The sequence below is a fragment of the Variovorax sp. OK212 genome, assembly GCF_900112425.1.
GTDB lineage: Bacteria > Pseudomonadota > Gammaproteobacteria > Burkholderiales > Burkholderiaceae_C > Variovorax.
In genome coordinates this window covers 1-56498 of record NZ_FOLP01000034.1, presented here as the reverse complement: position 1 = coordinate 56498, position 56498 = coordinate 1, and the positions used below count along the sequence as shown (strand labels likewise).

Annotated in this window: 53 protein-coding genes; 29 read left to right on the top strand and 24 right to left on the bottom strand. The window is 68.4% G+C overall.

Going from position 1 to position 56498, the window contains the following annotated elements; all coding sequences use genetic code 11:
- Window positions 1-168 precede the first annotated feature (168 nt).
- Window positions 169-966, top strand: coding sequence for an AraC family transcriptional regulator (locus tag BM004_RS38925; RefSeq protein ID WP_093222041.1), 798 nt, complete (start codon window positions 169-171; stop codon window positions 964-966).
- Here the strand turns inward: BM004_RS38925 and BM004_RS38920 are convergent.
- Window positions 933-1973: an AraC family transcriptional regulator gene (locus tag BM004_RS38920; protein WP_093222037.1), complete on the bottom strand. Its 1041-nt coding sequence runs from the start codon at window positions 1971-1973 to the stop codon at window positions 933-935. The two genes, BM004_RS38925 and BM004_RS38920, sit on opposite strands and share 34 nt — an antisense overlap.
- A gap of 5 nt (window positions 1974-1978) precedes the next feature.
- Complete coding sequence (locus BM004_RS38915; protein ID WP_093222033.1) at window positions 1979-2743, bottom strand: SDR family NAD(P)-dependent oxidoreductase; 765 nt, start codon at window positions 2741-2743, stop codon at window positions 1979-1981.
- Window positions 2744-3029: 286 nt separating this feature from the next.
- Here BM004_RS38915 and BM004_RS38910 point away from each other — a divergent pair, with 286 nt between their 5' ends.
- Window positions 3030-4154, top strand: a complete 1125-nt coding sequence (locus BM004_RS38910) for a 3-deoxy-7-phosphoheptulonate synthase (RefSeq protein ID WP_093132907.1) — start codon at window positions 3030-3032, stop codon at window positions 4152-4154.
- Window positions 4155-4655: 501 nt separating this feature from the next.
- Here the strand turns inward: BM004_RS38910 and BM004_RS38905 are convergent.
- Together BM004_RS38905 and argC are read right to left on the bottom strand one after the other, a co-directional pair.
- Complete coding sequence (locus BM004_RS38905) at window positions 4656-4925, bottom strand: hypothetical protein (protein ID WP_093334592.1); 270 nt, start codon at window positions 4923-4925, stop codon at window positions 4656-4658.
- Between the two features lie 210 nt (window positions 4926-5135).
- Window positions 5136-6065 (bottom strand): N-acetyl-gamma-glutamyl-phosphate reductase, encoded by a 930-nt coding sequence (argC, locus tag BM004_RS38900; protein ID WP_093222026.1) that lies wholly within the window; start codon window positions 6063-6065, stop codon window positions 5136-5138.
- Between the two features lie 82 nt (window positions 6066-6147).
- Between argC and BM004_RS38895 the strand changes: the two genes are divergently transcribed.
- The gene (locus BM004_RS38895; RefSeq protein ID WP_093222022.1) at window positions 6148-7038 is read left to right on the top strand and encodes a LysR family transcriptional regulator; all 891 of its coding nucleotides are present in this window, start codon (window positions 6148-6150) and stop codon (window positions 7036-7038) included.
- A gap of 100 nt (window positions 7039-7138) precedes the next feature.
- On the opposite strand, the gene BM004_RS38890 is transcribed toward BM004_RS38895, so the two are convergent.
- From BM004_RS38890 to BM004_RS38870, 5 genes are all read right to left on the bottom strand, one after another.
- Complete coding sequence (locus tag BM004_RS38890; RefSeq protein WP_093334591.1) at window positions 7139-7387, bottom strand: hypothetical protein; 249 nt, start codon at window positions 7385-7387, stop codon at window positions 7139-7141.
- 285 nt (window positions 7388-7672) lie between these two features.
- Window positions 7673-8014 carry a hypothetical protein gene (locus tag BM004_RS38885; RefSeq protein WP_093222015.1) on the bottom strand — a complete coding sequence of 114 codons (342 nt, stop codon included), beginning with the start codon at window positions 8012-8014 and terminating at the stop codon, window positions 7673-7675.
- A gap of 249 nt (window positions 8015-8263) precedes the next feature.
- Window positions 8264-9274, bottom strand: a complete 1011-nt coding sequence (locus BM004_RS38880) for a LacI family DNA-binding transcriptional regulator (RefSeq protein ID WP_093222013.1) — start codon at window positions 9272-9274, stop codon at window positions 8264-8266.
- A 418-nt stretch (window positions 9275-9692) separates the two neighbouring features.
- Entirely contained in the window at window positions 9693-10619 is a 927-nt protein-coding gene (locus BM004_RS38875) for an alkaline phosphatase D family protein (protein WP_177206772.1), read from the bottom strand.
- A gap of 130 nt (window positions 10620-10749) precedes the next feature.
- On the bottom strand, window positions 10750-11649 hold the full coding sequence (locus BM004_RS38870; protein WP_093132924.1) for a LysR family transcriptional regulator: 900 nt from the start codon (window positions 11647-11649) through the stop codon (window positions 10750-10752).
- Between the two features lie 142 nt (window positions 11650-11791).
- Here BM004_RS38870 and BM004_RS38865 point away from each other — a divergent pair, with 142 nt between their 5' ends.
- Together BM004_RS38865 and BM004_RS38860 are read left to right on the top strand one after the other, a co-directional pair.
- Window positions 11792-12808 carry a Bug family tripartite tricarboxylate transporter substrate binding protein gene (locus BM004_RS38865; protein WP_093222006.1) on the top strand — a complete coding sequence of 339 codons (1017 nt, stop codon included), beginning with the start codon at window positions 11792-11794 and terminating at the stop codon, window positions 12806-12808.
- Between the two features lie 13 nt (window positions 12809-12821).
- Window positions 12822-14144: an FAD-dependent oxidoreductase gene (locus BM004_RS38860; RefSeq protein ID WP_256220272.1), complete on the top strand. Its 1323-nt coding sequence runs from the start codon at window positions 12822-12824 to the stop codon at window positions 14142-14144.
- Window positions 14145-14176: 32 nt separating this feature from the next.
- Here BM004_RS38860 and BM004_RS38855 read toward each other — a convergent pair whose 3' ends face one another.
- The gene (locus BM004_RS38855; RefSeq protein ID WP_093222004.1) at window positions 14177-14578 is read right to left on the bottom strand and encodes a phage holin family protein; all 402 of its coding nucleotides are present in this window, start codon (window positions 14576-14578) and stop codon (window positions 14177-14179) included.
- Window positions 14572-14982 carry a VOC family protein gene (locus BM004_RS38850; RefSeq protein WP_093222000.1) on the bottom strand — a complete coding sequence of 137 codons (411 nt, stop codon included), beginning with the start codon at window positions 14980-14982 and terminating at the stop codon, window positions 14572-14574. Before BM004_RS38850 ends, BM004_RS38855 begins: the two co-directional genes overlap by 7 nt.
- 172 nt (window positions 14983-15154) lie before the next feature.
- Between BM004_RS38850 and BM004_RS38845 the strand changes: the two genes are divergently transcribed.
- The gene (locus BM004_RS38845; protein ID WP_093132932.1) at window positions 15155-16570 is read left to right on the top strand and encodes a surface-behavior sensor histidine kinase ShkS; all 1416 of its coding nucleotides are present in this window, start codon (window positions 15155-15157) and stop codon (window positions 16568-16570) included.
- 129 nt (window positions 16571-16699) lie between these two features.
- On the opposite strand, the gene BM004_RS38840 is transcribed toward BM004_RS38845, so the two are convergent.
- The 8 genes from BM004_RS38840 to BM004_RS38805 form a co-directional block, all read right to left on the bottom strand.
- A complete protein-coding gene (locus tag BM004_RS38840) occupies window positions 16700-17302 on the bottom strand; it encodes a LuxR C-terminal-related transcriptional regulator (RefSeq protein ID WP_093132936.1) in 603 nt (200 codons plus the stop codon).
- 78 nt (window positions 17303-17380) lie between these two features.
- Complete coding sequence (locus BM004_RS38835) at window positions 17381-18712, bottom strand: tryptophan--tRNA ligase (RefSeq protein ID WP_093221998.1); 1332 nt, start codon at window positions 18710-18712, stop codon at window positions 17381-17383.
- 15 nt (window positions 18713-18727) lie between these two features.
- Window positions 18728-19399 (bottom strand): site-2 protease family protein, encoded by a 672-nt coding sequence (locus BM004_RS38830; RefSeq protein WP_093132940.1) that lies wholly within the window; start codon window positions 19397-19399, stop codon window positions 18728-18730.
- A gap of 41 nt (window positions 19400-19440) precedes the next feature.
- Window positions 19441-20076 carry an L-threonylcarbamoyladenylate synthase gene (locus BM004_RS38825; protein ID WP_093132942.1) on the bottom strand — a complete coding sequence of 212 codons (636 nt, stop codon included), beginning with the start codon at window positions 20074-20076 and terminating at the stop codon, window positions 19441-19443.
- Window positions 20077-20092: 16 nt separating this feature from the next.
- Window positions 20093-21070, bottom strand: coding sequence for a DMT family transporter (locus tag BM004_RS38820; protein ID WP_093132944.1), 978 nt, complete (start codon window positions 21068-21070; stop codon window positions 20093-20095).
- Window positions 21067-21924, bottom strand: coding sequence for a 3',5'-nucleoside bisphosphate phosphatase (locus BM004_RS38815; protein ID WP_093132945.1), 858 nt, complete (start codon window positions 21922-21924; stop codon window positions 21067-21069). The genes BM004_RS38820 and BM004_RS38815 overlap by 4 nt, the downstream gene beginning before the upstream one ends.
- A gap of 97 nt (window positions 21925-22021) precedes the next feature.
- The gene (locus BM004_RS38810; RefSeq protein WP_093132947.1) at window positions 22022-23068 is read right to left on the bottom strand and encodes a transporter; all 1047 of its coding nucleotides are present in this window, start codon (window positions 23066-23068) and stop codon (window positions 22022-22024) included.
- A gap of 10 nt (window positions 23069-23078) precedes the next feature.
- Window positions 23079-24713 carry an inorganic phosphate transporter gene (locus BM004_RS38805; RefSeq protein ID WP_093221995.1) on the bottom strand — a complete coding sequence of 545 codons (1635 nt, stop codon included), beginning with the start codon at window positions 24711-24713 and terminating at the stop codon, window positions 23079-23081.
- A gap of 159 nt (window positions 24714-24872) precedes the next feature.
- Here BM004_RS38805 and ppk2 point away from each other — a divergent pair, with 159 nt between their 5' ends.
- Both ppk2 and BM004_RS38795 read left to right on the top strand, forming a co-directional pair.
- The gene (ppk2, locus tag BM004_RS38800; protein ID WP_177206771.1) at window positions 24873-25802 is read left to right on the top strand and encodes a polyphosphate kinase 2; all 930 of its coding nucleotides are present in this window, start codon (window positions 24873-24875) and stop codon (window positions 25800-25802) included.
- A 77-nt stretch (window positions 25803-25879) separates the two neighbouring features.
- Window positions 25880-26923: an extracellular catalytic domain type 1 short-chain-length polyhydroxyalkanoate depolymerase gene (locus BM004_RS38795; RefSeq protein ID WP_093132953.1), complete on the top strand. Its 1044-nt coding sequence runs from the start codon at window positions 25880-25882 to the stop codon at window positions 26921-26923.
- 18 nt (window positions 26924-26941) lie between these two features.
- Here the strand turns inward: BM004_RS38795 and BM004_RS38790 are convergent, their stop codons facing one another.
- Window positions 26942-27184 (bottom strand): hypothetical protein, encoded by a 243-nt coding sequence (locus BM004_RS38790; RefSeq protein ID WP_256220271.1) that lies wholly within the window; start codon window positions 27182-27184, stop codon window positions 26942-26944.
- Between the two features lie 68 nt (window positions 27185-27252).
- Here BM004_RS38790 and BM004_RS38785 point away from each other — a divergent pair, with 68 nt between their 5' ends.
- The 8 genes from BM004_RS38785 to BM004_RS38750 all read left to right on the top strand — a co-directional run bounded on the left by BM004_RS38785 (window position 27253) and on the right by BM004_RS38750 (window position 35696).
- Window positions 27253-27564 (top strand): nucleotide pyrophosphohydrolase, encoded by a 312-nt coding sequence (locus BM004_RS38785; RefSeq protein WP_093221991.1) that lies wholly within the window; start codon window positions 27253-27255, stop codon window positions 27562-27564.
- A 128-nt stretch (window positions 27565-27692) separates the two neighbouring features.
- Entirely contained in the window at window positions 27693-28334 is a 642-nt protein-coding gene (locus BM004_RS38780) for a hypothetical protein (protein ID WP_093221988.1), read from the top strand.
- A gap of 129 nt (window positions 28335-28463) precedes the next feature.
- Window positions 28464-29732 carry an urea ABC transporter substrate-binding protein gene (urtA, locus tag BM004_RS38775; RefSeq protein WP_093132959.1) on the top strand — a complete coding sequence of 423 codons (1269 nt, stop codon included), beginning with the start codon at window positions 28464-28466 and terminating at the stop codon, window positions 29730-29732.
- A 195-nt stretch (window positions 29733-29927) separates the two neighbouring features.
- A complete protein-coding gene (gene urtB / locus BM004_RS38770) occupies window positions 29928-31475 on the top strand; it encodes an urea ABC transporter permease subunit UrtB (RefSeq protein WP_093221985.1) in 1548 nt (515 codons plus the stop codon).
- Entirely contained in the window at window positions 31472-32707 is a 1236-nt protein-coding gene (gene urtC / locus BM004_RS38765; protein ID WP_093221983.1) for an urea ABC transporter permease subunit UrtC, read from the top strand. Before urtB ends, urtC begins: the two co-directional genes overlap by 4 nt.
- A complete protein-coding gene (gene urtD / locus BM004_RS38760; protein WP_093132965.1) occupies window positions 32704-33582 on the top strand; it encodes an urea ABC transporter ATP-binding protein UrtD in 879 nt (292 codons plus the stop codon). The genes urtC and urtD overlap by 4 nt, the downstream gene beginning before the upstream one ends.
- Before the next feature lie 12 nt (window positions 33583-33594).
- Complete coding sequence (gene urtE, locus BM004_RS38755; protein ID WP_093132967.1) at window positions 33595-34287, top strand: urea ABC transporter ATP-binding subunit UrtE; 693 nt, start codon at window positions 33595-33597, stop codon at window positions 34285-34287.
- Between the two features lie 143 nt (window positions 34288-34430).
- Window positions 34431-35696, top strand: a complete 1266-nt coding sequence (locus BM004_RS38750; protein WP_093221980.1) for an MFS transporter — start codon at window positions 34431-34433, stop codon at window positions 35694-35696.
- A 25-nt stretch (window positions 35697-35721) separates the two neighbouring features.
- Here the strand turns inward: BM004_RS38750 and BM004_RS38745 are convergent, their stop codons facing one another.
- From BM004_RS38745 to BM004_RS41725, 3 genes are read right to left on the bottom strand one after another with little or no spacing between them, the layout of a single operon-like run.
- Window positions 35722-36393, bottom strand: coding sequence for an anti-sigma factor family protein (locus BM004_RS38745; RefSeq protein WP_093221977.1), 672 nt, complete (start codon window positions 36391-36393; stop codon window positions 35722-35724).
- A complete protein-coding gene (locus BM004_RS38740; protein WP_256220270.1) occupies window positions 36380-36976 on the bottom strand; it encodes a sigma-70 family RNA polymerase sigma factor in 597 nt (198 codons plus the stop codon). Before BM004_RS38740 ends, BM004_RS38745 begins: the two co-directional genes overlap by 14 nt.
- On the bottom strand, window positions 36973-37134 hold the full coding sequence (locus BM004_RS41725; protein ID WP_177206770.1) for a hypothetical protein: 162 nt from the start codon (window positions 37132-37134) through the stop codon (window positions 36973-36975). Before BM004_RS41725 ends, BM004_RS38740 begins: the two co-directional genes overlap by 4 nt.
- Between BM004_RS41725 and BM004_RS38735 the strand changes: the two genes are divergently transcribed.
- From BM004_RS38735 to BM004_RS38690, 10 genes are all read left to right on the top strand, one after another.
- Entirely contained in the window at window positions 37124-38452 is a 1329-nt protein-coding gene (locus BM004_RS38735) for a YVTN family beta-propeller repeat protein (RefSeq protein ID WP_093221975.1), read from the top strand. The two genes, BM004_RS41725 and BM004_RS38735, sit on opposite strands and share 11 nt — an antisense overlap.
- Before the next feature lie 76 nt (window positions 38453-38528).
- Window positions 38529-40076, top strand: coding sequence for an alkaline phosphatase D family protein (locus BM004_RS38730; protein ID WP_093221973.1), 1548 nt, complete (start codon window positions 38529-38531; stop codon window positions 40074-40076).
- Between the two features lie 100 nt (window positions 40077-40176).
- Complete coding sequence (locus BM004_RS38725) at window positions 40177-41187, top strand: aldo/keto reductase (RefSeq protein WP_093221971.1); 1011 nt, start codon at window positions 40177-40179, stop codon at window positions 41185-41187.
- A 314-nt stretch (window positions 41188-41501) separates the two neighbouring features.
- On the top strand, window positions 41502-42998 hold the full coding sequence (locus tag BM004_RS38720) for an efflux transporter outer membrane subunit (protein WP_093221969.1): 1497 nt from the start codon (window positions 41502-41504) through the stop codon (window positions 42996-42998).
- A gap of 4 nt (window positions 42999-43002) precedes the next feature.
- The gene (locus tag BM004_RS38715) at window positions 43003-44247 is read left to right on the top strand and encodes an efflux RND transporter periplasmic adaptor subunit (protein ID WP_093221966.1); all 1245 of its coding nucleotides are present in this window, start codon (window positions 43003-43005) and stop codon (window positions 44245-44247) included.
- Window positions 44244-47426 carry an efflux RND transporter permease subunit gene (locus tag BM004_RS38710; protein ID WP_093221964.1) on the top strand — a complete coding sequence of 1061 codons (3183 nt, stop codon included), beginning with the start codon at window positions 44244-44246 and terminating at the stop codon, window positions 47424-47426. Before BM004_RS38715 ends, BM004_RS38710 begins: the two co-directional genes overlap by 4 nt.
- 33 nt (window positions 47427-47459) lie before the next feature.
- A complete protein-coding gene (locus tag BM004_RS38705; RefSeq protein WP_093221962.1) occupies window positions 47460-48200 on the top strand; it encodes a heavy metal response regulator transcription factor in 741 nt (246 codons plus the stop codon).
- The gene (locus tag BM004_RS38700) at window positions 48197-49579 is read left to right on the top strand and encodes a heavy metal sensor histidine kinase (protein ID WP_093221959.1); all 1383 of its coding nucleotides are present in this window, start codon (window positions 48197-48199) and stop codon (window positions 49577-49579) included. The genes BM004_RS38705 and BM004_RS38700 overlap by 4 nt, the downstream gene beginning before the upstream one ends.
- 132 nt (window positions 49580-49711) lie before the next feature.
- The gene (locus BM004_RS38695) at window positions 49712-50650 is read left to right on the top strand and encodes a VTT domain-containing protein (protein ID WP_093132989.1); all 939 of its coding nucleotides are present in this window, start codon (window positions 49712-49714) and stop codon (window positions 50648-50650) included.
- Window positions 50651-50791: 141 nt separating this feature from the next.
- Window positions 50792-52042, top strand: a complete 1251-nt coding sequence (locus BM004_RS38690; RefSeq protein ID WP_093221957.1) for an MFS transporter — start codon at window positions 50792-50794, stop codon at window positions 52040-52042.
- A gap of 32 nt (window positions 52043-52074) precedes the next feature.
- Here BM004_RS38690 and BM004_RS38685 read toward each other — a convergent pair whose 3' ends face one another.
- Complete coding sequence (locus BM004_RS38685; RefSeq protein ID WP_093221955.1) at window positions 52075-52506, bottom strand: hypothetical protein; 432 nt, start codon at window positions 52504-52506, stop codon at window positions 52075-52077.
- Window positions 52507-52565: 59 nt separating this feature from the next.
- Here BM004_RS38685 and BM004_RS38680 point away from each other — a divergent pair, with 59 nt between their 5' ends.
- The 3 genes from BM004_RS38680 to BM004_RS38665 all read left to right on the top strand — a co-directional run.
- Window positions 52566-53966 (top strand): cache domain-containing protein, encoded by a 1401-nt coding sequence (locus tag BM004_RS38680; RefSeq protein ID WP_093221953.1) that lies wholly within the window; start codon window positions 52566-52568, stop codon window positions 53964-53966.
- A 5-nt stretch (window positions 53967-53971) separates the two neighbouring features.
- Entirely contained in the window at window positions 53972-54604 is a 633-nt protein-coding gene (locus BM004_RS38675) for a response regulator transcription factor (protein ID WP_093221950.1), read from the top strand.
- Between the two features lie 363 nt (window positions 54605-54967).
- Window positions 54968-56498, top strand: a 1531-nt coding sequence (locus tag BM004_RS38665; protein ID WP_177206769.1) for an autotransporter-associated beta strand repeat-containing protein, incomplete at its 3' end; no start/stop codon positions are given.

Below are 56498 nucleotides of genomic sequence, written 5' to 3'. Positions count from 1 at the left end.
CCACGGGCGACGAGATCGACGCGGTCGCCAGGCAGATGGCCGCCGAGCACGACGTGCGCACCGACCGCGCCGTGGCGCTGCTCGAGGCGCTGCGCGGCAAGGCGACGCCATGAGCGCGGCGCTGTCCTGAGCGCCCCGGGCACGTTGGCATAGCAGGCGCCGGCCACCATGAACCGCACCAACACCTTCCACGCCTACCAGTCGATTCCGAGGCCGGTGTCGATGATCGTGATCGAGCACGACCCCGAGCCCTCGCTGATCGTGCCCCCGCACTCGCACCCGCGCGCCCAGCTCGCGTACGCGGTGAAGGGCACCTTCACGCTGCACACGCCGGCCGGCGCGTGGCTGGTGCCGCCCAACCGCGCCGTGTGGGTGCCGGGCGGCGTGGTGCACGAAATGCACGCGCGCGGGCAAGCGGTGTCGAACCGGTCGCTCTACATCCAGCCCGACGCCTCGCCCGGCCTGCCCACCGAGTGCTGCGTGATCGAGGTGTCGCCGTTGATGCGCCAGCTGGTCATCGACGCCATCGGCATTCCGCTGCTGTACGACGAGGCGGGGCGCGACGGGCGCGTGATGCGGCTCATCCTCGACGAGATCTGCGCGGCGCCCAAGGTGCCGCTGCACGTGCCCATGCCGCAGGACGCGCGGCTGCTGCGCATCTGCCGCGCGCTGCTCGACGACCCCGGCAGCGACGGCGACCTGGAGCACTGGGCGCGCCACGGCGCGCTGGGCCGGCGCACGCTCACGCGCCTGTTCCGCGACGAGACCGGTATCACCTTCACCATGTGGCGCCAGCAACTTCGCCTGATGGAGGCCTTGCGCCGGCTGGCCATGGACACGCCGGTGACCACCGTGGCCATGGACCTGGGCTACGAAAGCCCGAGCGCCTTCACCGCGATGTTCCGGCGCGTGATGGGCAAGACGCCCAAGCACTACTTCGGGCGCAGCGACGTCGCTGCGGTCTGAGCTTCGGCGTGGTCGCTCCGCCACTCTGAAGGCGTGCGCTCTTCCCATTGGCGGAAGGCGCGGAAGAACGAGTTCTGGTCCTCATAGCCCAGCATGAACGCAACCTCCACGAGCGACAGGCCGGTGTCGGCCAGATGCTCCAGCGCCAGCTGATGCCGCGTCTGGCTGAGCAGCGCCTGGAAGCTCAGTCCTTCGTCGCTCAAGCGGCGCTGCAGCGAGCGTTCGCTCATTGCCAGCTCGCTCGCAACCGAGCGGATGTCCGGCCGGCCGGCCGTGAGGCGGCGCCTCAGGATCCATTGAATCTGCTCACCGAGCGATTCGCTGATCGATTGCTTCTCCAGCCGCGACTCGAGCTCGGGCACCAGGATCTCGAGCAGTTCGGCGTTGTAGCTCAGGAAGGGCCTGTCCAGGTCGGCCTTGTGCAGCACCATGCGATCCTGGCTTGCGCCGAAGCGCACACGGCAGCCGAAGTAGCGCTCGTGCGCGGTCGCGTCGCCGGCTGCACGCGTCAACTCGACGCACGAGGGCACGAGATGGAAGCCCGTGCCGCGCCGCCCCAGTTCAAGGATCGAGGCGAGAGAGGCATCGGCCAGCGCGGGCGGAACGGCTTCACTGCCCGCGTGGGGCCAGTGCATCCGGACCTCGCAGCGTTCTCCTTCTTCCGAAAGCAGCACCTGCTCGGGCGCGCACAAGCGCTTGAAGCGGGCCACGCGCTGCAAGGCGTCGCGGTAGTCGCGCGCGTGGCAGGCCGCGAGGAACGACGGCGGCATCACCGCGCCGTCGAGTTCGGTGGCCATGCGCAAGCCGAAGCCGGACTCGTCGCTCGCCTCGTGCATGGCGTGCCACAGGGCGAAGAACTGCTGCGTCGAGATGGGCGCCTTGTCCTGCACGACGCGCATCGGCAGGCGAGCGCGTGCCAGCACCGCCGCGCGAGAAAGGCCCACGCGCTTCATTCCCTCCCACAGTGCGTCGGGAATCGTCAGCTTGTCGGGTGTGGCCTTGCCCATGTCGCCTACTTTGCCTGGAAACCGCCGTCGACGTTCAGCACATGACCGGTCACGAAGCTCGCTTCGTCGGACAGCAGCCAGCAGATCGCGTTCGCCACTTCTTCGGGCTGGCCCAGCCGATTCATCGGGTGCATGGCCGAGATGCTGGCCTCGTTGTAGTTCTCGTCGCTGCCGCTCAGCTGCGCCGCGATGATGTCGGTCTTGATCGCGCCGGGTGCGACTGCGTTGATGCGCAGGCCTTGCGTTGCATGGTCGAGCGCGGACGACTTGGTCAGCCCCACCACGGCGTGCTTGGTGGAGCCGTAAGGGCCCGCATAGGCGATGCCGTTCAGCCCAGCGATGGACGCCAGGTTCACGATGGCCCCGTGGCCCTGCCTGACCATCTGCGCGATCTCGAACTTCATGCTGTAGTACACGCCGAGGATGTTGGTGGCGACCATGTCGCGGTAGTTCTGGCTGCTCGACTGCAGCAGCGTGCCGGTCTCGTTCGAAATGGCGGCGTTGTTGACGGCCATGTCCAGCCGGCCGAACTCGGCCACCACGCCCTCGATCATGGACTTGACCGCATCTTCCTGGGTGACGTCGTTCTGGACGAACCGCACCTGCGCGCCGTTCCGCGCGACGGCGGCAACCTCGGCCACGGCCGCGTCGCCGACATTGCGGCGCCGGCCGCTCAGGACGACGGTGACGCCGCGGGCAGCAAGCTTGAGGGCGACGGCCTTGCCGATGCCGGTGGCACCGCCGGTGATGAGAGCTACTTGTTGCGACATGGATGTTCCTTGTGTGAATGAACCGCTCGTTCGGGAAGAACCAGCATGGAAGCAGTCTAGGAATCGGCCGCGCCTGGCGATATGCACATGGCGCCAATGAACGGGCGGAAGACGCCAATGCCGCCTTGGCGCGATGGTCGACTGCCGGCGTTCTTTTCGCGCACGGCATTCGCTCGAAGCAGGCCTCGGCTGCGGTGCGGCCAACCGGTTCCGGCGTGCCTGTCGGCCCTGGGTGCCGCCGGGACGACAATAGGCGCAGCCCCGTTCCAATTCAAAAGCCACGACCATGCCCCGCCTCGACGACCCCCTCCACGACGCCGAAATCGGCTCCCGCGACAGCACGCTCGACACCACGCGGATCGACGACGTGCGCATCGGCGCCGTTCGCCCGCTCATGACCCCGGCGCTGCTGCAGGAACGCGTGCCCGTGCGCGACAACACGCTGGCGCTGGTCGAAGGCGCCCGAGCGGCGATTGCCGACGTGCTGCACGGCCGCGACGACCGGCTGGTGGTGGTGGTCGGACCGTGCTCCATCCACGACCACGACCAGGCCATCGAATACGCACAGCGCCTGAAGAAGGTCGCCGACTCGCTGCAGGACGACCTGCTGATCGTGATGCGTGCCTACTTCGAGAAGCCGCGCACCACCGTCGGCTGGAAGGGCTACATCAACGACCCGCACCTGGACGGCAGTTTCGCGATCAACGAAGGGCTGGAGCGCGCGCGGCGCCTGCTGCTCGAGCTGACCACGCTGGGCCTGCCGACCGGCACCGAGTTTCTCGACCTGCTGAGCCCGCAGTTCATCGCCGACCTGATCGCCTGGGGCGCCATCGGCGCGCGCACCACCGAGAGCCAGAGCCACCGCCAACTGGCGTCGGGCCTGAGCTGCCCGGTCGGTTTCAAGAACGGCACGGACGGCAGCGTGAAGGTGGCGGCCGACGCCATTCTTGCGGCCCGCGCGCCGCATGCCTTCATGGGCATGACCAAGATGGGCATGGCCGCCATCTTCGAGACACGCGGCAACGACGACTGCCACGTGATCCTGCGCGGCGGCAAGGCGCCCAACTATTCGGCCGCGGATGTTCAGGCCAGCTGCGAGGCGCTGCTGGCGAACGGCCTGCGGCCCCAGGTGATGGTCGACGTGTCGCACGGCAACAGCAGCAAGCAGCACCAGCGCCAGATCGTGGTCGCCGAAGACGTGGCGGCGCAGATCGCGGCCGGTGAGCGGCGCATCACCGGCATCATGATCGAGAGCCACCTCGAGGAAGGGCGGCAGGACCTGAAACCTGGCGTCGCGCTGAAGCACGGTGTCTCGATCACCGACGCCTGCATCAGCTTTGCGCAGACGGTGCCGGTGCTCGAAGGGCTGGCTTCGGCGGTCAGGGTGCGGCGGGGGTTGTCGAAGGGGTGAGGCTGGGGAGGGCCGTCCTGGCTTCGGGGCGGCGACTTGCGCGGTCCGGGCGCGTCGGACGCGAAACGCAAGCCAGCCTAAGCCGGCTGGTGTTTCGAGTCCTGCAAAAAGAAGCTGGAGAGATTCGATAACAGCGAATCCATTTCTACGGGGCTGCCAGAACAGTCTGCGACTGCACGAACTTCTGCGCGCCTGCTCACCGCGTAAGCCGCTGAACAGGCCGGCGACATATGCGGGGGGAACGCCAAGTTCCGGTTCCTGAAGAAAATCCAGCAACCGCCGGCCTCTGCGTATTCGGATGACAGCACGTCGGGCTCATGGGTGCCAGGAAATGCGCGAGCCTCCAGCGCCGCCAAGGCACGTGCATTCGAGAGATTTATTTCCTTCAAGGGCGCCATCACGGCAATCGAGTTCGCGTGTCCGCGGTTGGCTGTCAGTACCCGGATACGGGCGAGTCATTCGACCTGCAGCCTACGGTCCGATATCTGCTCGAACATCGTCTCAAGAATGGAAAGACGGATCGTTCACCAGAATCAGGAATACCAGAAGGCCTATCCCGCCGACAACGACAAGCGTTCGAAGCCACAGGGCGCCATGAACAGCCAGGTCCGGGACGCGGGCGGCAAACGCTCTCAGCCGGTCTCCCAGCGGATGCCCTCTTGGAAGAATCGCGGCGACCAGCAGTGACCCGGCCATCGTCAGCACGGCAAGCAGCACGAGCATGGCCACTGCACAGCCAAATGCCATCCAGAAGGCTTGTTTCATCGCCATTCGTCCTGGTCCTTCCTGTTGTCACGGCGTCCGTTCATGGCCGTGGACGACAACTGTAGCCGCAGTCCACTGCATTGCGGTCAATCGGCATGCGCCCGAGCCGTCATTCGAAGGCCATGGCAGAAATGGTCGCAAGGCAGAAACTCGTCATGCCAAGGTTGGCAACACCTTTCCTGAAGCGCCCCCCCACTTCTCGTCAACGCTTCGAATTCACAGCCTGGGCTGTGAGGCACCCGCCATCAATCGCAGGTTCTGCACAGCCGCGCCCGCGGCGCCTTTGCCCAGGTTGTCGAGCACCGCGCTCAAGACGATCTGGCCTGTGCGTTCATTCCATGCCACGGCCAGGCTCATGTCGTTCGAGCCGTTGTGGACTTGCGGGTCCAGCTCGGTGATCGGCACGGCAGACGGCATCGGCAGCACGCGCACATGTGCCGCGTCGCGGTATCGCTGCGTCAGGCACTCGTGGATGCGCACCCCCGAAGCATCGGAGGGAAGCATTCGCGCGTGCAATCCGATGGTGAGCACGATGCCCTGCCGGTAGCTTCCATAGGCCGGCACGAAGAGAGGCCGCTGCGCCAAGCCTGCGTAGGCCTCGATTTCGGCCACGTGCTTGTGCTCGAGTGCAAGGCCATAGACCTTCAACGAATGCGCACCCGTTCCGGCCTCGTGCGATTCCGCTCCGGCCCTGCCTTGACCCGAATAGCCCGAGACGGCATGGATGACCAGCGGATAGTCGGCGGGCAACAGGCCCGCATCCGTCAACGGCCGCAGCAGGGCGACCGCGGCGGTGGGATAGCAGCCCGGATTTGTCACCCGCGGCGCCGATGCAATGCGCTCGGCTTGCCGTGCATCGAGTTCCGGCAGGCCGTAGACCCAACCCGGGCTGGTGCGGTGGGCCGAGCTGGCATCGATGACGCGCACCGAAGGGTTGGCGATCATCGCCACCGCATCTCGTGCTGCATCGTCGGGCAGGCACAGGATGGCGATGTCGCATTCGTTGAGGGCAACCCGCCGGGCAGCCGCGTCCTTGCGCACGTTCGTCGGCAAGGTGCGGATGCGAAATTCCCCGCCCTGGAGCCGGTTCTGCAGGTCAAGGCCGGTGGTGCCCTGGTCGCCGTCGATGTAGATGTTGAGGTCCATGGCGTGCGATCGTAGGGATACGACCGCAATGGCTCCAGCTAAATATATGGAACCCCAGATTAAGAAAAGTTAAATTAGCGCCATGCGAGAACTCAGCCTTGACCATCTGCGCACCCTGGTCGCCATCGCAGACCTCGGGTCTCTGGCCAATGCCGCGCGCGCCCTTCACCTGGCGGCACCGACCGTCACGGTTCAGATCGCGGAACTGGAGTCGCGCCTGGGTGGCCAGTTGCTCGTGCGCGGGCGGGGGCCCGCGCAAGCAACCGCCTTGGGAGAGCGGTTCATCGCGCGTGCCCGCAGGCTGCTGGCGGACGTGGACGACGCAGTGGAAGACGTTCGACGCCAGCTTGCCGGCCAGACGGGCCGCGTGCGGGTGGGTGCCTCGACGGGCGCCATTGCGCACCTGCTGCCGCCCGCGCTCGCACGTCTGGCCCGGAACCATCCCGGCATCGACGTGAACGTGCAGGTGCTGACCTCCAACGAAAGCATGGCCCGGCTCGCCGCGGGGAGCCTGGATCTGGCGGTGGTGGCGCTGCCGCAGTCGCCTGTGCGCGGGGTGCATGTCACGCCCCTGCGGCGCGAGGCTGTCGTGGCCTTTCTGCCGGCGGACTGGAAAGCGCCCAAGCGGCTGACTCCGCAATGGCTGGCCGAACGGCCGCTGATCATGAACGACTCTTCCACGCGTCTCTACCGGCTGACCGCGGAATGGTTCTCTGCGGCCGGCGTCCACTGCCGGCCGCGCATCGAGCTCAACTACAACGACGCGATCAGGACACTGGTGGCCGCCGGCTACGGAGCGGCCTTGCTGCCGGCGGAGTCGCACGAATCCGCGCGTGACCCTCGCATCGCCGTTCGCCCGCTCAGCCCGGCCCTGTGGCGGCAGCTGGGCCTGGCGGTCAGCGACCGGGGCACAAGCGGCCCGACGCGTTTCGTCCTGGATGCGTTGCTGCCTGAAAAGGGTTCGGCCATGTGAACCGACGCCGGGCCGGCTGCGGGGCCGCCCAGCCAACCGCACGTGGCGACGCAGGATGGCACTGCCGCGATGACGGTCGGATTGGCCGATGGCCGACCGCCTAGGCGCGGTTGTTTGCAGCCTTGTACGCTTCCAGCTCCGCCTTGTGCTTCTTGTGCATCGCTTGGAAGCCGCTGAGCTTGATGAAAAGCGGCGCACAAAGTGCCATCGCAGCGCCGACCAGTTCGTCGTAGAAGAAAGTACAGGCTGCGCCCCCTGCGACCAACACGAAGATCACGGCAAGACGGAGCCAGTAGCCCATGGGAAGGGGTGCCAATGGCTCGCTGTCGCTGCGGGGCTGATTCGTCATTCCGAGTTCCTGGCTGTCTGATGATCTTGCCCGGTTGCAAAAAGCGCAACGTCGGGTTCTTTCATTCGGTTCGATTCAGGACTTTACGGGAAGCAGACCGATGCAGTCCGCATGCACCAGCCGATGCCATGAACGTTTCGACCGATCCACCGACAACGATTGTGGCCAACGGCGGTTGGTCGCACCGCTGCCGCGAGCGGCCCATCAGCTGTCGCGGTGAATGCTGGAACAGGGCGATTCCATCAGTTGCTTCAAACGGGACAACCCAGGACGCCTCGCCGCTGGCTACAGCCCCTCGATCTCCCACCGGCTCGCGTCCAGGCGCTCGAGCGTGGTCAGCAGCGTGCGCTGAAGCGCCTGCAGGCGGTCCTCGCGGAGGCGACCTTCCACGACGGCCTGAACATGGAAGCGATCTTCGGTGAATCGCACCGTCAGGCCGTCAATGACGGTGTGGAAGATGTTGTACTCCGGGCCCTCACGGGGCATGGGCGACTCTTCATCGAGCCGGTACAACGCCGTGAGTGCATCGAAGTCGGGGGCGTCGTCGAATTTCCAGTAGCTCTCTGCGCCCGGCCAGGCATGGGCGCGGTGCCAGAACTCCTGCCGGACGTCCCGCAGGCGATTCATCTTCTTGCCTCGCAAGCAAGCCGATACCCTTCGATCCCCTCCGCGAACGTCGGCCGGCGCTCCGTCCATTCCGTCAGCTCGCGCAGCCCGGCGGATCCGACCCACCGCCAGAGGTCTGCAAGCGAGTGGACGTCACCGCTCATCAAGCGCGCTCCTGTCGGCGCTTCGAAGGCAAGCGTCAGTCCGTAGGGGCACAGCGAGCCGCACAGGCGCTCGGCCGCGATCCGGCGTGGCGTTTGCCGCCGAAGCCTACGAGCTCTCGCGCTGCTCGATGTGGAACGGAATCAGCACCGTCTCCACAGGCGGTGGATGCCCTTCGCGCGCGCCGTCGATCACGCGAAGCAGCAGTTCGCCCGCGGCCTTGCCGATGCCCACGCAGTCCACCGCCACGGTGGTGATGCGCGGGTGGCACGCGCGCGCCACCTCGAAGTCGCCGAAGCCCGCGATCGCGATGCGGCCCGGCACGTTCCAGCCGCGGCGCTGGCATTCCATGAGCGCACCGAAGGCCGACAGGTCGGACACGCAGACCACCGCGTCCACGTCGGGCCACTGCCGGATCAGCTGCGCCACCGCCTCGCCGCCTTGTGCCATCGAGATCGGCGGCTGGCCGAAGCTGATGACGCGGCCGTCGGGCAGGCCCAGTTCGCGAATGGCCTGCGCATAGCCGCGCTGGCGGTCCGCGCCGCGCGTGTCGCGGTTCGACGTGCCCCCGATGTACGCGATGCGCCGGTAGCCCTTGCCGTGCAGGTGCCGCACCATCGCGGCGGCCGCCTCCGCGTTCGAGAACCCGACGGTGTGCCCGATGGGCGTGGCCGGCAGGTCCCAGGTCTCGACCACCGGCACGCCGGCGGCCTGCAGCATGGCGCGCGCGGCGCTCGTGTGCGCGCCGCCGGTGAGGATCACGCCCTCGGGCCGGCGCGCGAGCATGGCGCGCAGCAGGCGCTCTTCGGTCTCCACGCGGTAGTCGGTGTAGCCCAGCAGCACCTGCAGGCCGCGCGCTTCCAGTGCCGCGGTGATGCCCTGCGCGGTCTCCGAGAAGTTGGAGTTGTTGAGCGACGGAATCAGCACCGCGATGAAGCCCGAGCGCTTGCTGGAGAAGGTTCGCGCGGTCTGGTCGATGACGTAGCCCATGTCCTCGCAGGCCTGCAGGATGCGCTGGCGCAGCGCCTCGGAGGTCACGCGGTCGCTGCTCTCACTGCGGTTGAGCGCGCGCGACACCGTCATCTTCGACACGCCCACGCGCGCGGCGACGTCGGCCATGGTGGCCGGCCGAGCGAGCGGGGCGGCGGGGGCGACAGGGGCGGGGGCTTTGGACGAAGGCAAGTGGCTGTCTGTCTTGTTCGGTGCGGAAATGATGCAGGAATGTGGCCGAAGGCTTGTTGCCGAGGTACCGATACCTTCGAAAACCAGCGATGGACGCGAGAAAGCATACCGCGCGCCGCGCCATTTCAAGAATGAAATAAGCGCTTCCGACCGTACGGGAAAAACCTGAGTTACCGGTATCGAGTGCAGTGCCAGGCCCTCAGCAAGCGCTTCCGCGGCACGCAGGCGGTCGACAAGGTCGCGCTCGACGTGCGCGTCGACCGACGTGTTCGACCCCCGGCAACGGGTACCGCACGCAGTACAGGGCAGTACAAGCGGCGCGGGGCAAGTAGCAAGCAAGCGGGGCGCTGCGCGGCTACTTCAGCTCCTGGTACTCGAAGCTCGCGTTGTCGATGATCTTGTGGTGCTCGAGCCCATGGATGTCGAAGAGCTTGACGTCCGTGCGCTCGGGCGAGAAGTCCAGGATGCCGAAGTTCTCCCGGTCGCCGGCGAACTTGTATTTGGTGACGAACGCGCCCGAGGAAACGATCTCGAAGAACTTCGTCGAGCCGCCCGGCGGAACGAAGCTGTTCTCGTGGATGTCGCCCGACAGGAAGATGGTCTTGCGCCCGAAGGTGAGGCTGCGCAGCCTGGCGTACTCGTCGCTGTAGCGCATCCAGCCGTCGCCCGTCGCGCGAATCGGCGTGCCTGCGCAGATCAGCACGAAGCCTGTCTCGTTCGCGAGTTCCTGCGCCAGAAAATCGAACTGCTTGTCGCCGATCAGCGCGCTGTGGTCGCCGGGCTTCTCGCGGTTCCATCGCGTGTCCAGGAAGATCGCCTTGCCGATCTTCTGTTGTTCGTGGAACAGCGGAATCGCGTAGTAGATGCCGTCTTTTTGCAGGGGTACCTGTTCGATCTGCATGAACTGGCGAAAGAGCTTGCGTGACACCGCTTTCACCGCGGGATCGACCTTCGCGCCCAGCACGTTGTTCCACGCAAAGTCGTGGTCGTCCCAGGTGCCGTACACGCCGCCGCCGTTGTCCTGCTGCTGGCGCAGCGCGTCGAACAGCAGCTTGAAGTTCGGCACGCCCCACTGGTCCGTGTAGTGCCCGGTCATCTTCTGCTCGAATGTCGCCACGTCCCATTCGGCCGGTTCGCCGAGGTGGGGAAAGAAGTCCATGTAGATCTGGTCGCCCAGCAGGAAGAGATAGTCGGGCTGCTGTTCCGCGATGCGGTTCCAGACCCGCTGATAGCCCTTGGGGCCGGACCTGAAGTTCATGCACGAGGTGAACGCGATTTTCATGGGGCTCCTTCTTTCCCGGTCTGCATGCCGGGTGCCGCGGATCATAGGGAGCCCGTGGCCGTTGTCCCTCGACTGAATATGGGATGGCGCGCGGTGCTCAGGCGCGCTCCGAGAACACTTCAGGCGCGCGTCATGCACGCTCCTTCTTCAACTGCCGCAGCGCCGCCTCTGCATGCGCAACGAAGCGGCTCGACAGCAGCGAGGCCGCGAAGTTGTCGTTGGTCACCGCGAAGATGTCGAACGACGGCGCCTTCTGTATGGGCCTGAAGCTCAGCCGGTCGGTCATGCAGCCGCGGGCCGTGAGGTCGTCGACGATGGCCACGCCCGCGCCCGACGCCGCCAGCGCGCAGGCGCTCTGCCCGGCGCGCACCTCGATGCGCGCGTCGGGCCGGCAGCGGTGCTGCACGCACCAGTCGGCAATGATGCGGCCCTGCGGCGTGTCGGGGCTGAAGGCGATCATGCGTTCCTTCAGGATGTCGGTGGGCTTCAGCGTGCGCCGCGCCTCCAGCGCATGGCCGCGCGGGAACACGCCGGCAAGGGTCCATTGGCCGATGGGGCGCGCGGTGAGCAGCGGGTCGTCGATGGCCAGCGTGGAGATGGCCACGTCGGCCTCGTGCGTGGTCAGGCGCTTGACCATTTCCTTGGCGAGCACCACCTCCAGGTAGATGCGCGCGGCCGGAAACTCCTCGCCCAGCGCGGTGAGCGCGCGCGGCACCATGTCCAGCCCGGTGCTGGGGCTGCACAGCACGCGCAGCGTGAGCATCTTGCCGTCCTTCAGCGCCTGCGCGCAGTCGTCGATGCGCGCCACGCCGCGGTACACCTGCTCGACCTCGGCGAACAGCGCCTGCGCCTCGGGCGTGGGCCCGAGCTTGCCCTTGCGCCGCTCGAACAGGCGCAGCCCGAGCTGCAGTTCGATGTGCGACAGCATGCGGCTGATGCCGGGCTGCGACACGTGCAGCGAGCGCGCCGCGTCGGTGACGGAGCCCGCCAGCATGACGGCACGGAAGACTTCGATCTGTCGGAGGTTCATGACTTGTCCCGCTGCGTTGTCGTTGTTCGATAACGTGATGTTATGGCCTTGCGCAATGTTGGTATTTGCCGGGCGCGCGGGTGCTTCCTAGGATCGGCGTTCTTTCTTCGAAGAACCACAAGACACAAGAGGCAAACGAGACATGGAACACGCTCCCGCCGCGCGCGGCTTCACGCGCAGACAGGCCCTTTCGACGATCGCTGCGCTGGCCGCCCTTTCGACCCTGTCGACATTCCCGGGCGCATCGTTCGCCGCCGACGCCTGGCCCACCAAGCCGCTGCGCATCATCGTGCCCTTCGCGCCGGGCGGCGGCGCCGACGGCTCGGCCCGCGTGCTGGCCGAGGTGCTGGCGCCGCAGCTGGGCCAGCCGGTGATCGTGGAGAACAAGCCCGGCGCCGGCAGCGCCATCGGCGTGGCGGCGGCGCTGCAAAGCCGCGACGGCCACACGCTGCTCATGGGCAGCAACAGCATGGTGATCAACCCCGTGCTCAACCCCAAGCTCACCTACGACGTGGCGCGCGACTTCGATGCCATCGGCATGGTGTCGCAGCAGCCGCTGGTGCTGGTGGTGCCGGCCGACTCGAAGGCGAAGACGGTGGCCGATCTCGTGGCGCAGGCCAAGGCGCAGCCGGGCAAGCTCAGCGCCGGCAACAGCGGCACGGGCACGCTGGCGCACCTGACGGCCGAGCTCTTCGCGCAGGAGACCGGCACCTCGCTGGTGAGCGTGCCCTACAAGGGCGAGAGCGCGCTGATGCCCGACCTGATCTCGGGGCTGGTGTCGATGGGCTTCCTGAACCTGCCGAGCGTGATCGTGCACATCCGCTCGGGCCGGCTGCGCGCGCTGGCGGTATCGTCGGCGCAGCCGGTGGCCGAGCTGGCGAACGTGCCGACCTTTCGCAGCCTGAAGCTGCAAAGCCTGGAGGTCGAAGGCTGGGCCACGCTGGTGGCGCCCAAGGGCTCCATTCCGCCCGAAGGCCTGGCCCGGCTCGAGAAGCTGCTGGCCGCGGCGCTGCAGTCGGACACCGTGAAGAAGCGCTTCGATGCGCTGAGCCTGGAGGCCTTCGCCAGCGGTCGCGAGGCCACGGCGCAGTACCTGAAGACCGAAGGCAGCCGCTGGGGCCAGGTGGTGAAGAGCCGCGGCATCCAGGTCGAGAACTGATGAGGGCATGGCAATGAATGCGAGCATGAACACGCGCGGCGGCAGCCTCGTGGTCGAGGCCGATGTGGCGGTGTGCGGCGGCGGTGTCGCGGGCACCATGGCCGCCGTGGCGGCGGCGCGGCAGGGGGCGTCGGTGGTGCTGGTCGAGCGCTACGGTTTCCTGGGCGGCAACGCCACGGCCGGCGCGGTGGCGCAGTTCAACAGCTGGCAGACCGGCAATGGCCGCAAGGTGGTGGCGGGGCTGGCCGACGAGGTGGTGGCGCGGCTGCGGCTGTACGGCGGTGCGCGCGCGCACGAGAGCTTCGTGATGTCCACCGGCCACCGCATGGACCGCGTCGAGTACGCGCCCGAGGTGCTCAAGCTGGTGCTCGACGACATGGTGGCCGAGGCCGGTGTGCGGCCGCTGCTGCACGCGAACCTGCTGGGCGTCGACTGCGAAGGCCGGCAGGTGGCCGGCCTGCGCGTGCTGACCAAGGGCGGCGTGCTGGCCTTGCGCGCGGGCGTGCTGGTCGATGCCTCGGGCGACATGGACGCGCTGAAGCAGGCGGGCGCGCGCTTCCTGGAGCTGGGCGACGGCGAGGCGCTGCAACCGGCCACGATGATGTTCCGCTTCGGCCCGATCGACTTCGAGCGCTTCGGCGCGCTGTCGAAGGCCGAGCTGGCGGCGCTGGCCGCCAAGGGCTACGCGCAGGGCGGGCTGGCGCGAGCGGCGCTGCATTCGAGCCGCGACCCGTATTCGAACGACGGCTGGTTCAACATCAGCCGCCTGGGCATCGACGCCACCGACCCGATGGCGCTCGGCGCCGCGGAGATCGAAGGGCGGCGCCAGGCCTGGAAGGCCTCGGCGTTCCTGGCGGCCGCGGTGCCCGGTTGCGAGGACGGCCGGCTGCGCGCCTTCGCCACGCAGGTGGGCGTGCGCGAAACGCGGCGGGTGGAGGGCGACCACGTGCTGACGGCCGGCGAGCTGCTGGCGCCGATGCAGTTTCCCGACGCCGTTGCGGCGGGGGCGTACCCGATCGACATCCATCCGGCGCAGGGCGGCGCGCTGCACTACGTGCCGATGGACGACGACCACGCCTACCAGATCCCGTACCGCAGCCTGATCCCGAGCACGCTCGACAACGCGCTGGTGGTGGGCCGCGGCATCTCGGCCAGCCATGAGGCGCTGGCGGCGATCCGGGTCATGACCATCTCGATGGCCGTCGGCCATGCGGCGGGCATCGCGGCGGCCATGGCCGCGAAGGCGGCCGGCGCGGGCATGGGCGCTCAGGTGCGCTCGGTGGCGGTGCCGGCACTGCGCGAGGCGCTGGTGCGCGGCGGCGCGGTGCTCGCCTAGCCGTTCAAGGCGTCAGAAAGGCACCGGGCGGTTCAGAGCCAGTTGCCGCTTTGCGGCATCTGGACCTTCTCGGCCGGGTCGTTGCTCGTCACGAACGAGCCGATGACGATGCTCAGCAGCGAGATGAAGATGCTCGCGAACAGGGCGGTCCAGAAACCGGACACCCGGAACCCCTTCACCAGCGCGGCCACCAGCAGGATCATCAGCGCGTTGATGACCAGCAGGAACAGCCCGAAGGTCACCAGCGTCAGCGGCAGCGTGAGCACGATCAGCAGTGGCTTCACGACCGCGTTGGCCAGGCCCAGCAGCAGCGCCGAGACCACCAGCGCGCCGGTGCTGTCGAACTTCAGTCCGCGAAACAGGTGGCTGGCCACCCAGAGCGAGACGGCGGTGATGGCCCAGTGGATGAGGAAGGGGGTGATGTTGTTCAGCATGTGGCGGGCAGGATAGCGGGTGTGTGGCAGCAGACGCAGAGCTTGTTGCCCTCGGGGTCGCGGAAGTAGGCGCCATAGTAGTCGGGGTGGTAGTGCGGCCTGAGGCCCGGCGGGCCTTCGCAGGTGCCGCCCTGCACCAGCGCCGCGGCATGGGCACGGTCGACGGTGGCGCGGTCGGGCGCCATCAGCGCCACCATCTGGCCGTTGCCTGGCGCGGCCGCCTGCCCGTCGAACGGGGTACCCACCAGGAACAGCGGGCGGGGCGCGTCGGGGCTCTGCCAGCCGGCCCACGGCTTGGCGTCGTCGCGGAACCGCAACTTCATGCCCAGTGTTTCCATCAGCATCGAATAGAAGTCAAAGGCGCGCGTGAAGTCGTTCACGCCGAGGTAGACATGGGACAGCATGCGGGGCTTTCCTCGAGGGTTGGCCTGCGATTATGGAGGCCTGTTTTCAATCGTTACTGCGTGAAACAATGACGGACAGGCCGTTAAGATCGCCGGTTTCGCGCTCCCGCGCCGAGGAAGAGAGGACCCGGGAGCTTTCTCTGTCGCCGGATCAACAAGGATCGTGCGCCCTATGGCCAATGCGTCGATCGCCAGCATGACCCCCGCCCCGGCCTCGGCCGACGAGGCCGAATCGTGGGTGCGCGGCGAACTCATCCGCAGCCTGATGCGCTCCGCGCGCGGCTCCTACTTCGTGTCGGCGGCGCTCATGCCGGCCATGGTGGGCCTGAACTGGGGCTACGTGCCCAAGTGGGAACTGCTGACCTGGCTGGTGGCCGGCATCATCGCCACCGCCTGCCGCGCCTGGGGCGCGCGCGTGTACGCGGTGCGCTACGCCGGACGCAGCGCCGCGGCGCAGCAGCAGTTCACCGAGCGCTACGGCTTCGTGTGGAGCACCAGCGCGGTGGTGTGGGGCTTCTCGGTGCTGCTGTTCTTCGAGCGCTCGCCGCAGGTGAACCAGTTCATGAGCTGGCTCATCGTGGCCGGCGTGGGCACCTTTCCGCTCAACGGGCTGGCGCTGCACCCGCCGCTGCTCAAGCGCTACGTCAACACGCTGTTCATCACGATGCTCGGCGCGGTGGTGCTGCGGCTGGTGAGCCTGACGCTGCAGCACCCGCAGTTCCAGTACGGCTACCTGATGCCGATGCTGCCGATCCTGCACTGGTTCCTGCTGCTGCGGGCGGGGCGGCACGTTCACGAGACGGCGCGCAACAGCCTGGAGCTGCTGTTCCACAACCACATCCTGATCAAGTCGCTCACCCAGCAGCGGCAGGCGGCGGTGTCGGCCGTGGCCATGAAGAACCGCTTCCTGGCGAGCGCGGCGCACGACATGCGCCAGCCGGTGCTGGCGCTGTCGCTGTACGCCGACTGGCTGCGCAACGAGCCCGAGCTGGTGCTCGAGCTCGCGCCGAAGATCGTGCGCGCCACGCACGCGGTGAACGCGCTGTTCGACTCCATGTTCGACCTGGCGCGCATCGACTCGGGCCAGGTGCGCCTGCACGTGGAGCGCGTGGACGTGCCCGAGCTGCTGCACGACCTGGAGCTGCAATACCGCCCGGTGGCCGAGAGCCGCGGCCTGGACTTCCGCGTGCACGTGTGCGAGGGCTCGTTCCTGACCGACCCGATCCGTGTGCGCCGCATGATCGGCAACCTGCTGGCCAACGCCATCAAGTACACGACCGAGGGCGGCGTGCTGCTGGCCGCGCGCAAGACGCACGAGGGCCTGCGCGTGGAGGTGTGGGACACCGGCATCGGCATTGCGCCGGAGCACCTGCGCGACGTGTTCCTGGAGTTCTACAAGGTGGCCGACCATGCCGGCACCTCCGACGGCTTCGGCCTGGGCCTGGCCATCGTGGCGCGGTTGTCGCACGTGCTGGGGCACCCGGTCAGCGTGCGTTCGCGCCTGGGCAGCGGCAGCGTGTTCCGCGTGGCGCTGCACGATGCGGACGAGGCGGTGGCGCAGGCGCGGGTGACGGCCTCCGGCGGCTGAGTCTCAGGACCTGCCCACGACCTGCCCAGGTCCTGGGCCAAGGCCTGACCCGAGTCGTAGATTTCGCCCACAAAAAAACCGCGCACGGGGCGCGGTTCCTTTGCGGGCAGCCCTCGCGGGCAGCCGATATCAGCCCGACAGCAGCCCGTTCGTACGCGCGTAATGCAGCGCCTGCGTGCGGCTCTTCACTCCCAGGCGGCGGAACAGGCGCCACAGGTGAACCTTCACCGTGTGTTCGCTGATCTCCAGGTCGGTGGCGATGTCGCGGTTGCTCATGCCCTTGTCGAGCATGGCGATCAGCTGCGTCTGGCGCTTGGACAGCTTGCCGCTGTTGGCGGCCGGCATCTCGTCGGTCTCGTCTTCCGAGCCGGCCATCAGCAGGCCGCGCAGGGCGGCCGCCAGCTCGTTGGAGCTGGCCGACTTCTCGATGTAGGTGTCGGCACCCGCCTCGATGCAGGCGTCTTCCATGTCCGCCGCCGGTGCCGCCGAATACACGGCGATCGGCACGTTCGGGTAGACCTGCTTGACCGCGATCACGCCCGACACGCCATTGGTGTCCGGGAGCTTCAGGTCCAGGCAGAAGAGGGTGGGGGCGCCACGCTGCTGAACCGAGCCCGCAAGCTTGTCCAGGCGCTCGAGCTCGACGATGTTCTCGGCCGGGCGCAGGCGCCGCAGGACCATCACGATCGCGTCGCGCATCAGGGGGTGGTCGTCGATGACATAAATGCTCATGTTTTCTTCCTTTGTGATCGCACCGTCTTCTCTCTTTTCTCCAGCTCACCGGCCAACAAGCCGGCGGGCGTTGCCGGATCAACTCCCTTGGTTTGCGGACGTTGCCTCGGCCAGTGCCTCCAGCGCCTCGGTGACAGCGCGTGTTCCTTCTGTGTCGATGGGTTCCAGCTGCTCGGCCAGCGAAGCCAGTGCCTCGCCGCGCTGCGCCTGCAAGACCGCGATGGTACGGCCCGCTTCCTGCGGCGATGTGAATCCACGGCTCTGCAGCAGGGTTTCGCCGCGCGCATCCAACAGCTTGAAATAGAAGAGGCCGTCGGCCTTCTCGCGGTATTGCTTGAAGCTGGGCTTCGCGACCTTGGCCGCCTTGGCGCCGCCCTTGTCCTTGCCGGCCGCCAGGTTGCGCAGGCCCACGGCGTGGCGCAGGCTGGTCATGAACGGCTGCGAAAGCGCGCGGGCCTTCTCGGCGCCGATGAGCAACAGGCGCTCGATCTCGGCCGGGTTGGCGATCAGCTCGTCGTAGCGTGCGCGCAGCGGGGCCACTTCGAGGTCGATGCGCTCGAACAGCAGCTGCTTGGCGTCGCCCCAGCCGATGCCGTCGGCGTAGGCCTTGCGCAGCATGTCGGTCTCGTCGGCATCGGCAAAGGCCTGGTAGATCTGGAACAGCGCCGAGCCTTCGGTGTCCTTGGGCTCGCCGGGCGCGCGCGAGTCGGTCACGATGCTGGTGATCTGCTTGCGCAGGTACGCGCGCGGCGCGAACAGCGGGATCGTGTTGCCGTAGCTCTTGCTCATCTTGCGGCCGTCGAGGCCGGGCAGGGTGGCCACGGCGTCGTCGATCTCGGCGTCGGGCAGCGTGAAGTGCTCGCCGTACTGGTGGTTGAAGCGCTGCGCCATGTCGCGCGCCATCTCGATGTGCTGCACCTGGTCGCGGCCCACGGGCACCTTGTGCGCGTTGAACATCAAAATGTCCGCGCCCATGAGCACGGGGTACATGAAGAGGCCGGCCGTCACGTCGGCGTCGGGGTCCTCGCCCTTGGCCACGTTCTTGTCGAGCTGCGCCTTGTAGGCATGCGCGCGGTTGAGCACGCCCTTGCCGGTGACGCAGGTGAGGAACCAGGTCAGCTCGGGGATCTCGGGGATGTCCGACTGGCGGTAGAAGGTGACGTGCTCGGGGTCGAGGCCGCAGGCCAGCCAGCTGGCGGCGATCTCGAGGGTGGAGCGCTGGATGAGCGCCGGCTGCTGCACCTTGATGAGCGCGTGGTAGTCGGCCAGGAAGAAGAAGCTCTGCACATCGGGCGCGACGCTTTGCCGCACCGAGTGGCGGATCGAGCCGACGTAGTTGCCGAGGTGCGGCGTGCCCGACGGGGTGATGCCGGTCAGGACGCGCAGGGGAGCTTGAGAGGACGAAACCATGGAACGGAACAGAACTTAGAACAGCAAGGCCTTGAGCGGCGTGATGATCAGGTTGATGACGTAGTAGCCCACGTCCATCAACGGGCGCAGCCAGTAGTTGCTGACGACACCCGCGATGACGAGGCCCATCACGATGAAGAAGCCGTAAGGCTCGATGCGCGCCAGGAACATCTGCGCCTGGCCGCTGGGCAGCAGGCCCGCGAGCACGCGGCCGCCGTCCAGCGGGGGCAGCGGGAACAGGTTGAAGGCCCACATCACGAGGTTGACCAGGATGCCGCCTTGCGCCATCTTGATGAAAAAGGTTTCATTGATGCCCGCCGCGACCAGCGCGATGAGCACCAGCGCCCAAAGAATCGCCTGGATGAAGTTGGACACCGGTCCGGCCAGCGCGACCCAGATCATGTCGCGCTTCGGATGGCGCAGCCGCCCGAAGTTCACCGGCACCGGCTTGGCATAGCCGAAAAGGAATGCGCCCGAGGTTGCGAAGTACAGCATCAGCGGCATCAGGATGGTCCCGATGGGGTCGATGTGCTTCATCGGGTTGAGGGTGACGCGCCCCATGACCTCGGCCGTGTTGTCGCCGAAATGGCGCGCCACATAGCCGTGCGCCGCCTCGTGCACCGTGATCGCGAAGATCACGGGCAGTGCGTAGATCAGTACGGTCTGTATCAGATTGGAAATATCCACCGGGCGATTGTGTCAGACAGGGAGTTGATATCGGCCCGATTTCACAGGCCCAGCACGGCCAGCGCACCACGCCCCTGGCGCACCACGACCGGGTCGTCGCCGCTGCCCATGGGCGTCAGGTCGACCACCGTGGTGGGCTGCGACGGGCAGGCGCCGGCGTCGATGACGGCGGCAATCTGCTTCTCGAAGCGCTCGCGAATGGTCTGCGCATCGTTCAGCGCCTCGGTCTCGCCGGGCGGGATCAAGGTGGTGGCCAACAGCGGCGCGCCGTGCAGCGCCAGCAGCTCCAGCAGCACCTTGTGGTCGGGCACGCGCAGGCCGATGGTCTTGCGCTGCGGATGGCTCACGCGGCGCGGCACTTCCTTGGTGGCTTCGAGCAAAAAGGTGTATGGGCCCGGCGTGGCCGCCTTCAACAGGCGGTACTGCTTGTTGTCGACGCGCGCGTAGTTGGCGAGCTCGCTCAGGTCGCGGCACAGCAGCGTGAGGTGGTGCTTGTCGTCGACCTGGCGGATGCGGCGAAGCTGGTCGACCGCGTCCTTGTCGTCGAGGTGGCAGGCCAGGGCGTAGCTGGAGTCCGTGGGCACGGCCACGATCTCGCCGCGCTCCAGCAGCGTGACGGCCTGCTTCAGCAGGCGCTGCTGCGGGTTCTCGGGATGGACTTCGAAGTACTGGGCCATGAAAGAGGTCTCCGGTTCAGGATTCGGCAGGTTCGATCGGCACGCGGCGCTCGCGCACCGTGAGCCACGCGCCCGCCGCACCGCAGACCGCGATCATCGCCATGCCGATGAGCGAGAAGCGGTCGGGCACATGGGAAAAGATGAGCCAGCCGCCGAGCATGGCGAACGCGATCTGCGCATAAAGATAAGGGGTGAGCGTGGACGCCGGCGCGCGCTGGTAGGCCAGGATCAGCATGAAGTGTCCCACCGTTCCCATGAAACCCATGAGGCACAGCAGCGCCCACCATTCCCACGAGGGCAGGGCGGTCCACACGAAGGGCACGGCCACCGAGGCGATCAGCGTGCCGACCCAGCCCGTGTAGAAGTGCATGGTCAGCGGGTTCTCGGTCTGCGCCAGCTTGCTGGTGAGCACCTGGAACCACGCGTTGGTGAGCACCAGCCCCAGCGGCAGAAGAATGGCCCAGCTGAAGGCGCTGCCGCCCGGGCGCAGGATGACCAGCGTGCCCAGGAAGCCGCCCGCCACCAGCGACCAGCGCAACGGCGACACGTGCTCCTTCAGCGTGGTGGCCGCCAGCAGCGTGATGACCAGCGGCGCGATCAGCACGATCGAGGTGAACTCGGCCAGCGGCATGTAGCGCAAGCTCAAAAATGCGAAGACGCTGGAGGCCAGCAGCAGCGCCCCGCGCAGCACCTGGTAGCGCGGATGCCGCGTGCGCAGCAGCGCGGTGCCGTGCAGCGGCAGCAGCACCAGCGTGGTGGCCACCGCCTGGAAGGCATAGCGGAACCACACGCCCATGAGAATGGGCACGCCCAGCGTGGAGTACTTGGTGGCGGTGTCGAGCGTGGCGAAGCAGCCCACGGCCAGAACCACGAGGCCGATGCCGGCCAGGATGCGTTCGGACTCGGCGCTGATGCTTTTTTGCGCCTGGGCGCGTGCATTGGCCAGCGCGGCGGCGGCCGCGTTGTCGGTGCCGGGCCCGGGGCTCTGGCTCACTGCTGGATGCGGTCGCCGAGCAGTTCCCACACCGGCGTGAGTGCGCCGGGCAATGGTGGCAACTTGCCGAGATCGCAATGGCTCTCGTCGGGGCTGTGGAAATCGCTGCCGCGCGAGGCGGCGAAATCGAACTCGAGCGCCTTGTCGGCGTATTCGACATATTCGGCCGGCGTGTGGCTGCCGGTGACGACCTCGATCGCCTGGCCGCCGTGCGCCTTGAATTCGAGGAACAGCGCGTATTCCTCGTTGGCCGTGAACTTGTAGCGGCCGGGGTGCGCGATCACCGCCATGCCCTTGGCGCCGGTGATCCAGCTGACGGCGTCCTTCAGCGTGGCCCAGCGGTGCGGCACGTAGCCGGGCTTGCCTTCGGTGAGGAACTTGCGGAACACCTCGGGCGTGTCGCGGCAGTGGCCCTGCTCGACGAGAAAGCGCGCGAAGTGCGTCCGAGAGATGAGTTCGGGGTTGCCCACGAAGCGCAGCGCGCCTTCGTAGGCGCCATGGATGCCGACCTTGGCCAGCCCCTCGGACATTTCCTGCGCGCGCTTGCCGCGGCCGCCGCGCGTGTCGTACAGGCCCTGCGAGATGGCCGCGTCGTCGGGGTCGAAACCCAGGCCGACGATGTGCACGGTTTCGTTCGCGAAGGTCACCGAGATCTCGGTGCCGGTGAGGTAGCGCATGCCGTTGGCACGGGCCGCGGCAGCGGCGCGGTGCTGTCCACCGACTTCGTCGTGGTCGGTGAGCGCCCAGAGCTCGACCCCGTTGGTGGCCGCGCGCGCGGCCAGTTCTTCGGGCGTCAGCGTGCCGTCGGAGACCACGGAGTGGCAGTGAAGATCGGCATTGAGGATGGAGGACACCCCTGCATTCTATGGGGTCTGGAACATCGATGCGGGCGCGTGGATGCTGTGCAATGCGCTACTAAATAAATAGCATTACTGCACCGCTGGACGCGGCTCAGCGCTTCTTGCGAAAAGCCGCCCAGGCCGCCACCGCGGTGAAGCTGGCGACGATCGCCACCACGATCCAGAAGCCGTGCTTGTGGTCGGCCAGCGGAATGCCGCCCACGTTCATGCCGAACAGGCCGGCCAGGATGTTGATCGGCAGCGCCAGCACCGTGACCACCGTCAGCACGAACAGGCTGCGGTTGTTGTCCTCGTTGACGTTGGCGGCAATTTCTTCCTGCAGCAGCTTGATGCGCTCCTGCAGCGCCTGCATGTCGCGCAGCACCACCGAGAACTCTTCCGTCGAGCCGCGCAGCTCCTGCACGTCGGGCTCGGCCATCCAGGCCGGCGGGCCCTGCAGCAGGCGGAACAGCGCGGCCGGCTCGGGCGCCAGCAGGCGCTGCAGCCGCACCAGCAGCCGGCGCAGCACGCCCAGGCGCGCGCGCTTGTGGTCCAGCCGCCCGGCCAGCAGTTCGTCCTCGATGCGGTCGATGCGCGAGGTGACGCCGCGCACGATCTTCACCAGCACGTCGGCCTGCGCGCGCAGCAGGTGCTCCAGCAGCTCGGTGCTCGAGCGCGGCGCGTCGCCGGCCTTCACCGCGGTGCGCAGCGCGTCGACCGAGCGCAGCGGCTTGGTGCGCGCCGTGACCACCAGGCGCGGGCCCACGCTGATCCACAGCGTGGAAATGTCCGAGGGCTCGAAGCTGAACTCGAAGTGCACGTCGTTGATGACGGCGATCAGCGAGTCGTCCGCGCGCTCGATGCGCGTGGAGGGCAGGCCCTCGTGCAGCGTCTCGTAGAAGGTGTCCGATAGGTTCGCGTGCCGCAGCAGCCAGCGCTCCGCGTGCGCGTGGCTCAGGTTGAAGTGCAGCCAGACGTAGGCGGGGCTGTCCGCGGTGCACTCGATGTCGCGTTGCTCGGCCAGCCAGACGGCGGCCTGCGCCGAGTCGATGGCGCGCGCGGGCTCCGGCGCCGTGGCGTCGAACAGGTAGCCGGAGATCAGCCCGGCTTCGTCGCCGCCGTACGACTGGGCGGAGAGATCATGGAATGCCGACGACAAGGTGCGTGATTCAGAAAATGCGGGTGAAAAGCCAGTAGAGCGAGCCCGACAGCAGCATGGCCACCGGCAGCGTCAGCACCCAGGCCAGCGCGAGGTTGCGCAGCGTGGACATCTGCAGCCCCGAGCCGCTGGCCGTCATGGTGCCGGCCACGCCGGAAGACAGCACGTGCGTGGTCGACACCGGCAGGCCGTACATGTCGGCCGCGCCGATGGTGATCATGGCCACCACCTCGGCCGAGGCGCCCTGCGCGTAGCTCAGGTGCGTCTTGCCGATCTTCTCGCCCACGGTGACCACGATGCGCTTCCAGCCGATCATGGTGCCCAGGCCCAGCGCAATGGCCACCGCCACCTTGACCCACATCGGGATGAAGCGCGTGGCGCTGTCCAGCTCTTCGCGGAAGGCGCCCACGCGCATCCTGGTGTCGGCGTCGAACTTGGCGGCGCCGCTCTTGTCGAGGTGGCGAATGGCCTCGGAAGCCAGGTACATGTCGTTGCGCACGTTGGCCACGGATTCCGCCGGCACCGCGGCCAGCGAGCCGTGCTTGCGCACCTGCTCGCCGATGCTGCCGGCCGTGGCGGCCAGCGCGGGCACCACGGCGGGGGTGAACTCGCGGGTGCGCACATAGGTGGAGAGCGTGTCGCGCACGGCGTCAGGCTGCAGGGCGGGCAGCGACGTGGGCACGCTGCGGGTCAGCGCGTTCTGCGCCATCTCGGCCACGGCCACGAACTTGACGGTTTCGTCGGCGGGCATCGCGCGGTTCAGCGCATAGGCCATGGGCACCGTGCCCACCAGGATCAGCATGATCAGGCCCATGCCCTTCTGGCCGTCGTTGGAACCGTGCGCGAACGACACGCCCGTGCACGTCAGGATCAGCAGGCCGCGGATCCACAGCGGCGGCGGCTCGCTGCCCTTGGGTTCCTCATACAGCGCGCGGTTCTTCACGAAGGCGCGCAGCGCCAGCAGCAGCAGGGCCGCGCAGCCGAAGCCGACCATCGGCGACAGCAGCAGCGAGTAGCCCACCTTGGTGGCCTGCGCCCAGTCGACACCGCTGGTGCCGTCGCGGCCATGCATCAGCGCATTCGCCACGCCCACGCCGATGATCGAGCCGATCAGCGTGTGCGACGACGACGCCGGCAGCCCCAGCCACCACGTCCCCAGGTTCCAGATGATGGCGGCGATCAGCAGCGCGAACACCATCGCGAAGCCCGCGCCCGAACCCACCTGCAGGATCAGCTCCACCGGCAGCAGCGCGATGATGCCGAAGGCCACCGCGCCGCTGGAGACCAGCACGCCCAGGAAGTTGAAGAAGCCCGACCACACCACCGCGAAGTTGGGCGGCAGCGAGTGCGTGTAGATGACGGTGGCCACCGCGTTGGCCGTGTCGTGGAAGCCGTTGACGAACTCGAAGCCCAGCGCAATCAGCAGCGCCACGCCCAGCAGGATGTAGGGCACCCACGTGTTGGTGGGCGCGCCCGAGGAGCTGACATCGCCGACCAGGCTCCATGCGGTGAACAGCAGCCCCGCGGCCAACAGGCCCACGAAGGTGATCAGCGTGAGCGGACCGGGCTTGGCGTCGAGCTTGGGCCGGTGCGCGGCGCCGGGCGCCTGCGGCATCTCGGCTTTGGGGGCTGCGAGGGTGTTCATGGCGGCGGTTTTTTAAGCTGTTGGTATGCCGCGGATGGTGTTCCGGCTATATGACAACTTTGTGTCGGGGCCTGTAAAAGAGCGTTTGTCCGTCACGCCGTCGTCATATGGGCGGCGCAGCATGCTTTTTTCTTCGCCTTCACTTTCGAGCCTTCCATCATGCTGAACAGCGCCCTCCCGGACCACGAAGAACTGATGCAACGCATCGCCCGCGACCTGATCGACAGCTACGACGAAGAGCTCGAGCTGGAAATCGAAGACCGCAACATCGACGGACTCGACCCCTCGACAACCGCGGCCACCCTGGCCACCGAAAAGGCGGCGCGCCAGGCGTATTTCAAGGAACTGTTCCGCCTGCAGGGCGAACTGGTCAAGCTGCAGGACTGGGTGCAGCACAGCAAGCAGAAGGTCGTCATTCTTTTCGAAGGCCGCGACGCGGCCGGCAAGGGCGGCGTCATCAAGCGCATCACCCAGCGGCTGAACCCGCGCGTGGCCCGCGTGGCCGCGCTGCCCGCGCCCAACGACCGCGAACGCACGCAGTGGTACTTCCAGCGCTATGCCGCGCACCTGCCGGCGGCCGGCGAGATGGTGCTGTTCGACCGCAGCTGGTACAACCGCGCCGGCGTCGAGCGCGTGATGGGCTTCTGTACCGACGACGAGTACGAGGAGTTCTTCCGCACCGTGCCCGAGTTCGAGAAGATGCTCGTGCGCTCGGGCATCAAGCTCATCAAGTACTGGTTCTCCATCACCGACGACGAGCAGCACATGCGCTTCCTGGGCCGCATCCACGACCCGCTGAAGCAGTGGAAGCTCAGCCCCATGGACCTCGAGAGCCGCCGCCGCTGGGAGGAATACACCAAGGCGAAGGAAATCATGCTCGAGCGCACCCACATCCCCGAGGCGCCGTGGTGGGTGGTGCAGGCCGTCGACAAGAAGAAGGCGCGCCTGAACTGCATCAGCCACCTGCTGGGCCAGATGCCCTACAACGAGGTGCCGCACCCGCCGATCGCGCTGCCCGAGCGCGAGCGCCATGCCGACTACCTGCGCCAGCCGGTGCCGGCCAGCATGATCGTTCCGGAAATCTACTGAGGCCGCGAACGGCGGGCTTGCCGCCGTTCTGCTGCTTTGTCGTTAGGCCGCCCGGCGCTTTGCCTTCAAACTGCGCCATGGCCCGTCGTTCCACCGCTTCCGTATTCGCCCGCGCGTACCAGCGCAACCTGCGCGCGCTGACCAAGGTCACGCTGAGCAACAGCAAGCGCATCGCAGGCCAGGTGCAGCGCGCCGCGGCCAAGCGGCTCAAGCCGCCGCCCGGCAAGGGCGACTGGCTCAGCGGCATGGCCGTGGGTGCCGGCGGCGCGCGGGGCTATCACCTGTTCCGCCCGGCCGACCTGCAACTCGCGCCCGGCGAGAAGCTGCCGCTCATGGTCATGCTGCACGGCTGCGGCCAGACCGGGCGCGACTTTGCGGCCAGCACGCGCATGAACGCGCTGGCCGTGCGCCAGCGCTTCCTGGTGCTCTACCCCGAGCAGGACAGGCTCGCCCACCCCCAGGGCTGCTGGAACTGGTACGAGCGCCGCTCCGGCAAGGCCGACGCCGAGGCCGCGACGCTGATGGCCGCGGTCGATCAGGCCTGCATGCTGTACCCCGTCGACCGCGACCGCGTGGCGGTGGCGGGGCTGTCGGCCGGTGCCAGCATGGCGGCGCTGCTGGCCACGCGCTACCCGAACCGCTTTCGTGCCGTCGTCATGCATTCGGGCGTGGCGCCCGGCGCGGCCAAGTCGTCGGCCACCGCGCTCGGCGCCATGCGCGGCAAGAACGTGCCGCCCATGCCCACCACCGCGGTCGGCAAGGCGATGGGCGCCGCGGCCGTCTTCGCCACCTTGCCGCCGATGCTGGTTCTGCACGGCGACGCCGATGCCGTGGTGGCGCCGAGCAACGCCGTCAGCAGCGCGGCCGTGTGGGCCACGGCCCTCGGCGCGCGGCCCGGCATGCCGCGTGCCATGCAGCGCGGCAAGCGCCGCGCGATGCAGGTGACCGACTTCAAGCGCAAGGGCCGCACGCTGGTCACGCTGTGCGAAATCGCGGGGCTCGGGCACTCGTGGAGCGGCGGCGCGGCCAAGCTGCTGTTCAGCGACCCCGAGGGCCCTGACGCCACACGCATGGCATGGGCCTTCGCCAGCACGCAGTTCAAGGCGGCGGCCAAGGCCTGAGGAACCGAAGACGGGGCGCTATGCCGCGACGCCGTCGCGCGCGGCGGCCCGCCACGCAACGGGCGCCATGCATTTCTCGCGCTTGAAGGCCTTGCTGAACGCCGCCTCCGACGCACAGCTCACCGCGCCGGCGATCGCGTCCAAGGCCGCATTGCCCTGGCCGAGCATGTTGCCGGGTCGGCGCTGGTCGTCGCGTTGCGCCATTGGCGTGGCCGCCGGCCGGCGCCAGTCCAAGCCTGACGACTTGCCCAATCTGGGCATGGGCATGCCCAGATCGGGCTTCTTCCACAAGGCCGTGCCACACTCGCCGCCCCAACGACAGCTATGCCATGGAATCCGATCTGACTTCGCTCACTCAAGCCCTGCGCGACTTCGCCCAGGCCCGCAACTGGGAGCAGTTCCACTCCCCCAAGAACCTCGCCTCGGCGCTCTCGGTCGAGGCCGCCGAGCTGCTCGAGCACTTCCAGTGGCTCACCGAGGCGCAGAGCCGCGCGCTGCCGGCCGACAAGCGCGCCGAGATCGGCACCGAGATCGCCGACGTGTTCCTCTACCTGCTCCAGCTGGCCGACAAGCTCGGCATCGACGTGGTCGAGGCGGCGACAAGCAAGATGGTTCTCAACGCAAAAAAGTACCCCGTCTGATGCTGGCGTCGCGCCAGGGTGTGCTTTGGGTATCGAATAGCGATCCTTTCCTGATTGGCCGGCCCTCGGCTGCGCGCGCTCACTAGCCTGCGCGGTTCCTACACAAGAACCATCAGGAGGGACTTCGAATGCAACGTCTTGCGACCCTGGCAGCCGCGCTGCTGCTCACCGTGGGCGCGGCCTGCGCCGACGCGCTGCCGATCAACCAGCAACCGATGTACGGCGACACCGAGAAGGCCGCGGCGTTGCAGAGCGCGGACGACAAATTCGTTGCCGGCATCGAAAAGCAGGGGCTCTCGCGCGCCGACGCGTCCAGGCATGCGGTCAAGGCGGGCTGGGGCTATTGGGCGCGCCGCGATCTCGGCACAGCCATGTCGCGCTTCAACCAGGCCTGGCTGCTCGACCCCGAGAACGGGGACGCGTACCACGGCTTCGCCCTCGTCACGTCCATGCGCGGTGGCGCGCCGGCCGAGGTGGAGCGGTATTTCCGCCTCGCCACGTCCAGGCCGGGCGTCGCCGCCGAGGCCCATGTGGACTACGGCCGTTTCCTGTGGACGCAGAAGCGGCTCGACGACAGCCTGGCGCAACTGGACACGGCGCTCAAGGTGTCGTTCACCGCGCGCAACGCCCGCGCCCAGATGGCGTTCGTCCACTACCTGAAGGAAGACTTCGCGCCCGCCTGCACCTGGGCGAAGGGCGCCAGGGTCAACAACGACGAGCTCGAGCCGGGTTTCCTCGAAGACATGTGCCGGCGCGCGGGCACGCCGTGAAGTTCCGCTGAGTACCTTCCGTGTACGCCACCCGGCGTATTTCACCTTTCTGGTGCGTTGCGCAGACTCCTCCCCACGCCAGCCAGACGCTGGCGACCCCGTTCAACCCACCCCGGAGCAGGAGTCCACATGCAACGTCGTTTCACACTCAAGGCGCTCACCGCCGCTGTCGCGCTGGCCAGCATTTCTGCTGCCCCCGCATTCGCCGCCGACACCATCAAGGTCGGCGTGCTGCACTCCCTGTCGGGCACGATGGCCATCTCGGAAACCGTGTTGAAGGACACGGTGCTCATGGCCATCGAAGACATCAACAAGAAGGGCGGCGTGCTGGGCAAGCAGCTTGAGCCCGTGATCGTCGACCCGGCCTCCAACTGGCCCCTGTTCGCCGAGAAGACCAAGCAGCTGCTCGGCCAGGACAAGGTCTCGGTGATCTTCGGCTGCTGGACCTCGGTGTCGCGCAAGTCGGTGCTGCCGGTGGTCGAGGAAATGAACGGCCTGCTGTTCTATCCCGTGCAGTACGAAGGTGAAGAGCTCTCCAAGAACGTGTTCTACACGGGCGCCGCACCCAACCAGCAAGCCATTCCGGCCGTCGACTACCTGATGAGCAAGGAAGGCGGCGGCGCCAAGCGCTGGGTGCTGCTGGGCACCGACTACGTGTACCCCCGCACCACCAACAAGATCCTGCGCGCCTACCTGAAGAGCAAGGGCGTGAAGGACACCGACATCGACGAGAAGTACACCCCCTTCGGCCACAGCGACTACCAGACCATCGTCGCCGACATCAAGAAGTTCTCGGCCGGCGGCAAGACCGCCGTGGTGTCGACCATCAACGGCGACTCCAACGTGCCCTTCTACAAGGAACTGGGCAACGCCGGCCTGAAGGCCAAGGACGTGCCGGTTGTCGCCTTCTCGGTGGGCGAGGAAGAACTGCGCGGCGTGGACACCAAGCCGCTGGTGGGCCACCTGGCCGCATGGAACTACTTCATGTCGATCAAGAACCCGACCAACACGGCCTTCATCAAGCAGTGGAGCGACTACGCCAAGGCGAAGAACATCGCCGGCCACAAGGACAAGCCGCTCACCAACGACCCGATGGAAGCCACCTGGATCGGCATCCACATGTGGAAGCAGGCCGTGGAGAAGGCCAAGTCGACCGACACCGACAAGGTGATCGCCGCCATGGCCGGCCAGACCTTCACGGCGCCCTCGGGCATCGTGTCGAAGATGGACGAGAAGAACCACCACCTGCACAAGAGCGTGTTCATCGGCGAGATCAAGGCCGACGGCCAGTTCAACGTGGTGTGGAAGACGCCGGGCCCGGTGAAGGCCAAGCCGTGGAGCCCGTACATCGAAGGCAACGACAAGAAGCCGGATCAGCCTGCTGGCAAGTCGATGTAACTCTCGGAAATCCTCTCCCTCTTGCTCCCTCTCCCCTTGGGGAAAGGGCTGGGGTGAGGGGGCAACGGCGGTCGATATGGCCGCCGTGTTTGCTGGACGGCCGCCGGCCCTCACCCCAACCCTCTCCCCCGGGGGAGAGGGGGCAACACGAATCTCACCATGCTTCGACGAACCCTTCACTGCGCCCTCGCCGCCATGCTGCTCATGGCATCGGCCGCCCACGCGCTGACCGCCGACGAAGCCCGGGCCATCGCCTCCGGCGAGTCCGAAGCCCGCATCGCCGCGCTCAACAAGGCCGTGCTCACGGCCGACGACAAGACCGCCGCCTTCATCCAGGCCATGTCCGACGACGCGGTCAAGTACGCCGATGACAAGGTCTTCGTGATGAAGGACGACAAGGGCTTCGACCCCGTTTCCGGCGCCGAGCTGAAAGTGCCCGACACCGCCGAAGACGTCGTCAACAACAACCTCATGCGCGGCGCGCTCGATGCCGCGCAGGCCGCGCTCAAGCTCACCAGCAAGGACGACGCGGTGCGCGCCGAAGCCGCGCAGGCGCTCTTCAAGGAGCCCGACGAATCGCGCGTGCCCATGGTCGAGAAGGCGCTGGCCGCCGAGACCAACCCGAAGATCAAGGCGCAGCTCGAACTGGTGCGCGCCGCCAGCATGCTCACGAGCGCCGACAAGGCCAAGCGCCTGACGGCAGCCAGGGAACTGGGCAACAACCGCAACCCCGACACCAAGCTGCTGCTCAACCAGCGGCTGGCCGACGAGACCGATGCCGACGTGAAGGCGGCCATCGTCGCCTCGGTTGCCAGCATCGACGGCGCGCTGGTCTGGGGCGACCGCATCAACGCCGTGTTCAGCGGCATCAGCCTGGGCTCGGTGCTGCTGCTGGCCGCGCTCGGCCTGGCCATCACCTACGGGCTGATGGGCGTCATCAACATGGCGCACGGCGAGCTGATGATGATCGGCGCTTACGCCACCTACGTGATGCAGGGCGTCTTCCAGAGGTACTTTCCCGAGTCGATGTTCGGCTGGTACCTGGTCGCCGCCATTCCCGTGTCGTTCCTGGCGTCGGCGCTGGTCGGCGCCGTGCTCGAGCGCGGCGTCATCCGCTTCCTGTACGGCCGCCCGCTCGAGACGCTGCTCGCCACCTGGGGCATCAGCCTGATGCTGCAGCAACTGGTGCGCTCGATCTTCGGCGCGCAGAACGTCGGCGTGGAAAACCCCGGCTGGATGAGCGGCGGCTTCACCATGCTGAGCAATGTCACGCTGCCGTGGAACCGCATCGGCATCATCGTGTTCGCGGTGCTGGTGCTGCTGGCCATGGGCTGGCTCATCGGCCGCACGCGGCTGGGCCTGTTCGTGCGCGGCGTCACGCAGAACCGGCCGATTGCTTCGTGCATGGGCGTGAACACCGCGCGCATCGACACCTATGCCTTCGCGCTCGGCTCCGGCATCGCGGGCCTCGCGGGTTGCGCGCTGAGCCAGATCGGCAACGTCGGCCCCGACCTGGGACAGAGCTACATCGTCGACAGCTTCATGGTGGTCGTGATGGGCGGCGTGGGCCAGCTCGCGGGCACCGTGTACGCGGCGCTGGGGCTGGGCATTCTCAACAAGTTCATCGAAGGCTGGGCGGGCGCGGTGCTCGCGAAGATCGCGGTGCTTGTTTTCATCATCATCTTCATCCAGAAGCGCCCGCAAGGCATCTTCGCGATGAAGGGCCGGAGTGCAGAGGCATGAGCAAGGTCACATTGCCAACCAAGGGCCCGCTGCTGAGCGGCAAGGGCTGGACGGCCTTCTTCGTCGCATTGATCGTCGTGTGCGCCGTGGCGCCGGTGCTCAACATCGTGGTGCCGCTCGACAGCCCGCTGCACATGAGCGACTACGCCGTGGCGCTGGTCGGCAAGATCATGTGCTACGCCATCTGCGCGCTGGCCATGGACCTGATCTGGGGCTACACCGGCATCCTGTCGCTGGGCCACGGCCTGTTCTTCGCGCTGGGCGGCTACATGATGGGCATGTACCTCATGCGCCAGATCGGGCGCGACGGCAACTACAAGAGCGACCTGCCCGACTTCATGGTGTTCCTCGACTGGAAGGAACTGCCCTGGCACTGGACTTTCAGCGGCAGCTTCGTCATGACGCTGGTGATGATTGTTGCGGTGCCCGGCCTCATCGCCTTCGTGTTCGGCTTCTTCGCCTTCCGCTCGCGCATCAAGGGCGTGTACTTCTCGATCATCACGCAGGCCATGACCTTCGCGGCCATGCTGCTGTTCTTCCGCAACGAGACCGGCTTCGGCGGCAACAACGGCTTCACCGACTTCAAGCGCATCCTGAACATTCCCATTGCCACGCAAGAGATGCGCATGACGCTGTTCGCGCTCACCGGCGTCACGCTGCTGGCCTTCTTCCTGTTCGCCAAGTGGCTCATCGGCAGCAAGTTCGGCCGTGTGCTGCAGGCCATTCGCGACGCGGAAACGCGCGTGATGTTCTCGGGCTACAACCCGCTGCCGTACAAGCTCACGATCTGGGTCATCTCCGCCGTCATGTGCGGCGTGGCCGGCGCGCTGTACGTGCCGCAGGTGGGCATCATCAACCCGGGCGAGATGAGCGCGGCGAACTCCATCGAGATCGCGATCTGGGCGGCGGTGGGCGGACGCGCCACGTTGATCGGGCCGATCATCGGTGCCTTCATCGTCAACGGCGCCAAGAGCTGGCTCACCGTGGCCTACCCCGAGTACTGGCTGTACTTCCTGGGCGCGCTGTTCATTGCTGTCACGCTGTTCCTGCCGAACGGCATCGTGGGCCTGGTGCGCAAGTGGCTGTCGAGGGAGAAGGCCCCCGTGGTTGGCGCGGCCGCCGTGAGCGACGCACGGGAAGAAGCCCAGCGCTCCCTGGCCGCCGAGCAGGGCATGGCGCCGGAAACGCTGCATGCGCCGCTGGGCGCCGAAGTGAAGGGAGCACGCGCATGACGCCCGACCTGATGGAAGCCGGTGCCGAGCGCGCCGCGCGTGCCCACGGCATGCCCTACGACAGCGGCAGCACCGAGTCGGGCGGCCGCGCCGCCGACTTCGGCCGGCATGTCACGCCGGGTGAGGTCGACGTCACGCACGGGCGCATCCTGTACCTGGAAGACGTGAGCGTGAGCTTCGACGGCTTCAAGGCCATCAACAAGCTGTCGCTGGACATCGCGCCCGGCGAGCTGCGCTGCATCATCGGGCCCAACGGCGCGGGCAAGACGACCATGATGGACATCATCACCGGCAAGACCCGGCCTGATTCAGGCACCGTGTTCTTCGGCAGCACCATCGACCTGCTGCGCCACCGCGAGGCCGACATCGCGCAGCTGGGCATCGGGCGCAAGTTCCAGAAGCCGACGGTGTTCGAGCACCTCACCGTGTTCGAGAACCTCGAGCTCGCGCTGAAGACCGACAAGGGCGTGCGCGCGTCGATGCTGTTCAGGCTCGACTCCGCGCAGAGCGACCGGCTGGCCGAGGTGCTGCAAACCATTCACCTGGCCGACAGCGTCTCGCGCCTGGCGGGCAACCTGAGCCACGGCCAGAAGCAGTGGCTCGAGATCGGCATGCTGCTCATGCAGGACCCGAAGCTGCTGCTGCTCGACGAGCCCGTGGCCGGCATGACCGACGAGGAAACGGCGCGCACGGCCGAGCTGTTCCTCACACTCAAGGGCAAGCATTCGTTGATGGTGGTGGAGCACGACATGAGCTTCATCCGAACCATCTCCGAGATCGTCACCGTGCTGTGCGACGGCTCGGTGCTGGCGCAAGGCACGCTCGACGAAGTGCAGGCCGACGAGCGCGTGATCGAGGTCTACCTGGGCCGCTGAGGAACCGAAGCCATGCTGACAGTCAAGAACATCCACCAGTACTACGGCGGCTCGCACATCCTGCGGGACGTGAGCTTCGAGGCGAAGCTGGGCAAGGTCACCGTGCTGCTGGGCCGCAACGGCGTGGGCAAGACCACGCTGCTGAAGTCGCTCATGGGGCTGGTGCCCATCAAGAGCGGCAGCATCGAGCTCGAGGGCAAGCCCATTCAGAAGGCGACGCCTTACGACCGGGCGAGGGCGGGTATCGGCTTCGTGCCGCAGGGCCGCGAGATCTTCGCGCGGCTCACGGTCGAGGAAAACCTGCGCATGGGCCTGGCCTACAAGAGCGGCAGCACGCCCATTCCGGCGGAGCTGTACGAGCTGTTCCCCGTGCTCAAGCAGATGATCAACCGCCGCGGCGGCGACCTGTCCGGCGGGCAGCAGCAGCAGCTCGCCATTGCGCGGGCGCTGGCGCCCAAGCCGCGGCTGCTGATCCTCGACGAGCCCACCGAAGGCATCCAGCCGAGCATCATCAAGGACATCGGCCGCGTCATCCGCATGCTGGCCGACCGCGGCGACATGGCCATCGTGCTGTGCGAGCAGTACTACGACTTCGCCCAGGAACTGGCGGACGACTACCTCGTGATGGAGCGCGGCGAAGTCATTGCGCGCGGCCTGGGCAAGGACATGGAAGCGCAGGGCGTGCGCCAGCTGGTGGCCATCTGAGGACCATCTAAGGGCCCGCGCCGGGCTGTCCTTGCCAAGCCGGTACCAATCCCCCGGCAAATCCGTATCGGCAGAAATTCAGGGTTTACCCTAAAATCCGGGGTCTGCCCGCGGCCGCCGGGCACCTTCCCAGGAGCCTGGCCTTGAACGCCTCCCCACCCGCGCTGGACAGCGCGGACACCGACCTTTGCGTTTCCGCGTCGTCGCCGTCGTCGTCTTCTTCCACCGAACCCGTCAACTTCCTGCGCGCCGTGCTCGCGCTGGGGGTCGGCGGCTTCGCCATCGGCACGGGCGAATTCGTCATCATGGGCCTGCTGCCCGAAGTGGCGAAAGACATCGACGTGAGCATTCCGCAGGCCGGCCACGTCATCAGCGCCTATGCGCTGGGCGTGGTCATCGGCGCGCCGGTGCTGGCGGTGCTGGCCGCCGGCTGGCGCCGCCGCGCGCTGCTGATCGCACTCATGGCGGTGTTTGCCGCGGGCAACTTCGCCAGCGCCGCGGCCCCCACCTACCTGCTGCTCAACCTGCTGCGCTTTGCCACCGGCCTGCCGCATGGCACCTACTTCGGGGTGGCCGCGCTCGTGGCCGCCACGCTCGCGCCACCGGGTCGGCGCGCGCGGGCCGTGGGGCTCGTCATGCTGGGGCTCACCGGCGCCACCTTGGTGGGCGTACCCATTGCCGCGTGGCTGGGCCAGCTCTTCGGCTGGCGCGCGGCCTTCGTGTTCGTGGGCGTCATCGCGCTGGTGGCCATCGTGCTGCTGCGCCGCGATGTTCCCGACCTGGCCGCGCCCGCCGGCGCCAGCCCCTGGCGCGAGCTGGGCGCGCTCAAGCGCAAGCAGGTGTGGTTCACGCTGGGCATCGGTGCCATCGGCTTCGGCGGCATGTTTTCGGTGTTCAGCTACATCAAGCCCACGCTGATCGAAGTAGCCGGCCTGCCGTTGGGCGGCGTGCCGCTTGTGCTCGCGCTGTTCGGCCTGGGCATGGTCACGGGCAACCTGGTCGGCGCGCGGCTGGCCGACAAGTCGCTCATGCGCACCATCGGCGGCCTGCTGGTCTATGCGGCGGTGGTGCTCGCGCTGTTCACCTTCGCGGCGCACAACGTGTACACCGCGGCGTTCAACGTGTTCCTCATCGGCACCACCGTGGCCATCGGCCCGGCGCTGCAGATCCGCCTGATGGACGTGGCCGGCGACGCGCAGACGCTCGCCGCCGCGCTCAACCACTCGGCCTTCAACATGGCCAACGCGCTCGGCGCCTGGCTGGGCGGCGTGGCGATTGCGGCCGGACTGGGCTGGACGTCGACCGGCTGGGTCGGCGCGCTGCTGGCGCTGGCCGGCATGGGCGTGTTCGGCTGGGCCGTGGCGAGCGCGCGCGCCGACGCTCGGCAGCCGGCGGCCGTCGCCTGCTGAATCTGAAAAACAGGCTGAAGACAGTTCAGGGCGCGCGCGGCGCGGTGCGCTCGCGCAGCAGCAGCGCGAAGTTGTGCAGCTCCGCCGCATTCAGGTCGGACACGGCCCACACCTGCATGCCACCCTGCGCCCAGTGCGCCAGCTGGTAGCCCTGGCGCGTGGAGAACGCAGGTGCCAGCACCTTCCCCTCGGCCGCGGGCCACACGAACAGGTTGATCACGTGCGGCCCTGCGCGGTACACCAGCGCCGCCACGGTGCGCCCGTCGAGGTAGTCGAGCCGCCCGCCAGCCAGCGGAAAACCTTCCGCGGCCAGGTCGACCACGGGTGGTGAAAAGTCCAGCTTGCCCGCGAACCACGGCTTCACCGTGTGCTGGTCGGTGGAGGCCACATCGGCCAGGTGCGAGGCCATCAGCGAGCGCACATGGTTGGCCGTGACCGCTTCGGCGAGCGCGTCGGTGGGCGGCAACGGCGTGGCCAGCAACACCAGCGCAAGGCCCCAGGCCGTGGCGGCGCCCGTGCCGAACCAGGCCAGCGCGGGCCACCAGCCCCGGCGCCTTGCAACCGGCGTGGGCGCAGGCGCCGCGACCGCCTCGGCGCGCAACGCCCGCCCGATGCGCTGCGCCAGCCCGCCCGGCGGCGCATGCCGCGCGGCCTGCCGACGGATCAGCATGCCCAGTTCGTCGTCAGACATGGCCATGGTGCGTTCTTCCTCCTTCGTCTGCCTCACCACCGGGGCGCTCGTCGCGCAGGCTCTCGCGCAGCAACGCCCGCGCGCGCGACAGCCGCGACATCACCGTGCCCAGCGGCACGCCGGCGATGCGCGCGATGTCCTCGTAGCGCATTTCTTCCAGCTCGCGCAGCACGATCACCTCGCGGTACACCGCCGGCAGCGCGTCGATCGCGGCGTTGATGCGCTCGCCCTGCGCGCGCTGTTCCCATTGCCGCGCCGGGTCGCCGCGCTCGGGCGAGGCCGCAAAAGCCGAAAAGGCCGCGGCCTCGCTGTCGCGCAGCTCGTCGAACTCGACCTGGTCCGCCAGCTGCCGGTTCTGCCGCATCCAGTCGTAGCAGGCGTTGCGCACGATGCCCAGCAGCCACGGCCGCGCGCTCTCGCCGCGCAGCCCGTCGAAGAACCGGAACGCGCGCAGGTAGGCCTCCTGCACGGCGTCGTCGGCCAGCTGGTCGTCGCGCAGCAGCCAGCGCGCAAGATTCCAGGCCGCATCGAGATGCGGCAATGCAACGGCTTCGAACTGGCGTGTGCGGTCGGTCGTCAACAGGCTCAATGCGCTCCTTCTTCCTGCATGACGGATGGGCGCGGCGCTTTATTCCCGCTTTTTTTACGACCCGCGTGGAATAAGCCGGGCATGCCATGCGTCATGCCCTCTGCGGATTCTGCGTCTTTCGGCTTTTTTCCACAGGAGGTTTCCACCATGATCGCCATGCCCGGCTTTGCGCGCATCCTCGTCGTCCTGACGGCTCTCGCAGCCTGTGCCGCTCCAGCTCTGGCGGCAGGCCCCAAGGCCTACGTCGGCAATTTCAAGGACAGCACCGTCAGCGTGATCGACACCGGCACCGAGCGCGTCGTCGCCACCGTGCCGGTGGCGGCCGGGCCGGACGGCATCGTCGTCGCGCCGGGCGGGCGCAGCGTGTTCGTCAGCGGTTCCGGCGCGTCGGCCGTGAGCGAGATCGACGCCGCCACCGACCGCGTCACGCGCAGCATCGACGTAGGCAAGGGCCCGCAGGGCCTGGCCATGACGGCCGACGGCAAGTGGCTGCTGGTGGCCGTGAACGGCGACGACCGCGTGGCCTTCGTCGACACCACGGCGCACGGCGTGAGCGCCAGCGTGGCGGTGCCCAAGCCGCACACCATCGCCATCCGGCCCGACGGCCGGCAGGCCTACGTCGCCTCGCAGGAGCCCGGCCACTTCGCACTGGTGGTGATCGACATGGCAACGCGCGCCGTGGTCAGCGAGATCGCGCTGGACAAGCCGCCGCGCGACCTGGAGTTCGGCCACGACGGCAAGGCGCTGTACCTCACGCTGGCCGGCTTGCCCGCGGTGCAGGTGCTCGACCCCGCCACCAACCAGTGGGCCGCGCCCATTCCCACGGGCGTGTCGCCCCACATCGCGCAGCACTTCGCCGGCATGGCCAGCGGCGTGGTGGTGGTGCAGGGGCCCGGCGAGGTGATGCTGTTCGACCCCGTCGCGCATGCGTCGGTGCGCAGCATCGGCGTGGGCAAGCAGCCGCATTGGCTGGACCTGTCGGCCGACGGCAAGAAGCTCTGGGTGAGCAACGAAGGCTCCAACGACGTGAGCGTGGTCGACCTGGCCGGCGGGCCGATGCACACGGTGGCGGTGGGCAACGCGCCGCGCAAGATCGCGGTGCAGCGCGCGGCTTCGGTACCCGTGGCGCACGCCGCGGGCTCCGTGCATGTTGGAAGCTCCGCGCCCGCTGAAGGCTCCGTGCACGCTGCAGGCTCAGCACACGCTGGAGGCTCCGCCCACGTCGCCATCCGCAACTTCGCCTTCGAGCCCGCGCAGATCACCGTCAACGTCGGCCAGAGCCTGACCTGGCAGAACGACGACGGTGCCCCGCACGGCGTGGTCTTCAAGGACGGCACCACCGGCATCGACCTGCTGCTGCCCGGCAAGAGCTTCGCGCGCACCTTCGACAAGCCGGGCGTGTACGCGTACGCCTGCTCGGTGCATCCGTACATGACGGCGCGGGTCACGGTGGTGGCGTCGCAGGCGAAGTCGTGAACGCCTTGGGTTGACAGCTGCAAGCGAAGCGAACGACAGTGCCGCGGATGAGCATCGACCCCGTCCCGGCACGCGAATGAGCGCGCCCCCGTTCTCGCGCCGGCGCCTGCTGTGCGGCGGCCTGGCCGCCGCTTCGCTGGGCCATCCCTTCCTGCGGCTGCATGCGCAGGCCATGTCGCGCGAGCTGTTCACGCTGGGCGTGGCCTCGGGTGCGCCGCGGCCCGACGGCGTCGTGCTGTGGACGCGGCTCGCGCCCGATCCGCTGCAGGGCGGCGGCATGAGCGATGCGCCGGTCGAGGTGCGCTGGGAGGTGGCGCAGGACGAGGCCTTCCAGCGCATCGCGGCAAAGGGCAAGGCCACGGCGCAGGCCGAGCTCGCGCACTCGGTGCATGTCGAGGTGCAGGGGCTCGCGCCGGGCCGCCCGTATTGGTACCGCTTCACCGCCGATGGCGTGCGCAGCCCGGCCGGCCGCACGCGCACCGCGCCCGCCGACACCGATGACGGTTCGCAGCCCGTGCGCTTCGCCTTCGCGTCCTGCCAGCAGTACGAGCAGGGCTACTTCGCCGCCTACCGCGACATGGCCGCGCAGCCGCTCGACTTCGTCGTGCACCTGGGCGACTACATCTACGAAAGCTCCTGGGGCTCGCGCCACGTGCGGCGCCACCAGGGCGGCATTCCCACGCAGCTGGCCGGCTTCCGCGACCGCTACGCGCTGTACAAGACCGACCCGCACCTGCAGGCCGCGCACGCCGCCTTCCCCTGGCTCGTGACCTGGGACGACCACGAGGTGGCCAACGACTACACCGGCGACGTGTCGCCGCGCACCGCCGACCCGGCGCAGTTCCTCGCGATCCGCGCGGCCGCCTACCAGGCCTGGTACGAGCACATGCCGGTGCCCGCCAGCATGCGCCCGCGCGGCGCGGGCGCCACCATCCACGGCAGCCACCGCTTCGGCCGCATGCTCGACGTGCTGCTGACCGACGGGCGCCAGTACCGTTCGCACCACGCCTGCCTGGCCGGTCGCAGCGCCTCGCCGCTGGCCGACTGCCCCGACCGCCTCGCGCCCGAGCGCAGCTTCTTCGGCGCGGCGCAAGAGGCCTGGCTGGCGCGCGAGCTTGCCGCGCCGCCCGCGCGCTGGACCGTGCTCGCGCAGCCCACGCTGCTGGCCGAGGCCGACCGCAAGCGCGGTGCAGAGCACGGCTACTGGATGGACGGGTGGGACGGCTACGCCGCCGCGCGCTCGCGCCTGTTCGACGGCCTGGCCGCGCACCGGGCGAACGGCGGCAATGCCATCGTCGTGAGCGGCGACGTGCATGCCTTCTGGGCCGCGGACCTGCGCCGCGACGGGCAGGCGCCGGCCATCGCAACCGAATTCGTCGGTGGTGCCATCACCTCCGAAGGGCCGAGCGCCGCCAACGTGGCCAACATGCTCGCGAAGAACCCGCACCTGCGCTACGGCCGCGGCGACAAGCGCGGCTATGCGCTCGTGACGCTCGACGCGCGCGGCGCCGCGGTCGAGTTCCGCGCGGTCGACGACGAGAAGCAGGCCGACTCGGGCGTGCAGCCCATGGTGCGCTTCGGCGTCGAGCGCGGCGCGCCCGGCGTGCATCCCCAAGGCACCTGAAACCACCGCTCGCCTGCAGGAATGCACGGGCGTGTCTATGATGGCCGCCGCCTTTGCCTTCCTTCTTTCTTCCTGACCTCCTGTCCAGAGCGAGAACACCATGAGCATTCCCACCACCCGTCTTGGCCGCACCGGCCTCACCGTGTCGCGGCTTGCGCTCGGCACCATGACCTTCGGCCTGCAGACCGACGAGGCGGTGTCGCACCAGATTCTCGACAAGGCGGCCGAGGGCGGCATCAACTTCCTCGACACCGCCGACGTGTACCCGCTGGGCGGCACGGTTGAGACCACCGGCCGCACCGAAGAGATCATCGGCCGCTGGCTGCAGAAGCAGGGCGCCGCGGGGCGCCGCCGTTTCGTCGTCGCCACCAAGGCGGTCGGCAAGGTCGGCCCCAACAGCTGGGACCAGGGCGCGTCGCGCAAGCACCTGCTGGACGCCATCGACGCGTCGCTCAAGCGCCTGCAGACCGACCACGTCGACCTGTACCAGCTGCACAGCGACGACCGCGAGACGCCGCTCGAAGAGAGCCTGGAGGCGCTCGACGTCATCGTGAAGTCGGGGCGCGCGCGCTACATCGGCGTGTCGAACTTCCTGGCCTACCGGCTGGCGCGCGCGCTGGGCAAGTCGGAGCTGCACAAGCTCACGCGCTATGTGTCGGTGCAGCCGCGCTACAGCCTGCTGTTCCGCGAGATCGAGCGCGAACTGCTGCCGCTGGCGGGCGAAGAAGGCCTGGGCGTCATTCCCTACAACCCGCTCGCGGGCGGCCTGCTGACCGGCAAGTACAAGCCCGGCGGCAAGCCGGAGGAGAACACCCGCTTCACGCTGGGCACGGCCGGCAACATGTACCAGGACAGGTACTGGAACGAGCGCAGCTTCAACACCGTGACCCAGCTGCACAAGCTGGCGGACGAGGCCGCCGTGCCGCTGGCGACCTTGGCCGTGGCATGGGTGATGGCGAACCCGCTGATCACCGCGCCACTGCTGGGTGCGAGCCGGCCCGATCAGCTGGATGCGACCTTGGCCGCGGCGGAATACAAGATCGATCCGGCGCTGAAGCAGAAGCTGGATGAGCTGACGGCTGAATACCGCAAGGGCGACGCGCCGCGCTGAGTTGTGTTTTTCCTTCCGCTCCCGGGGGAAGGCTGGGATGGGGGCAGGCCTCCGCACAAGCGCTGCGCTTCTTCGGGCGCCGCGGTGCCCCCCACCCCAACCCTCCCCCAGCGGGGGAGGGAGCAAAACCCACGCACCGACGTTTGTTGTCTTGCTCCTTCCCCTTCCGGGGGAAGGCCGGGATGGGGGCAGGCCTCCGCACAAGCGCCGCGCTTCTTCGAGCGCCGCCGAGGAGGCAGCCAAACCGAAACTGTCAGAACTGTCAGTTAACCGACAGCGAGGGGTTTGACGGGGCTTCTTAGAGTGGCCTCACCATGGTTCTCCCCGTCGCCCCACCTCTTTCGCGCGCGGCCCTCGCGCTGGTTGTCCTGCTCCTCGCGGGTTGCGCCGTCGGTCCCGACTACGTCCGCCCGCAGATGGACGTGCCGGTCGCCTTCAAGGAAACCGCAGGCCCCTGGAAGACCGCCGCGCCGCAGACCATCGACGCCGACCACCCCTGGTGGGACGCCTACGGCGACAGCACGCTCAACGCGCTGATCGCGCAGGCCAACACCGCCAACCAGAACATCCGCGTCGCCGAGGCCCAGTACCGCGAGGCGCAGGCCATCACCGCGGCGGCGCGCGCCAATTTCTACCCCACCATCGGCCTCAACGCCGGCGCCGCACGCGCGCAGACCAACAGCACCGGCACGGTCAAGCGCGGCACCACCGACACCCTGGGCCTGGCCGCCAGCTGGGAGCCCGACATCTGGGGCGCGGTGCGGCGTTCGGTCGAGGCGGGCAACGCCAGCGCGCAGGCCAGCGCCGACGACCTCGCGGGCGCGCGCCTGAGCATCCAGACCACGCTCGCGCAGGACTACCTGCAGATCCGCGTCATCGACCTCGAGCGCGAGCTGTACGCCAGCACCACCGCCGCCTACGCCAAGGCGTTCGAACTCACGCAGCACCAGTACGCCGCCGGCACCGTGCTGCGCTCCGATGTGGCGCTGGCCGAAAGCCAGCTCAGGACGGCGCAGGCGCAGGCGGTCGATCTCGAGGCGCAGCGCGCGCAACTCGAGCACGCCATCGCGGTGCTGACGGGGCAGGCGCCCGCGTCGTTCTCGCTGTCGCCGCTCGAAGCGCCGTCGCAACCGCCGACCGCCGACACGCTGTCTTGCGCGGCGGCCGTGCACCTGCTACTGCCGGTCACGCCCGCCGGCCTGCCGTCGGCACTGCTCGAGCGCCGCCCCGACATCGCCGGTGCCGAGCGCCGCGTGCAGGCCGCCAACGCCAACATCGGCGTGGCCAAGGCCGCGTACTTTCCGCAGATCGTGCTCAGCGCGAGCGGCGGCTTCAGCGCGGCCAGCCTGGCCACGCTGTTCAACACGCCCAGCCGCGTGTGGTCGCTGGGCGCGGCGCTGGCACAGACCGTGTTCGACGGCGGCCTGCGCAAGGCGCACACCGACCAGGCCGTGGCCGCCTACGACGCTTCGGTGGCGCAATACAAGCAGACCGTGCTCGGCGGCTTCCAGCAGGTCGAAGACAACCTCGCCACGCTGCGCGTGCTCGACAGCGAATCGGCCCTGCAGGCCGACGCCGTGCGCGCCGCGCAGCTCGCCGAGCGGCTGGCGCTGAGCCAGTACCGCGCCGGCACCGCCACCTACCTCGGCGTGGTCACGGCGCAGACGCTCTCGCTCACCAACCAGCGCACCGCCGCACAGGTGCTGGGCCGCCAGCTGGCCGCCAGCGTGTCGCTGATCGCGGCCACGGGCGGCGGCTGGAGCGCAACGGACACCGTGGCCGACGCCACGGCAAAGACTTCCCGGAATTGATGCCATGACGACCACCGCAGACACCACCGCCCCGGCCACGGCCCCGGCCACGCTCCCCCTTCACCCGCGCCGCGCCACCTGGCTCGCGGCCGCCTCGCTCGCCGTGCTGCTCGGCGGGAGCGCCTGGGCGCTCGCGCACCACGCGGCCAATGCCGCCAAGCCCGACGCGCCCAAGACGCCGCCGGTGCAGGTGAGCACCGCGCGCGTGGCCTCGCAGAACGTGCAGGTCTACCGCTCGGGCATCGGCACCGTCGCCTCCATGGCCACCGTGACGGTGAAGGCGCGCATCGACGGCCAGCTCGACAAGGTCGGCTTCGTCGAAGGGCAGGACGTGAAGGCCGGCCAGCTGCTCGCGCAGCTCGATCCGCGCACGCTGCAGGCGCAACTCGCGCAGGCGCAGGCCACCAAGGCGAAAGACGCCGCCCAGCTCGCCAACGCGCGCGCCGACCTCCAGCGCTACACCACGCTGCTGGGCCAGGACGCGGCCACGCAGCAGCAGGTCGACACGCAGAAGGCGCTGGTCAACCAGCTCACGGCCACCGTGCAGAACGACGCCGCGCAGGTGCAGTACGCCGAGGTGCAGCTGAGCTTCACGCGCATCTCTTCGCCGATGAACGGGCGCGTGGGCGCGCGGCTGGTGGACCCGGGCAACATCGTGCACGCGGCCGATGCCAACGGGCTGGTCGTCATCAACCAGATCGACCCCATCGCCGTGCAGTTCACGCTGCCCGAAGACGCGGTGCAGGACATCAACCGCGTGCAGCAGCAGAGCACGCAGCCGCTCGCGGTGGTCGCCTACGACCGCAGCGGCGCGCAGATGCTGGGCACCGGCAAGCTCATCCTGCTGAACAACCAGATCGACACCACCAGCGGCACGGTGCAGCTCAAGGGCAGCTTCGCCAATCCGCAGCACACGCTGTGGCCGGGCCAGTACGTCAACGTGCGGCTGCAGCTCGACCGCCGGGCCGACTCGCTCACCGTGCCCGCCGCCGCCGTGCAGCGCGGGCAGGACGGCACCTACGTGTGGACGGTCGATGCCGAGAACAAGGCCGAGAACGTGCCGGTGCACGTGGTGCAGATCGCCGACGGCACGGCCGTGATCGACAAGGGCCTGCAGGCCGGCCAGCGCGTGGTGGTCGACGGCCAGTACAAGCTGAAGGCCGGCGCAACCATCGTGGAGCCGCCGCCCGTTGCGAAGAATGCCGCGAGTAATGACGGCAAGAAGGTCGCCAGCGGGAGCCGCAATTGAGCATTTCCGCCGCCTTCATCAAGCGCCCCATCGGCACCACGCTGCTGGCGCTGGCCATCCTGCTGGTGGGCGCAGCGGTGTTCCCGCTGCTGCCGGTGGCGCCGCTGCCGCAGGTCGACTTTCCGACCATCCAGGTCTCGGCCAACCTGCCGGGCGCCAGCCCCGAGACCATGGCCTCGAACGTGGCGCAGCCGCTGGAACGGCAGTTCTCGCTGATCGCGGGGCTGTCGCAGATGACCTCCACCAGCGGCCTGGGTTCCACGCAGATCACGCTGCAGTTCGACCTCGACCGCAGCATCGACGCCGCCGCGCTCGACGTGCAGGCGGCCATCAACGCATCCACCGGCCAGCTGCCCGCCAACCTGCCGAGCCCGCCCACCTTCCGCAAGGTGAACCCGGCCGACGCGCCCATCCTCATCCTGTCGGTGCAGTCGAAGACGCTGCCGCTGACCGAGGTGAACGACTACGCCGACAACATCCTCGCGCAGCAGATCTCGCAGATCTCCGGCGTGGGGCTGGTCAACATCGGCGGCGCGCAGAAGCCGGCCGTGCGCATCCAGGTCGACCCCGCCAAGCTCGCCGCGCCGGGCCTGAGCCTGGAAGACGTGCGCACCGTGCTCGCCTCGGCCACCGTCAACGCGCCCAAGGGCACCATCGACGGGCCCAACCAGAGCTTCACCGTCTACACGAATGACCAGCTGCTGAAGGCCCAGCCCTGGAACGACGTGGTGCTGGCCTACCGCAACGGCGCGCCCATTCGCGTGCGCGACCTGGGCGTGGCGGTCGACGGACCCGAGAACGCGAAGATTGCCGGCTGGGCCTATGCAGGCGCCGCCGCGCCCGAGGGCAGCACCGTGCAGAACGGCCGCTCCATCGTGCTGGCCATCACCAAGCAGCCGGGCGCCAACGTGATCGAGACGGTCGACCGCATCAACGCCGCGCTGCCGCGCCTGAAGGCGTCGATTCCGCCGACGGTGGACGTCAACGCCATCATCGACCGCACGCAGACCATCCGCGCCTCGGTGAAGGACGTGGAGTTCACGCTGCTGCTGACCATCGCGCTGGTGGTGGCGGTGATCTTCGTGTTCCTGCGCAACGTGCCGGCCACGCTCATTCCCAGCGTGACGGTGCCGCTGGCGCTGCTGGGCACCGTGGCGGTGATGTACCTGCTGGGCTACAGCCTGGACAACCTCTCGCTGATGGCGCTCACCATCGCGGTGGGCTTCGTGGTGGACGACGCCATCGTGATGCTGGAGAACATCTACCGCTACGTGGAAGAGGGCATGTCGGCCATGGAGGCCGCGTACAAGGGCGCGAGCGAAATCGGCTTCACCATCATCTCGATCTCGGTGTCGCTCATCGCGGTGTTCATTCCGCTGCTGCTCATGGGCGGCATCGTGGGGCGGCTGTTTCGCGAGTTCGCGGTGACGGTCACGCTCACCATCGTGGTGAGCGTGGTGATCTCGCTCACGCTCACGCCCATGCTGTGCTCGCGCTTCCTGAAGAACGAGCATGGCCGCCAGCACGGGCGGCTGTACCAGCTGTTCGAGCGCGGCTTCGACGCCATGCTCAACGGCTACAAGCGCGGCCTGCACGTGGTGCTCGACCACCAGTTCACCACGCTCATGGTGTTCATTGCCACCGTGGCCGCCACGGCCGCGCTGTTCGTGGTGATTCCCAAGGGCTTCTTCCCGCAGCAGGACACCGGCTTCATCTCGGGCTTCGCCGAATCGGCGCAGGACGCTTCTTTCGCGTCGATGAACGCCCGCATGCTCGAGCTGGCCGACGTGGTGCGCAAGGATCCGGACGTGACCGGCTTCGGCATGAACGGCAGCTCGTCGACCTACAACACCGGCAACTTCTTCATCAGCCTGAAGCCCAAGGACGAAGGCCGCACGGCCACCGCCGACGAGATCATCACGCGGCTGCGCCCGCAGCTCGCCAAGGTGCAGGGCGTGAACCTGTTCCTGCAGGCGGGGCAGGACATTCGCGTGGGCGGCCGCTCCTCGCGCACGCAGTACCAGTACACGGTGACCGACGCCAACCTGGACGAGCTCAACACCTGGGCGCCGCAGCTGCTCGCGCGCTTCAGGCAGATTCCGGAAATCACCGACCTGGCCTCCGACCAGCAGAACGCCGCGGCGTCGGCCGTGCTCACCATCGACCGCGACCGCGCCTCGAGCTTCGGCATTTCGCCGGCCACCATCGACGCCACGCTGTACGACGCCATCGGCCAGCGCCAGGTGGCGCAGTACTTCACGCAGCTCAACAGCTACCACGTGGTGCTGGAGGTCACGCCCGCGCTGCAGCAGGACCCGGCGCTCTTCAGCAAGCTGTACCTCAACTCGCCGCTCACCGGCCAGCAGGTGCCGCTGTCGAGCTTCGTGAAGGTGGACACCAGCAAGACCGCGTACCTGTCGATCAGCCACCAGGGCCAGTTCCCGGCCGTGACCATCTCGTTCAACCTGGCGCCGGGCCATGCGCTGGGCGACGCGGTGAACGCCATCAACAAGGCGCAGGCCGACATGGGGCTGCCGCAGTCGCTCACGGGTTCGTTCCAGGGCACGGCGCAGGCCTTCCAGGACTCGCTGTCTTCGCAGCCCTACCTGATTGCCGCGGCGCTGGTGGCGGTGTACATCGTGCTGGGCCTGCTGTATGAAAGCTACATCCACCCGCTGACGATTCTCTCGACGCTGCCTTCGGCCGGGGTGGGCGCGCTGCTGATCCTGATGGCGGGGGGCTACGACCTCAGCGTGATTGCGCTGATCGGCATCATCCTGCTGATCGGCATCGTGAAGAAGAACGGCATCATGATGATCGACTTCGCGCTCAAGGCCGAGCGCGAGCAGGGCATGTCGCCGCACGACGCCATCTACCAGGCCTGCCTGCTGCGCTTTCGCCCGATCATGATGACCACCATGTGCGCGCTGCTCTCGGGCCTGCCGCTGATGCTGGGCCACGGCTCTGGCTCCGAGCTGCGCCGCCCGTTGGGCTACGCGATGGTCGGCGGGCTGATACTCTCGCAGGCGCTCACCCTGTTCACGACCCCGGTGGTCTACCTGTACCTCGACCGCGCCCACTACTGGTACCTGAGCCGCAAGGAAGCGCGCAAGGCCCGCAAGGCCGCGAAGGAAAACACGGAAGCCGAGACGCCGACGCCGGCCGAGGCCCACGGATGAGCGCCGCTTGATACCAGCGAGACCGCACACGCCATGAAGATCCTGATAGTCGAAGACGAACTGAGAACCGCGGACTACCTCTCCAAGGGGTTGACCGAGCAGGGCTGCACCGTCGACATGGCGCACAACGGCATCGACGGCCAGCACCTGGCGCTCACGCACGACTACGACGTGATCGTGCTCGACGTGATGCTGCCGGGGCAGGACGGCTTCTCGGTGCTGCGCGAGCTGCGCGCGGTGAAGCAGACGCCGGTGATCATGCTCACGGCGCGCGACCGCGTGGAAGACCGCATCAAGGGCCTGCACGAAGGCGCCGACGACTACCTCATCAAGCCCTTCTCGTTCCTGGAGCTGTTGGCGCGGCTGCAGGCGCTGAACCGGCGCGGCCGCAAGCAGGAGCCCATGCAGCTGCGCATTGCCGACCTGCAGATCGACCTGCTCGCGCGCAAGGCCTCGCGCGCCGGCACGCGCATCGACCTCACGGCCAAGGAGTTCGCGCTGCTGGCCGTGCTGGCGCGCCGCCAGGGCGAGATCCTGTCGAAGACCGCCATCGCCGAGCTGGTGTGGGACATGAACTTCGACAGCAACACCAACGTGGTCGAGGTGGCCATCAAGCGGCTGCGCGACAAGATCGACTTGCCCTTCGGCACGCGGCTGCTGCACACCATCCGCGGCATGGGCTATGTGATGGAAGTGAGGGAGGAGCGGGAAGTTCGGGAGGTGCGCGACGTGCGCGAGGTGCGCGACGCGCCGGGCGAGGGCCCGGCGACGTGAAGCGCTCGATCACCGCGCGGCTGGTGCTCATGTTCGCCGCCGCGGCGCTCGCCACCTTCGCGCTGGCCGGCTTCGCGCTGCACAACGTGCTGGCGCGCGAACTGGAGCGCCACCAGTACGAAGAGCTCGACACCACGCTCAAGAGCCTGCAGTTCTGGATCAGGGCCATCGGCTCGCCCGACCGCTGGTCGCGCGTGCAGGCGCGCATGGACGCGCTCACGCCCGAAGACGGCAGCGTGCGCTTCTGGGTGCTCAGCGACGACCCGCGCTTCCAGTACGGCAAGGGCCTGGCCGAGATCGACGGGCTCACGCGCGAGGCCAACGGCCACAGCAGCGCCATCGTGCTGCCGGGGCAGGCGCGGCCGTTTCGCACGCTCTCCGCGCACATCGGGCCCTTCGAGAACCGGCCGGCCGTGCGGCTGATCGTCGGGCGCAACACCGAGCCCTATGCACGCACGCGCGAAACCTTCCTGACCGCGCTGGTCGCGCTCGGGCTCGGCGCGGTGCTGGTGGTGGCCTTTGCGGGCTACTGGATCGCGCGCGTGGGGCTGCGCCCGCTGGAGCGGCTGTCGGCCGAGGCGCTGGCGCTGCGGCCCAAGACGCTGTCGCAGCGGCTGCGCTCGGAGCCGCTGCCGGTCGAGCTCTCCGCGCTGGCCGAGGCCTTCAACGGCGCGCTCGCCCGGCTCGAAGAGGCCTACGGCCAGCTCGAATCGTTCAACGCCGACGTGGCGCACGAACTGCGCACGCCGCTGGCCAACCTCATCGGCAGCACGCAGGTGGCGCTGTCGCGCCAGCGCAGCGCGAGCGAGTTCCAGGAGGTGCTGCAGGCCAACCTCGAAGACCTGGAGCGGGTGCGCTCCATCGTCAACGACATGCTGTTCCTGGCGCGCGCCGACCGCGGCGAGGTGGCCACCGGGCTGGTGCTGACGCCGGTGGCGCAGGAGGTGCGCAAGACCATTGAGTTCTTCGAGTTCGTGCTCGACGAAACGCGGGCGCAGGTGCGCATCGAGGGCGACGTGCTGGCCGAGGCGCGGCTGGAAAGCGCGCTGTTCCGCCGCGCCATGTCCAACCTGCTGCAGAACGCCATCGAGCATTCCAAGCCGGGCGCGCAGATTGCCGTCACGCTGCGCGAGGAGGCCGGCTCGACCTGGATCGCCGTGTCGAACCCCGGCGCGCCCATCGACGCGCAGCACCTGCAGCACCTGTTCGACCGGTTCTACCGGGTGGACGCCGCCCGCAACGACGGCGGCGAGCACCACGGCCACGGGCTGGGGCTGGCCATCGTGAAGGCAGTGGCGAGCATGCACGGCGGGCAGGTGAGCGCGTCGAGCGAAGGCGGGCTGAATACCTTCGCCTTCAGCGTGTCGCGCACCGCCTGAAAAAGCCGCTGTCTCCAGCCGTCATTCAATGGCCTGCACCCGGTACGTTCTTGGGCCATGCAGGACAATCCCGGCTGGCATGAATCCCCCTCCCATCCAGCGATTTCTCGCGGCACCTCCAGGACACCCGGCATGGCACAGCTGATGTCGCTGCTCGTGCAGAACGCGATCCTGGTGGTGTTCGCCGCCAGCTTCGCCGCCCGCCTCGGGCTGCCGGTGCCAGCCGCCGCCGTGCTGGTGCTCACGGGCGCGCTGCTGGCTGCGGGCGATGTGTCGGTGGTCGGCGTGGTGCTGGCCGCGGTCGCTGCCAACCTGCTGGGCGACGGCGCCTGGTTCTACGCGGGGCGGCGCTTCGGCTACCGCTTCATGCGGCTGCTGTGCCGCATCTCGCTGTCGCCCGACACCTGCGTGCGGCGCGGCGAATCGCTCATCACCGAATGGGGCGGCATGTCGCTCGTGGCGGCGAAGTTCGTGCCGGGCGTGTCGGTGGTGGCACCGCCGATGGCCGGCGCGCTGGGCATGTCGGTGCGGCGCTTCATCGGGTTCGACGTGGGCGCGGCGCTGGTGTGGACCGGTCTGTTCCTCGGGCTGGGCTGGGTGTTCCGCAACCAGATCCAGGAGGTGCTGGCCGTCATGGCGCAGGCCGGCGGCATCGCCACCGTGGCGCTGGGCGTGCTGCTGGTCATTTTCCTGGCCGTGCGCTACTGGCGCCGGCGCGCCTTCATGCGGCTCACCGGCATGCCGCGCATCTCGGTGGAAGAACTGCACGATCTGCTGAACGGCGAGGAGCCACCGCTGGTGATCGACGTGCGCGGCAAGGCCGGCATGCAGGTCGACCCGCGCCGCATTCCGGGCGCCCAGTCGTACACGCTCAAGGCACTGCAGCAGCGCAGCCTCGACCTGTCGCACGCCGCCGGGCGCGACGTGGTGCTGTACTGCAACTGCCCCAACGAGGTGTCGGCCGCGCAGGCCGCGCGCGTGCTGCTGGCGCGCGGCGCCAAGCGGGCGCTGCCGTTGACGGGCGGGCTCGACGCCTGGGTGGCCTCGGGCCGTCCGACCAGCGTCGACTGAGCACGGGGCTCGCCAGCCCCCGCCCCAGCCCCTGCAGGAATCGGGCGCCCGTGCTAAGGTGCCCGGCCGCGGGTTAACCCTTGTTCGTTGGGCCGCCCGCCTTCTCCCGAACGCTCCCCGCCCGACCCACCGAGGCCCTCCGTGCCACATCCCGACACTTCCCCTGCCCGCGCCGCAGCCCCGGCCCCGGCCGCTGCACACGCCCCCGGGCTCAGCCCCGCCCTCACGCTGGTCTTCGCCATCGCCTGCGGCCTGTGCGTGGCCAACATCTACTACGCGCAGCCGCTGATCGGGCCCATCTCGGACACCCTGCAGCTGCACGCCGGCCTGGCCGGGCTGATCATGACGCTCACCCAGCTCGGCTACGGCGCCGGCCTGCTGCTGCTGGTGCCGCTGGCCGACGTGGTGGAGAACCGGCGGCTCATCGTCGGTGCGCTGGCCGGCGCGGTGGTCGGGCTCGTGGGCATCGCGCTGTCGGGGTCGGCCGCCACCTTCCTGGCGGCCTCTTTCGTGGTCGGCGCCTGCGCGGTGGCGGCGCAGGTGCTGCTGCCTTTCGCCTCGCACCTCGCGCCCGAGGCCACGCGCGGCAAGGTGGTCGGCAACATCATGGCCGGGCTGCTGGGCGGCATCATGCTGGCACGGCCCTTTGCCAGCATCGTGGCGTCGGCGCTGGGTTGGCGCGCGGTGTTCTGGGTGTCGGCGGTGCTGATGGCCGCGCTCATCGCGGTGCTGTGGCGCGCGCTGCCCGAGCGGCGCCCGCACGCCTCGGTGGGCTACGCGCGCACCATGGCGTCGCTGCCCGGCATCGTGTGGAACACGCCGCTGCTGCGCCGCCGCGGCTTCTACCAGGGGATGATGTTCTCCGCCTTCCAGGCCTTCTGGACGGCCGTGCCGCTGGCGCTGGTGCATGAGTTCGGCATGGGCCAGCGCGGCATTGCGCTGTTCGCGCTGGCCGGCGCGGCGGGCGCGCTGATGGCGCCGATGGCGGGCCGCCTGGCCGACCGCGGCCTCACGCGCCCGGCCACCGGCGTGGCCATTGCCGTGGCGCTGGCGTCGTTCGTGCTGGGCGCGGTCGCCATGCACTACCGCTCGCTGGCGGGGCTGGTTGCGGCGGGCATCCTGCTCGACGGCGCGGTGCAGCTGTGCCAGGTGCTGAACTTCCGCAGCCTCTTCATGCTGGCGCCCGAGCTGCGCGGCCGGCTCAACGGCCTGTTCATGACCTTCATCTTCATCTGCGCCGCGGTGGCCTCGGGCATTGCCGCGGCCGTGTACGCCTTCCACGGCTGGAGCGGGCTGTGCCTGCTGGGTGGCGGGTACGTGGCGCTGGCGCTGCTGTACTACGCGACCGAGTTCAAGCGCGGGGCGGTGCCTGCGGCAGGCCGCGCTGCATAGCCGGCCTGGCGGACCTGGCTGGCCTCGCTGATCTAGCCGGCCCGGTCGCGCTCGGCCCGCAGGAAGGCCTGCCACTTCGCGGTGAGCGACACCACCAGCAGCAGCGCCAGCGCGAACACCATCGCCGTGAGCCACAGCAGGTGCGCCATGAAGTACGGCGGCTGGTGCATCGCGCCCATGCCCAGGAAGACCCAACCGGCCAGCGCCACGGCCAGCGCGAGCAGCGCGCGCTTCCAGCCGTGGCGGTACGAGGCGGGCCGCAGCAGCGCCCCCGCGAGCGCCGTCTCCCCAAGCACCGCGGCGCAGAACCACGCCACGCCGGCCAGCGGATACGGTTGCGGCCCCGTGCGCCCCAGCACGTGCACCGCGTAGCCGTCGGGCGAGAAGCCGGCCATGGTGATGCCCGCCACGCCGAGCAGGGCGAACACGGGCAGCAGCAGTTGTCGAAGGCGAGGGTGCTTCATCGGCTGGGGATGATAGGGACGGATGCGCTCCCAGGGCCCGGTGGTAGGCTTGCCGCCCCATGAATCTCCGCACCAAGATCGTCGCGCTGGCCGTTGCACCGCTGCTCGTGGCGCTGGTGCTGGTGGCCCTTGCGGTGCGCCACCAGGAGCACGACCTCGCGCAGCGCGAGCGCGCCCTCATCGAGCGCAGCTACATGGCCCAGCGCCGCAGCGAGCTGCGCAGCTACGTCGACCTGGCCGTGAGCAACCTGCTGCCGCTGTACGAATCGGGCCAGGACGACGAGGCCACCCGCACCGAGGCGCTGCGCCGCCTGGCCGCGCTCAACTACGGCGACGACGGCTACTTCTTCGTCTACGACCTCGAGGGCAACTCCCTCATGCACTCGCGCCAGCCCGAGCTGGTCGGCAAGAACCTGTGGGAGCTGCGCGATTCGCACGGCCGCTACACCATCCAGGAACTGATCAAGGGCGCCAGGGACAACGGCGGCGGCTACGTCGAATACGAATGGCGCAAGCCCTCGAGCGCGCAGATGGCGCCCAAGCTCGGCTACGTCACGGCCATGCCGCGCTGGAACTGGATGGTCGGTACCGGCCTGTACCTGGACGACATCGAGTCGACCATGGACACGCTCGACCGGCAGATGAACGCCAACGTCACCGCCACGCTGCTGTGGATCGCCGGCATTGCCGCGCTGTGCCTGGGCGTGGTCAGCGCGGCCGGCCTGCTGCTGAACCTCAGCGAGCAGCGCACCGCCGAGGCCAAGCTGCGCCTGCTCGCGCGGCGCGTGGTGCAGTCGCAGGAAGAAGAGCGCGGCCACCTCGCGCGCGAGCTGCACGACGGCACCAGCCAGACGCTGGTGTCGGCCAAGCTGCTCATCGAATCGGCCGTGGAGCAGCTCGACCGCCAGCACCACGGCGCGCCGCCCGCGCTCGGCAAGGCGCTGCAGCGGCTGAACGATTCGCTGATCGAGGTGCGCCGCATCTCGCACCGCCTGCGCCCGGCCCTGCTCGACACGCTCGGCCTGCCCGCCGCGCTGGAGCGGCTGGTCGACGAGTTCCGCGAAGAGGGCGCCGTCGGCGCATCGATGATGGTCGGCGGCGAAGCCTTCGAGCTGCAGCCCGAAGTGAAGACCGCGCTCTTTCGCCTCACGCAGGAGGCCCTTACCAACGTGCGCAAGCACGCGCAGGCGCAGCACGTGCACGTAGCGCTGGGCTTCGACGAAGAAGAGGGCGTGCGGCTGGAGGTGAGCGACGACGGCACCGGCTTCGACATCGAGGCCGTGCAGCTCGACCCGCGCCGCGGCATCGGCCTGCGCAACATGCGCGAGCGCATGGAGTCCATCGGCGGCAGGCTCACCATGTGCTCCAACGCCGGGCGCACCGCCATCGAGGCCGAGGTGCCGGCCCGCAGCGCGAGGGCCGAGGCCGGCCAGCCTGCGCGATCCGCGCGATCCCCGTGACCCACATGACCCGCACCGTTCGCCTCTTCCTCGTCGACGACCACCCGCTGGTGCGCGACGGCCTGCGCGCGCGCCTGGGCAGCATCGCCAACCTGGAGATCGTGGGCGAGGCCGGCAGCGCGGCCGAGGCGCTGGAGCTGGTCGACAGCGTGCAGCCCGACCTCATGCTGATGGACGTCGGCATGAAGGACATGAACGGCATCGAGCTTGCGGCGCTGCTGCTGCAACGCCGGCCCGCCACGCACATCGTGATGCTCAGCATGTACGACAACCCCGAGTACGTGCAGAAGGCGCTGCAGGTGGGCGCGCGCGGCTACGTGCTGAAAGACGCGCCCGCGGCGGAGATCGTCGCGGCCATCGAGGCCGTGTCGGGCGGCGGCACCTTCCTGAGCCCGGCCGTGTCGAAGAAGCTGTTTCGCACGCAGGCGCCGCGCCCGCTGCTCACGCCGCGCGAGAGCGAGATTCTTTCCGCGCTGGGCCGCGGCGAGTCGAGCAAGCAGATCGCGCGCGACCTGAGCCTGAGCGTGCGCACGGTGGAAGCGCACCGCCAGAGCATCAAGCGGCGGCTGGGCATCGAGGGGCAGGCGGAGCTCATCAAGTACGCGGTGGAACACGCGCGGAAGTTCGGGCAGAGCTGAGGCCTGCGGGCGGCGGTGCTGGCGGCGCCGAAACCTGGTTGGCGGCGGTGCAGCCAAGAGCGAGCAATTGAAGCGATCTGTGTGCAACTTTCCGCGCACAGCCAACGCGAGTTCTTCCTCGCGGGTTCACGTTCTGGATCACTTTTAGAACTTCTCTCTACAGGCAGCCAGATCCTCGTCATATTTCCTTGGCGATGTCGCCGCTCAAATAACGACCACTAATTTATTCAGTTGGTCGAATAAGCAGAAAACCCTCTGAATTACTAACATATCGTTTCATATGTAATATGCCGCCCGCAAAGAGGTGCGGAAATCGATCGTTCCTCATTGGAGAAACCCACATTCAAGACGAGGAGCAAGTAGATGAATTTGTGTTACAGAACGGTTTGGAATGCGGCACTGGGCGCATGCGTGGCGGCGGCGGAGAACGTGCGCGCACCCCGTGGCGGCGGCGCACGCAGCAGTTCGCGGCGGGCGCGGCGCGCGGGTACGGTGATGGCGGGCGCGGCCCTGGTTGCGAGCGGCATGGCGCATGCGGCAACCTTCAACGTCAGCAACGAAAACGAACTGGCGATAGCCATCCTGAGTGCCAATGCCAGCCTGGATGCCGCTTCGACGTTCAACCTGACCGCCAGCTTCACGAGCGCCCTGACGCTTCCGCAGATCCAGAAGAACGTGACGGTCGTGCCCAATGCCTTCGTGGTCACAACCGCCTTGGCCACGCCATTCGACGTTGCGGCCGGGTCTTCGCTGACTTTCCAGGGAACGCTCAACGGCACGACCGGTCTCGTGAAGAGCGGTGGCGGCGCGCTGGTGCTGGCCGGGGTGGGCTCGGCTGCCGGCGGAAACATCACCGTCAACGGCGGTGAATTGCGTGTTCAGGATGGCGGCACGCTCACGCCCGGCGGCCTGAGCGGCATCAACGCGACAGGTGACAACTCGCGCGTCGTGGTGACCGGCAGCGGATCGAAAGTGATCACCGCCGGCGGAGCCACCAACATCGGCTCGGCTGCGGGCTCGTCGCTGGATGTGTTGGCCGGTGCAGCCTTCGGCGCGGGCGGTTCCAGCAGCCTTTTGCTCGGCGAGGTAGCCGGCACGACCGGCAATCTCACGGTTCAGGGCAGCGGCTCCAACGTGACCGTCATTGCTTTGCTGGCGCGCGCGGGCCAGAGCAACATCCGTGTGCTGGACGGCGGCACCCTCGAGAGCACGGGCCCCAACGGCGTTCAGCTGGGCGGAACCGGAACGACTTCCGCTGGCGGCGTTTCCAGCGTCGTGGTCAGCGGCAAAGGCTCGACCTTGAAGTCTGGCGTCAGCTACACCCAGCACCGGGGAACGCTCGAGGTTTCCGATGGAGCCACCCTTGATGCCAGACTGAACTTCACCTTGGGCAGAACAGCCGGCGGCGTCGTCACGGGTGTGGTGGCCGGCGCTGGCTCGTCGCTGACGACCACGGTGGGCACCGTTACCGTCGGCCAGGAGGGCGCTGCGACGCTGACGGTTTCCAACGGCGCGACCGTTTCGTCCAAGGCCGGACTGGGCAGTCTTGCGTTGGGGCAGAGCGCTTCAGGCTCGGGCACCCTCAACATCGGCGCGGCCGTGGGCGACGCGGCCGTGGCACCGGGCACGGTGCTCGCCTCGGCCGTCAACGGCGGTGCGGGCACGGCGGTGCTGAACTTCAACCACAACGCCAGCGCCTACGACTTCGCCGTGCCGATCACCGGCGGCACCAGCGTGAACCACGTGGGCAGCGGCACGACCACGCTCACCGGCGCCAACACCTACACCGGCGCCACCAACGTCGCGGCGGGCACCTTGCGCGCCGGCGCGGCCAACACGCTGAGCAGTGCGAGCGCCTTCACCGTGGCGACGGGCGCCACGCTCGACCTGGCCG

Bases quoted from the DNA above. Each gene is read 5' to 3' on its own strand.
- BM004_RS38925 (WP_093222041.1), top strand. From the start codon at position 169: ATGAACCGCACCAACACCTTCCACGCCTACCAGTCGATTCCGAGGCCG.
- BM004_RS38920 (WP_093222037.1), bottom strand. From the start codon at position 1,973: ATGGGCAAGGCCACACCCGACAAGCTGACGATTCCCGACGCACTGTGG.
- BM004_RS38915 (WP_093222033.1), bottom strand. From the start codon at position 2,743: ATGTCGCAACAAGTAGCTCTCATCACCGGCGGTGCCACCGGCATCGGC.
- BM004_RS38910 (WP_093132907.1), top strand. From the start codon at position 3,030: ATGCCCCGCCTCGACGACCCCCTCCACGACGCCGAAATCGGCTCCCGC.
- BM004_RS38905 (WP_093334592.1), bottom strand. From the start codon at position 4,925: ATGGCGATGAAACAAGCCTTCTGGATGGCATTTGGCTGTGCAGTGGCC.
- argC (WP_093222026.1), bottom strand. From the start codon at position 6,065: ATGGACCTCAACATCTACATCGACGGCGACCAGGGCACCACCGGCCTT.
- BM004_RS38895 (WP_093222022.1), top strand. From the start codon at position 6,148: ATGCGAGAACTCAGCCTTGACCATCTGCGCACCCTGGTCGCCATCGCA.
- BM004_RS38890 (WP_093334591.1), bottom strand. From the start codon at position 7,387: ATGACGAATCAGCCCCGCAGCGACAGCGAGCCATTGGCACCCCTTCCC.
- BM004_RS38885 (WP_093222015.1), bottom strand. From the start codon at position 8,014: ATGAATCGCCTGCGGGACGTCCGGCAGGAGTTCTGGCACCGCGCCCAT.
- BM004_RS38880 (WP_093222013.1), bottom strand. From the start codon at position 9,274: ATGGCCGACGTCGCCGCGCGCGTGGGCGTGTCGAAGATGACGGTGTCG.
- BM004_RS38875 (WP_177206772.1), bottom strand. From the start codon at position 10,619: ATGAAAATCGCGTTCACCTCGTGCATGAACTTCAGGTCCGGCCCCAAG.
- BM004_RS38870 (WP_093132924.1), bottom strand. From the start codon at position 11,649: ATGAACCTCCGACAGATCGAAGTCTTCCGTGCCGTCATGCTGGCGGGC.
- BM004_RS38865 (WP_093222006.1), top strand. From the start codon at position 11,792: ATGGAACACGCTCCCGCCGCGCGCGGCTTCACGCGCAGACAGGCCCTT.
- BM004_RS38860 (WP_256220272.1), top strand. From the start codon at position 12,822: ATGAATGCGAGCATGAACACGCGCGGCGGCAGCCTCGTGGTCGAGGCC.
- BM004_RS38855 (WP_093222004.1), bottom strand. From the start codon at position 14,578: ATGCTGAACAACATCACCCCCTTCCTCATCCACTGGGCCATCACCGCC.
- BM004_RS38850 (WP_093222000.1), bottom strand. From the start codon at position 14,982: ATGCTGTCCCATGTCTACCTCGGCGTGAACGACTTCACGCGCGCCTTT.
- BM004_RS38845 (WP_093132932.1), top strand. From the start codon at position 15,155: ATGGCCAATGCGTCGATCGCCAGCATGACCCCCGCCCCGGCCTCGGCC.
- BM004_RS38840 (WP_093132936.1), bottom strand. From the start codon at position 17,302: ATGAGCATTTATGTCATCGACGACCACCCCCTGATGCGCGACGCGATC.
- BM004_RS38835 (WP_093221998.1), bottom strand. From the start codon at position 18,712: ATGGTTTCGTCCTCTCAAGCTCCCCTGCGCGTCCTGACCGGCATCACC.
- BM004_RS38825 (WP_093132942.1), bottom strand. From the start codon at position 20,076: ATGGCCCAGTACTTCGAAGTCCATCCCGAGAACCCGCAGCAGCGCCTG.
- BM004_RS38805 (WP_093221995.1), bottom strand. From the start codon at position 24,713: ATGAACACCCTCGCAGCCCCCAAAGCCGAGATGCCGCAGGCGCCCGGC.
- ppk2 (WP_177206771.1), top strand. From the start codon at position 24,873: ATGCTGAACAGCGCCCTCCCGGACCACGAAGAACTGATGCAACGCATC.
- BM004_RS38795 (WP_093132953.1), top strand. From the start codon at position 25,880: ATGGCCCGTCGTTCCACCGCTTCCGTATTCGCCCGCGCGTACCAGCGC.
- BM004_RS38790 (WP_256220271.1), bottom strand. From the start codon at position 27,184: ATGCCCAGATTGGGCAAGTCGTCAGGCTTGGACTGGCGCCGGCCGGCG.
- BM004_RS38785 (WP_093221991.1), top strand. From the start codon at position 27,253: ATGGAATCCGATCTGACTTCGCTCACTCAAGCCCTGCGCGACTTCGCC.
- BM004_RS38780 (WP_093221988.1), top strand. From the start codon at position 27,693: ATGCAACGTCTTGCGACCCTGGCAGCCGCGCTGCTGCTCACCGTGGGC.
- urtA (WP_093132959.1), top strand. From the start codon at position 28,464: ATGCAACGTCGTTTCACACTCAAGGCGCTCACCGCCGCTGTCGCGCTG.
- urtB (WP_093221985.1), top strand. From the start codon at position 29,928: ATGCTGCTCATGGCATCGGCCGCCCACGCGCTGACCGCCGACGAAGCC.
- urtC (WP_093221983.1), top strand. From the start codon at position 31,472: ATGAGCAAGGTCACATTGCCAACCAAGGGCCCGCTGCTGAGCGGCAAG.
- urtD (WP_093132965.1), top strand. From the start codon at position 32,704: ATGACGCCCGACCTGATGGAAGCCGGTGCCGAGCGCGCCGCGCGTGCC.
- urtE (WP_093132967.1), top strand. From the start codon at position 33,595: ATGCTGACAGTCAAGAACATCCACCAGTACTACGGCGGCTCGCACATC.
- BM004_RS38745 (WP_093221977.1), bottom strand. From the start codon at position 36,393: ATGGCCATGTCTGACGACGAACTGGGCATGCTGATCCGTCGGCAGGCC.
- BM004_RS38735 (WP_093221975.1), top strand. From the start codon at position 37,124: ATGATCGCCATGCCCGGCTTTGCGCGCATCCTCGTCGTCCTGACGGCT.
- BM004_RS41725 (WP_177206770.1), bottom strand. From the start codon at position 37,134: ATGGCGATCATGGTGGAAACCTCCTGTGGAAAAAAGCCGAAAGACGCA.
- BM004_RS38730 (WP_093221973.1), top strand. From the start codon at position 38,529: ATGAGCGCGCCCCCGTTCTCGCGCCGGCGCCTGCTGTGCGGCGGCCTG.
- BM004_RS38725 (WP_093221971.1), top strand. From the start codon at position 40,177: ATGAGCATTCCCACCACCCGTCTTGGCCGCACCGGCCTCACCGTGTCG.
- BM004_RS38720 (WP_093221969.1), top strand. From the start codon at position 41,502: ATGGTTCTCCCCGTCGCCCCACCTCTTTCGCGCGCGGCCCTCGCGCTG.
- BM004_RS38715 (WP_093221966.1), top strand. From the start codon at position 43,003: ATGACGACCACCGCAGACACCACCGCCCCGGCCACGGCCCCGGCCACG.
- BM004_RS38705 (WP_093221962.1), top strand. From the start codon at position 47,460: ATGAAGATCCTGATAGTCGAAGACGAACTGAGAACCGCGGACTACCTC.
- BM004_RS38695 (WP_093132989.1), top strand. From the start codon at position 49,712: ATGGCACAGCTGATGTCGCTGCTCGTGCAGAACGCGATCCTGGTGGTG.
- BM004_RS38685 (WP_093221955.1), bottom strand. From the start codon at position 52,506: ATGAAGCACCCTCGCCTTCGACAACTGCTGCTGCCCGTGTTCGCCCTG.
- BM004_RS38680 (WP_093221953.1), top strand. From the start codon at position 52,566: ATGAATCTCCGCACCAAGATCGTCGCGCTGGCCGTTGCACCGCTGCTC.
- BM004_RS38675 (WP_093221950.1), top strand. From the start codon at position 53,972: ATGACCCGCACCGTTCGCCTCTTCCTCGTCGACGACCACCCGCTGGTG.